54 protein-coding genes and 3 pseudogenes (2 of these 57 running past the window's edge) are annotated in these 55,238 nt (G+C 74.6%); 31 read left to right on the forward strand and 26 right to left on the reverse strand.

Annotated features, from left to right (window positions below):
- The 3 genes from Sfr03f_RS08500 to Sfr03f_RS08510 form a co-directional block, all read left to right on the forward strand.
- On the forward strand, positions 1–472 hold the final stretch of the coding sequence (locus Sfr03f_RS08500; RefSeq protein WP_245967462.1) for a cytochrome P450 family protein. 875 nt of this gene lie to the left of the window's left edge; 472 of the gene's 1,347 nt are visible here — the last part of the coding sequence; its start codon lies off the left edge, out of view; it ends in the stop codon at positions 470–472.
- A gap of 229 nt (positions 473–701) precedes the next feature.
- Complete coding sequence (locus Sfr03f_RS08505; protein ID WP_108953542.1) at positions 702–1,910, forward strand: cytochrome P450; 1,209 nt, start codon at positions 702–704, stop codon at positions 1,908–1,910.
- Positions 1,907–2,668, forward strand: a complete 762-nt coding sequence (locus tag Sfr03f_RS08510) for an enoyl-CoA hydratase/isomerase family protein (RefSeq protein ID WP_108953032.1) — start codon at positions 1,907–1,909, stop codon at positions 2,666–2,668. The genes Sfr03f_RS08505 and Sfr03f_RS08510 overlap by 4 nt, the downstream gene beginning before the upstream one ends.
- A gap of 96 nt (positions 2,669–2,764) precedes the next feature.
- Here Sfr03f_RS08510 and Sfr03f_RS08515 read toward each other — a convergent pair whose 3' ends face one another.
- Positions 2,765–3,265: a TspO/MBR family protein gene (locus Sfr03f_RS08515; RefSeq protein WP_108953033.1), complete on the reverse strand. Its 501-nt coding sequence runs from the start codon at positions 3,263–3,265 to the stop codon at positions 2,765–2,767.
- A 135-nt stretch (positions 3,266–3,400) separates the two neighbouring features.
- On the opposite strand from Sfr03f_RS08515, the gene Sfr03f_RS31500 reads away from it, so the two are divergent.
- The 8 genes from Sfr03f_RS31500 to Sfr03f_RS08555 all read left to right on the forward strand — a co-directional run bounded on the left by Sfr03f_RS31500 (position 3,401) and on the right by Sfr03f_RS08555 (position 12,279).
- On the forward strand, positions 3,401–4,135 hold the full coding sequence (locus Sfr03f_RS31500; protein ID WP_281262826.1) for a gas vesicle protein: 735 nt from the start codon (positions 3,401–3,403) through the stop codon (positions 4,133–4,135).
- Positions 4,132–5,091, forward strand: a complete 960-nt coding sequence (locus Sfr03f_RS08525; protein WP_245967463.1) for a gas vesicle protein — start codon at positions 4,132–4,134, stop codon at positions 5,089–5,091. The genes Sfr03f_RS31500 and Sfr03f_RS08525 overlap by 4 nt, the downstream gene beginning before the upstream one ends.
- Before the next feature lie 34 nt (positions 5,092–5,125).
- Entirely contained in the window at positions 5,126–5,440 is a 315-nt protein-coding gene (locus Sfr03f_RS08530; RefSeq protein ID WP_108953034.1) for a gas vesicle protein K, read from the forward strand.
- The gene (locus Sfr03f_RS08535; protein WP_108953035.1) at positions 5,437–6,249 is read left to right on the forward strand and encodes a GvpL/GvpF family gas vesicle protein; all 813 of its coding nucleotides are present in this window, start codon (positions 5,437–5,439) and stop codon (positions 6,247–6,249) included. The genes Sfr03f_RS08530 and Sfr03f_RS08535 overlap by 4 nt, the downstream gene beginning before the upstream one ends.
- Before the next feature lie 10 nt (positions 6,250–6,259).
- Positions 6,260–7,333 (forward strand): P1 family peptidase, encoded by a 1,074-nt coding sequence (locus Sfr03f_RS08540; RefSeq protein WP_108953544.1) that lies wholly within the window; start codon positions 6,260–6,262, stop codon positions 7,331–7,333.
- A 118-nt stretch (positions 7,334–7,451) separates the two neighbouring features.
- The gene (locus tag Sfr03f_RS08545) at positions 7,452–8,969 is read left to right on the forward strand and encodes a glycoside hydrolase family 71 protein (protein ID WP_108953036.1); all 1,518 of its coding nucleotides are present in this window, start codon (positions 7,452–7,454) and stop codon (positions 8,967–8,969) included.
- A 77-nt stretch (positions 8,970–9,046) separates the two neighbouring features.
- Positions 9,047–9,550: an FBP domain-containing protein gene (locus Sfr03f_RS08550; RefSeq protein WP_108953037.1), complete on the forward strand. Its 504-nt coding sequence runs from the start codon at positions 9,047–9,049 to the stop codon at positions 9,548–9,550.
- A gap of 56 nt (positions 9,551–9,606) precedes the next feature.
- Positions 9,607–12,279: a SpoIIE family protein phosphatase gene (locus Sfr03f_RS08555; protein ID WP_108953038.1), complete on the forward strand. Its 2,673-nt coding sequence runs from the start codon at positions 9,607–9,609 to the stop codon at positions 12,277–12,279.
- A 767-nt stretch (positions 12,280–13,046) separates the two neighbouring features.
- Here Sfr03f_RS08555 and Sfr03f_RS31160 read toward each other — a convergent pair.
- Together Sfr03f_RS31160 and Sfr03f_RS08570 are read right to left on the reverse strand one after the other, a co-directional pair.
- A pseudogene (locus Sfr03f_RS31160) lies at positions 13,047–13,826 on the reverse strand (alpha/beta fold hydrolase); the annotation flags it as partial.
- Between the two features lie 273 nt (positions 13,827–14,099).
- Complete coding sequence (locus Sfr03f_RS08570; RefSeq protein WP_108953039.1) at positions 14,100–14,552, reverse strand: VOC family protein; 453 nt, start codon at positions 14,550–14,552, stop codon at positions 14,100–14,102.
- Positions 14,553–14,668: 116 nt separating this feature from the next.
- Between Sfr03f_RS08570 and Sfr03f_RS08575 the strand changes: the two genes are divergently transcribed.
- Positions 14,669–15,556: an alpha/beta fold hydrolase gene (locus Sfr03f_RS08575; protein WP_108953040.1), complete on the forward strand. Its 888-nt coding sequence runs from the start codon at positions 14,669–14,671 to the stop codon at positions 15,554–15,556.
- Between the two features lie 4 nt (positions 15,557–15,560).
- Here the strand turns inward: Sfr03f_RS08575 and Sfr03f_RS08580 are convergent, their stop codons facing one another.
- Positions 15,561–16,151, reverse strand: a complete 591-nt coding sequence (locus Sfr03f_RS08580) for a helix-turn-helix domain-containing protein (protein WP_108953041.1) — start codon at positions 16,149–16,151, stop codon at positions 15,561–15,563.
- A 47-nt stretch (positions 16,152–16,198) separates the two neighbouring features.
- Between Sfr03f_RS08580 and Sfr03f_RS08585 the strand changes: the two genes are divergently transcribed.
- From Sfr03f_RS08585 to Sfr03f_RS08595, 3 genes are all read left to right on the forward strand, one after another.
- Complete coding sequence (locus tag Sfr03f_RS08585; RefSeq protein WP_108953042.1) at positions 16,199–17,116, forward strand: class I SAM-dependent methyltransferase; 918 nt, start codon at positions 16,199–16,201, stop codon at positions 17,114–17,116.
- Between the two features lie 43 nt (positions 17,117–17,159).
- The gene (bla, locus tag Sfr03f_RS08590; RefSeq protein WP_108953043.1) at positions 17,160–18,146 is read left to right on the forward strand and encodes a class A beta-lactamase; all 987 of its coding nucleotides are present in this window, start codon (positions 17,160–17,162) and stop codon (positions 18,144–18,146) included.
- Between the two features lie 213 nt (positions 18,147–18,359).
- Positions 18,360–19,193 carry an SDR family NAD(P)-dependent oxidoreductase gene (locus tag Sfr03f_RS08595; protein ID WP_108953044.1) on the forward strand — a complete coding sequence of 278 codons (834 nt, stop codon included), beginning with the start codon at positions 18,360–18,362 and terminating at the stop codon, positions 19,191–19,193.
- 63 nt (positions 19,194–19,256) lie between these two features.
- Here Sfr03f_RS08595 and Sfr03f_RS08600 read toward each other — a convergent pair.
- From Sfr03f_RS08600 to Sfr03f_RS08610, 3 genes and pseudogenes are all read right to left on the reverse strand, one after another.
- Positions 19,257–19,981 (reverse strand): annotated as a pseudogene (locus Sfr03f_RS08600) (phytase); the annotation flags it as partial.
- 93 nt (positions 19,982–20,074) lie between these two features.
- Complete coding sequence (locus Sfr03f_RS08605) at positions 20,075–20,260, reverse strand: DUF397 domain-containing protein (protein WP_108953045.1); 186 nt, start codon at positions 20,258–20,260, stop codon at positions 20,075–20,077.
- Positions 20,257–21,105 (reverse strand): helix-turn-helix domain-containing protein, encoded by an 849-nt coding sequence (locus tag Sfr03f_RS08610; protein ID WP_108953546.1) that lies wholly within the window; start codon positions 21,103–21,105, stop codon positions 20,257–20,259. Before Sfr03f_RS08610 ends, Sfr03f_RS08605 begins: the two co-directional genes overlap by 4 nt.
- 114 nt (positions 21,106–21,219) lie before the next feature.
- Between Sfr03f_RS08610 and Sfr03f_RS08615 the strand changes: the two genes are divergently transcribed.
- Positions 21,220–21,687 carry an ATP-binding protein gene (locus Sfr03f_RS08615; RefSeq protein WP_108953046.1) on the forward strand — a complete coding sequence of 156 codons (468 nt, stop codon included), beginning with the start codon at positions 21,220–21,222 and terminating at the stop codon, positions 21,685–21,687.
- Here the strand turns inward: Sfr03f_RS08615 and Sfr03f_RS31675 are convergent.
- The 6 genes and pseudogenes from Sfr03f_RS31675 to rph all read right to left on the reverse strand — a co-directional run bounded on the left by Sfr03f_RS31675 (position 21,653) and on the right by rph (position 28,434).
- Positions 21,653–22,006 (reverse strand): GNAT family N-acetyltransferase, encoded by a 354-nt coding sequence (locus Sfr03f_RS31675; protein ID WP_308216750.1) that lies wholly within the window; start codon positions 22,004–22,006, stop codon positions 21,653–21,655. The genes Sfr03f_RS08615 and Sfr03f_RS31675 overlap by 35 nt on opposite strands.
- A pseudogene (locus tag Sfr03f_RS08620) lies at positions 22,007–22,981 on the reverse strand (pirin family protein); the annotation flags it as partial. It abuts the gene before it with no gap.
- Positions 22,982–23,107: 126 nt separating this feature from the next.
- On the reverse strand, positions 23,108–23,689 hold the full coding sequence (locus Sfr03f_RS08625; protein WP_108953048.1) for a TetR/AcrR family transcriptional regulator: 582 nt from the start codon (positions 23,687–23,689) through the stop codon (positions 23,108–23,110).
- A gap of 59 nt (positions 23,690–23,748) precedes the next feature.
- On the reverse strand, positions 23,749–24,483 hold the full coding sequence (locus tag Sfr03f_RS08630) for an ABC transporter ATP-binding protein (protein ID WP_108953049.1): 735 nt from the start codon (positions 24,481–24,483) through the stop codon (positions 23,749–23,751).
- Positions 24,480–25,607, reverse strand: coding sequence for an ABC transporter permease (locus Sfr03f_RS08635; protein WP_108953050.1), 1,128 nt, complete (start codon positions 25,605–25,607; stop codon positions 24,480–24,482). Before Sfr03f_RS08635 ends, Sfr03f_RS08630 begins: the two co-directional genes overlap by 4 nt.
- Positions 25,608–25,800: 193 nt before the next feature.
- Positions 25,801–28,434, reverse strand: a complete 2,634-nt coding sequence (gene rph, locus Sfr03f_RS08640; protein WP_108953051.1) for a rifamycin-inactivating phosphotransferase — start codon at positions 28,432–28,434, stop codon at positions 25,801–25,803.
- Positions 28,435–28,649: 215 nt separating this feature from the next.
- On the opposite strand from rph, the gene Sfr03f_RS08645 reads away from it, so the two are divergent.
- Both Sfr03f_RS08645 and Sfr03f_RS08650 read left to right on the forward strand, forming a co-directional pair.
- Positions 28,650–29,852, forward strand: a complete 1,203-nt coding sequence (locus Sfr03f_RS08645) for a winged helix DNA-binding domain-containing protein (RefSeq protein ID WP_372514261.1) — start codon at positions 28,650–28,652, stop codon at positions 29,850–29,852.
- Positions 29,853–30,080: 228 nt separating this feature from the next.
- A complete protein-coding gene (locus tag Sfr03f_RS08650; RefSeq protein ID WP_108953052.1) occupies positions 30,081–30,458 on the forward strand; it encodes a hypothetical protein in 378 nt (125 codons plus the stop codon).
- 46 nt (positions 30,459–30,504) lie between these two features.
- Here Sfr03f_RS08650 and Sfr03f_RS08655 read toward each other — a convergent pair whose 3' ends face one another.
- Positions 30,505–30,957, reverse strand: a complete 453-nt coding sequence (locus Sfr03f_RS08655) for a flavodoxin family protein (protein WP_108953053.1) — start codon at positions 30,955–30,957, stop codon at positions 30,505–30,507.
- A gap of 42 nt (positions 30,958–30,999) precedes the next feature.
- On the opposite strand from Sfr03f_RS08655, the gene Sfr03f_RS08660 reads away from it, so the two are divergent.
- The 3 genes from Sfr03f_RS08660 to Sfr03f_RS08670 are packed head-to-tail and all read left to right on the forward strand — an operon-like array spanning position 31,000 to position 33,697.
- A complete protein-coding gene (locus Sfr03f_RS08660) occupies positions 31,000–31,647 on the forward strand; it encodes a class I SAM-dependent methyltransferase (protein ID WP_108953054.1) in 648 nt (215 codons plus the stop codon).
- A 41-nt stretch (positions 31,648–31,688) separates the two neighbouring features.
- Positions 31,689–32,687, forward strand: a complete 999-nt coding sequence (locus Sfr03f_RS08665) for an ADP-ribosylglycohydrolase family protein (RefSeq protein ID WP_108953055.1) — start codon at positions 31,689–31,691, stop codon at positions 32,685–32,687.
- Entirely contained in the window at positions 32,684–33,697 is a 1,014-nt protein-coding gene (locus Sfr03f_RS08670) for a zinc-binding dehydrogenase (RefSeq protein ID WP_108953056.1), read from the forward strand. Before Sfr03f_RS08665 ends, Sfr03f_RS08670 begins: the two co-directional genes overlap by 4 nt.
- Here the strand turns inward: Sfr03f_RS08670 and Sfr03f_RS08675 are convergent.
- Entirely contained in the window at positions 33,687–34,733 is a 1,047-nt protein-coding gene (locus Sfr03f_RS08675) for a phosphotransferase family protein (protein WP_108953057.1), read from the reverse strand. The genes Sfr03f_RS08670 and Sfr03f_RS08675 overlap by 11 nt on opposite strands.
- Positions 34,734–34,953: 220 nt before the next feature.
- Between Sfr03f_RS08675 and Sfr03f_RS08680 the strand changes: the two genes are divergently transcribed.
- Complete coding sequence (locus Sfr03f_RS08680; protein WP_108953058.1) at positions 34,954–35,754, forward strand: type 1 glutamine amidotransferase; 801 nt, start codon at positions 34,954–34,956, stop codon at positions 35,752–35,754.
- Here the strand turns inward: Sfr03f_RS08680 and Sfr03f_RS08685 are convergent.
- The 7 genes from Sfr03f_RS08685 to Sfr03f_RS08715 all read right to left on the reverse strand — a co-directional run bounded on the left by Sfr03f_RS08685 (position 35,744) and on the right by Sfr03f_RS08715 (position 42,646).
- Positions 35,744–36,994, reverse strand: coding sequence for a cytochrome P450 family protein (locus tag Sfr03f_RS08685; RefSeq protein ID WP_245967465.1), 1,251 nt, complete (start codon positions 36,992–36,994; stop codon positions 35,744–35,746). The two genes, Sfr03f_RS08680 and Sfr03f_RS08685, sit on opposite strands and share 11 nt — an antisense overlap.
- Entirely contained in the window at positions 36,991–38,295 is a 1,305-nt protein-coding gene (locus tag Sfr03f_RS08690; protein WP_372514260.1) for a cytochrome P450, read from the reverse strand. Before Sfr03f_RS08690 ends, Sfr03f_RS08685 begins: the two co-directional genes overlap by 4 nt.
- Positions 38,273–38,902, reverse strand: coding sequence for a GTP-binding protein (locus Sfr03f_RS08695; protein ID WP_108953059.1), 630 nt, complete (start codon positions 38,900–38,902; stop codon positions 38,273–38,275). Before Sfr03f_RS08695 ends, Sfr03f_RS08690 begins: the two co-directional genes overlap by 23 nt.
- Entirely contained in the window at positions 38,883–39,239 is a 357-nt protein-coding gene (locus Sfr03f_RS08700) for a DUF742 domain-containing protein (RefSeq protein WP_108953060.1), read from the reverse strand. Before Sfr03f_RS08700 ends, Sfr03f_RS08695 begins: the two co-directional genes overlap by 20 nt.
- Positions 39,236–39,673 (reverse strand): roadblock/LC7 domain-containing protein, encoded by a 438-nt coding sequence (locus Sfr03f_RS08705; protein ID WP_108953061.1) that lies wholly within the window; start codon positions 39,671–39,673, stop codon positions 39,236–39,238. Before Sfr03f_RS08705 ends, Sfr03f_RS08700 begins: the two co-directional genes overlap by 4 nt.
- A 46-nt stretch (positions 39,674–39,719) precedes the next feature.
- Complete coding sequence (locus Sfr03f_RS08710) at positions 39,720–41,312, reverse strand: sensor histidine kinase (protein WP_176586658.1); 1,593 nt, start codon at positions 41,310–41,312, stop codon at positions 39,720–39,722.
- 206 nt (positions 41,313–41,518) lie between these two features.
- Positions 41,519–42,646: a lipid II:glycine glycyltransferase FemX gene (locus Sfr03f_RS08715; RefSeq protein ID WP_108953062.1), complete on the reverse strand. Its 1,128-nt coding sequence runs from the start codon at positions 42,644–42,646 to the stop codon at positions 41,519–41,521.
- A gap of 238 nt (positions 42,647–42,884) precedes the next feature.
- Here Sfr03f_RS08715 and Sfr03f_RS08720 point away from each other — a divergent pair, with 238 nt between their 5' ends.
- Positions 42,885–43,910: a phosphotransferase gene (locus Sfr03f_RS08720; protein ID WP_108953063.1), complete on the forward strand. Its 1,026-nt coding sequence runs from the start codon at positions 42,885–42,887 to the stop codon at positions 43,908–43,910.
- Between the two features lie 157 nt (positions 43,911–44,067).
- The gene (locus Sfr03f_RS08725; protein WP_108953064.1) at positions 44,068–44,667 is read left to right on the forward strand and encodes a hypothetical protein; all 600 of its coding nucleotides are present in this window, start codon (positions 44,068–44,070) and stop codon (positions 44,665–44,667) included.
- A 130-nt stretch (positions 44,668–44,797) separates the two neighbouring features.
- Here the strand turns inward: Sfr03f_RS08725 and Sfr03f_RS08730 are convergent, their stop codons facing one another.
- Positions 44,798–45,448: a nucleoside/nucleotide kinase family protein gene (locus Sfr03f_RS08730; RefSeq protein WP_108953065.1), complete on the reverse strand. Its 651-nt coding sequence runs from the start codon at positions 45,446–45,448 to the stop codon at positions 44,798–44,800.
- A gap of 146 nt (positions 45,449–45,594) precedes the next feature.
- Here Sfr03f_RS08730 and Sfr03f_RS08735 point away from each other — a divergent pair, with 146 nt between their 5' ends.
- Entirely contained in the window at positions 45,595–46,383 is a 789-nt protein-coding gene (locus Sfr03f_RS08735; RefSeq protein WP_108953066.1) for a class I SAM-dependent methyltransferase, read from the forward strand.
- 70 nt (positions 46,384–46,453) lie between these two features.
- On the opposite strand, the gene Sfr03f_RS08740 is transcribed toward Sfr03f_RS08735, so the two are convergent.
- Entirely contained in the window at positions 46,454–47,539 is a 1,086-nt protein-coding gene (locus tag Sfr03f_RS08740) for an acyltransferase family protein (protein ID WP_108953067.1), read from the reverse strand.
- A gap of 144 nt (positions 47,540–47,683) precedes the next feature.
- Here Sfr03f_RS08740 and Sfr03f_RS08745 point away from each other — a divergent pair, with 144 nt between their 5' ends.
- Complete coding sequence (locus Sfr03f_RS08745) at positions 47,684–49,336, forward strand: N-6 DNA methylase (RefSeq protein WP_108953068.1); 1,653 nt, start codon at positions 47,684–47,686, stop codon at positions 49,334–49,336.
- A gap of 213 nt (positions 49,337–49,549) precedes the next feature.
- Here Sfr03f_RS08745 and Sfr03f_RS30875 read toward each other — a convergent pair whose 3' ends face one another.
- Positions 49,550–50,215 carry a collagen-like domain-containing protein gene (locus tag Sfr03f_RS30875; protein WP_218028137.1) on the reverse strand — a complete coding sequence of 222 codons (666 nt, stop codon included), beginning with the start codon at positions 50,213–50,215 and terminating at the stop codon, positions 49,550–49,552.
- A gap of 229 nt (positions 50,216–50,444) precedes the next feature.
- Here Sfr03f_RS30875 and Sfr03f_RS08755 point away from each other — a divergent pair, with 229 nt between their 5' ends.
- Entirely contained in the window at positions 50,445–50,807 is a 363-nt protein-coding gene (locus Sfr03f_RS08755; RefSeq protein WP_159105593.1) for a hypothetical protein, read from the forward strand.
- Here the strand turns inward: Sfr03f_RS08755 and Sfr03f_RS08760 are convergent.
- On the reverse strand, positions 50,761–51,453 hold the full coding sequence (locus Sfr03f_RS08760; RefSeq protein ID WP_245967467.1) for an HAD family hydrolase: 693 nt from the start codon (positions 51,451–51,453) through the stop codon (positions 50,761–50,763). The two genes, Sfr03f_RS08755 and Sfr03f_RS08760, sit on opposite strands and share 47 nt — an antisense overlap.
- Before the next feature lie 442 nt (positions 51,454–51,895).
- Between Sfr03f_RS08760 and Sfr03f_RS08765 the strand changes: the two genes are divergently transcribed.
- The 4 genes in view from Sfr03f_RS08765 to Sfr03f_RS08780 are tightly spaced (at most 52 nt apart) and all read left to right on the forward strand, a layout consistent with a single transcriptional unit that may run on beyond the window.
- Positions 51,896–52,969, forward strand: a complete 1,074-nt coding sequence (locus Sfr03f_RS08765; RefSeq protein ID WP_108953071.1) for a glucose-1-phosphate thymidylyltransferase — start codon at positions 51,896–51,898, stop codon at positions 52,967–52,969.
- Complete coding sequence (rfbB, locus tag Sfr03f_RS08770) at positions 52,966–53,943, forward strand: dTDP-glucose 4,6-dehydratase (protein ID WP_108953072.1); 978 nt, start codon at positions 52,966–52,968, stop codon at positions 53,941–53,943. Before Sfr03f_RS08765 ends, rfbB begins: the two co-directional genes overlap by 4 nt.
- A gap of 52 nt (positions 53,944–53,995) precedes the next feature.
- Complete coding sequence (gene rfbD / locus Sfr03f_RS08775; RefSeq protein WP_108953073.1) at positions 53,996–54,880, forward strand: dTDP-4-dehydrorhamnose reductase; 885 nt, start codon at positions 53,996–53,998, stop codon at positions 54,878–54,880.
- A protein-coding gene (locus Sfr03f_RS08780; RefSeq protein WP_108953074.1) for a class I SAM-dependent methyltransferase crosses the window boundary here: on the forward strand, positions 54,877–55,238 show its start. 445 nt of this gene lie beyond the right edge of the window; 362 of the gene's 807 nt are visible here — the first part of the coding sequence; it begins with the start codon at positions 54,877–54,879; its stop codon lies off the right edge, out of view. Before rfbD ends, Sfr03f_RS08780 begins: the two co-directional genes overlap by 4 nt.

Raw genomic sequence — 55,238 nt, forward strand, 5'->3', positions numbered from 1 at the left:
GGACGTCGACCTGGCCGGCGTCCGTCTCGCGGCGGACAGCCCGGTGGTCATCAGCTTCGCCGGGGCGAACGCGGACCCCTCGCTCCACCACGCCCGCCGCTCCCGCAGCCAGGGCGCCCACCTGTCCTGGGGAGCGGGCCCGCACAAGTGTCCGGCCTCCTCGCCGGCCCAGGTGATCGCCCTCACCGCGGTGGAGAAGCTCTTCAACGAGCTGGACGACCTGGCCCTGGAAGTGCCCGCCGAGCAGCTCGCCTGGCGGCAGGGGCCCTTCCACCGCGCGCTCGCGGCGCTCCCGGTGCGCTTCGCCCCGTCCCCGGCCGGTCGGGTGGCCGCCGCGACCGGACGCCACCCGCTGCCGCCCGCCGCCCCCGAACAGGCGCCCCGGGCCGTCGGCGAACCGGCCGGACAGCCCGCCGCACCGGCCCGCAGGAAGGGGTTCTGGGGCACCTTCCTCGACGTCTTCCGCCTCTGAGACCCGCCGGCTCCGCCCGTGGGCAGCAGCAACGAGTGAGGAGAGAAGGTTGAGCACAGCCGCCGGTCCCGCCGTCGGCAGCCCGGCAGGCTGCCCGGCCCACCCGGAAGCGGCCGGACGGCCTCCGAGCGCTCCTCCGCCCTCACCCGCACCGCCGGTCCCGCGCCAGGGGGGCGCGGCACCGGCCGCCGGGCCGCGCCGGCCGGTCGGACGGCGCGAGGTGATCGCCCTGGTCCGCCGCCTGCGGTCACCCGAGGGCCAGCGCGACCCGCTCCCCGTCTACCGGGCCTTCCAGGAACTCGGCGACGTGGTCCCCGCGCCCTGGGGCGGACACTTCGTCACCGGGTTCGACCTGGCCGACCAGGTGCTGCGCGGCCGCGGCTGGCTCGCCCCGGACATCGCGTGGCAGGAACGGCAGCCGGACCCCGCACGCTGGCACGCGCCCGCCACCCGGGAGATGAGCCGCACCCTCTCCCGGCTGAACGCGCCCGAGCACACCCTCCAGCGCCGGTCCCTGGGCAACCCCTTCGGCCGCGGCGCCCTGGAGGCCGTGCGGCCCGCCGTCGAGGAACACGTCCGGACCCTGCTCGACCGGCTCGACCGCGAGCTGCGGGCGCACGGCAGGGCCGACTTCGCGGCGGTCGTCGCCGACCGTCTGCCGATCCGGACCGTCGGCGGATGGCTCGGCCTCCCGGAGCGGGACCACGACCGGATCCTCGGCTTCACCCACCGTCAGGTCTTCGCCCAGGAGCTGCTGCCCACCCGGAGCGAACTCGCCGTCTCCGAGGCCGCGACCCTGGAGATGCGGGCGTACTTCTCCGCACTGATCGAGCACCGCCGCGCCCACCTCGGCCAGGACGTGCTCTCCGACTGGATCCGGTTCTGGGACGAGCAGCACGCGGACGACCGTGACGCCGCCGACCAGGCGCTCTACCACCTGACGATGTTCGTCACCATCGCCTCCCTGGAGACCACCGCGACGCTGCTGTCGACCGTGGTCCGCCTGCTGCTCGCCGACCCCGCACGGTGGCGCCAACTGCGGGAGAACCCCCGACACGTCGACGACGCCGTCGAGGAGGCCCTGCGGTACGACCCGCCGATCTGGCTGAACAGCCGCATCGCCGCCGAGGACACCGTCCTCGGGGGAGTGCCCGTCGCCAAGGACGGCATGGTGCACGTGCTCTTCGGGGCCGCCCACCACGACCCGCGGCGCAATCCCGACCCCGGCACCTTCGACGTCCTGCGCCGCGGCGCGCACCTCGCCTTCGGCGGCGGCGTGCACTACTGCCTCGGCGCGGGGCTGGCCCGGCTGGAGGCCGGAGCACTGCTCACCGGCCTGCTGGAACGTTTCCCCACCCTGCGGTCGGCCGGCGAGGGGCCCGTGTACGCGCCCCGGCTGGTCTTCCGCCGCATCACCTCCCTGGAAGTGACCACATGACGGCCGTCGACCTGTACAAGACCCTGCGCGTGCGGCGCGACACGGACGTGCTGCACGTCGAACTGAACCTGCCGGAGCGCGGCAACGCCGTCTGCGAGGCCATGCTGGACGACCTGCTGGAGGTGTTCCGGCGGCAGGAGCCCTCGGTGCGGGTGGTCGTGCTCTCCGGCGCCGGCGAGGACTTCTGCCTCGGCGGCGACCGCACGGAGTTCGAGGAGCAGTTGCGGCAGGACCCCGACGGGACGGGGATACGGGTCAGCGGGGACAAGGCGCGCCGGGTGTGCGCGGCCCTGTCCCGCAACCCGGCGGTCACGGTCGCCAAGGTGCGAGGGCGGGCGGTCGGCGCGGGGTTCGCCCTCGCCCTCGCCTGCGACCTGCGGATCGGGGCGGAGAACGCCGTCTTCCGGCTGCCGGAGGCGGCGCTGGGGCTGCCGGTCGCCTGGGGCGGCCTGCTGCCCAGGCTGCTCGACGAGGTCGGGACGGCCCGGGTGCGCGACATGGTGCTGACCGGACGGCCGGTGGGGGCGGAGGAGGCCCTGCGGTGGTCCGTCCTCCAGCGGGTCGAGCCGGAGAGCGAACTCGACGCCGCCCTCGAGGCGTGGGTGCGGCCGGTGCTGCGGCGGCCGCGGGGCGGGCTGAGGATGACCAAGGCCCTGCTCGAGGCGCACGGGACGGCCACGCGGATGGCCGACGCGTCCGTGCTGGACGGCGAACTGATGGCCGCGGCCCTCGTCGCCGCGCGGAGCGGCGGGCGCTGACCGCGGCCACAAGGGCCAAGGCCCTCGGCGCCGGTCCGGCCCGGTCCGGTCCGGTCCCCGCCGCGGTCAGCGGTCGCGGCGCGCCACGGAGGTGCTTCAGCGGTTGCGGCGCGCGATGGAGGTGCTGAGGGCGGTCGCGAAGAGGCACCAGCCCGCGTACGGGACCAGTGCCGCGGCGGCCTTCCGGTCGCTGCGCGCCACACGGCGGATCAGCTGGAGGTTGCTCACGTCCAGCAGCACTGCGCCCCACACACCGTCGGCCGGGCTGCGCCGGCCGAAGAACAACCAGGTCCAGGACGCGTTCAGCGCCAGATTCGCACCGAGGCGGGCTGCCAGGGCCCGTCGTTCGCGGCCACGCGCGCGGCTCAGCGCGCGACCGGCGCTCCACGCGATCGTGGCGTACAGCGGGGTCCACACCGCCGGGAAGGCCGCCGCCGGCGGCTGCCAGGACGGCTTGTCCAGCGTGGCGTACCAGTCGTCGGAGGAACCCGCGGCCCGCGCTCCCACCCAGGCGCTCAGCGCCACAGCGGTGCTCGCGGCCAGGTAGGGCCGGCGGTCGGTCGTGGCGCTCCGGGCGCCCTGGTGCACGTCGCTCATCCGTGCCGGGTACCCCTTCGGCGCGAAACGTGACCGGACGCGGCGCGGACGCGTGCCGACCGCTGTGACGGACGTCCCGCCGCGGCGGGCGCACGGGCCAGGTGTGTGCGGGGACGGACCGGTAACGCGTAGGGAATGAACGAGGAACAGCCCAGACTTCCCGCCCGTCAGGCCACCGGCTCGCCGGGTGCTCCGGAGCGCTGGCCTGGCTCTTTCGGGACACCGCCGCGCGCCGCGGCGACCGCCCGCGCGCTCGAGCCGCGCCGGGACGGTGAGGGCAGCCTGGCCCACGTGGTGGAGACCCTCCTCGACAAGGGCCTGGTGCTCAACGCCGACATCATGGTCTCGGTGGCCGGCGTCGAACTCCTCGGCATCCGGCTGCGTGCCGCGCTCGCCTCCTTCGAGACGGCCTCCCGGTACGGCCTGGAGTTCCCCGCCGGAACCGACACCGACACCGCCGCGTGGCGCGAGGCCAAGGAGGAGAAGGAGGCCTGCCCGCAGTGCGACAAGAAGGTGCCCACCAAACAGCTGCTGGAGGACTGGTGCCCCTGGTGCGGCTGGCGCAGCGCCCAGGCGCTCGCGGCCGCCGAACGGGGCGGCGGGCCCGCCGCGCAGCTTGAGCGGACCGACGAGCCCGCCACGTCCGGCCGGCCGGACGAGGCCGGGGATCCGGACAAGGACGAGGAACCGGCGAAGTCGAAGAAGCCGGACAAGGCCGGGGAGCCGGACAAGGCCGAGGACGCGGACGACTCCGACGAGCCGGAGAAGCCGGCGCGGCGCACCCGCACCACGCGCCGTACCCGCACCACCGGAACGCGCCGCACCACCGGGACGCGCCGCACCGCACGGAAGGAGGAGGAGACCGAGTGACCGAGCCGCGGCCCGCGATGAAGCCGACCCGCGACCCCAGGGTCACCCTCGACGACCTGGTCGAGGTGCTGCTGAACAAGGGCGCCGTGCTCCACCTCGACCTCATCGTCGCGGTCGCGGACATCCCCCTCATCGGCGTCAGCCTGCGCGCCGCCATCGCCGGCATGGAGACCATGCTCGAGTACGGCATGCTCCGGCAGTGGGACGAGTCCACCCGCGCCTGGGCGGAACGCTCCGCCGGGCGGCGCGAACTCGACCTGCGCGCGGGGGAGAGCCTGGTGACCCGGATGCCCGGCGGCCACCTGCTCGAGGAGGGCGTGTACACCGGATGGCGCCCCGGCGGCGTCCACCTCACCGACCAGCGGCTGGTGGTGCTGCGCCGCGACCCCCGGGAGGTCCTCTTCGAGGCCGGGGTCCGCGACCTGCGCACCGTCCAGCTGGAGACGGAGACCAGCGTCGGCGGCGAGCGGCGCACCCGGCTGCGGGTGGCCACCCTCGACGGTCGCACCGCCCTGCTCTCGGCCGCCGACCCGCACGGTCTGCACGAGGCGCTGACCCACCTCAACCCCGGCCTGACCGCACTGCCCGCCGCCCCCGAGGCCGCGCCCGCGGACGAGGTGGAGGAGCATCTCTGGTATCAGGAGCCGCGCCGCAGCGGCCCGTTGTGGCGGGGCGGCAAGGGCAGGCTCGGCCCCACCGGGCTGATGTGGAAGTCGCCGCTGGACGCCCGCCCGGCCCTGGTCGTGCCGCCCGGCGAAATCCTCGGCGCGCACATCGAGCCCGGCCGCAGCCCCGCCGGCGACGGACTGGTCATCGTGCTGGAGACGGTGTCCCAGGGGAGGGTCACCCTGGCCGCCGAACAGCCCCGGCGGTGGGCCGACGCCCTGGCCGCGACGGCCGCCCCCGACGTGCCGCTCGCCCCGGACCGGCCGGACACCCCGGCCCCCGTGGCGTGACGGCGAGCACCGCAGGACAAGGAGACGACAACCCATGGCTCTCACGGTCGACGAGAAGAGTCTCAAGCACGGCGTCCTCGCCCTGGTGCTCACCCTGGTCGAGGTGATCCAGGAGGCGCTGGAACGCCAGGCGCTGCGCCGGATGGAAGGCGGGGACCTCACCGAGGAGGAGCTCGAACGCCTCGGCGACGCCCTGCTCGAACTGGACGAGGCGCTGGAGGAGATCAAGGAGGACCACGGCATCACCACCTCCGTGGCCGATCTCCACCGCGGACTGGACGAGGTGGTGGACGACGTGGTGGACAAGCTGGTCAACCCGGCGCGCTGGGCGGAGGAGGCGGGCCGATGAACGACCGCGCCCTCTACGTCTACGCCCTCCTGCCCGACGCCTCCGGCGACCCGGCCGAAGGCGTGACAGGACTCGACGACCGCCCGCTGCGCGTCCTGCGCGCCCCCGGGACGGGGATCGCGGCCCTGGTGCACGACGGCCCGGCCGAGCCCTACGAGGGAGGCGACGAGACGGTGCGCCGCTGGGTGGTCGAACAGGACCGCGCGGTGGTCACCGTCTGGGAACGCACCGGCGCCGTGCTGCCCATGACCTTCAACGTGCTGGTCGCGCCGGACGCGGAGACCGACGCCGAGGAGCGGCTGCGCGCCTGGCTCGGCGAGCGGGCGGAGGAACTCGGCGCCCGCCTGCGGGAACTGGACGGCCGCGCCGAACTGCGCGTCGAGCTCACGGTGGACCGCGAGGCGGCCACCGGGGACGACGAGCGGGCCCGCGCGCTGGAGGCCGAGATGGCCGACCGCTCGCCCGGCATGCGCCGGCTGCTCGCCAAGAAACTGGAGGGCCTGCGCAAGGAGGCGTCCGAGCGGCTGGCGGACGGCATCCACGCCGACGTCCGCCGCCGCCTCGCCGCGGTGGTCGAGGACATCCGGGACCGCACCCGCAGCGTCCGCGACCCCCGCGAGGCGGAAGTGATGTCGGCGGCCCTGCTGGTGCCCGCGGACGAGATCGAGACCGTCGGCACCGTGCTGGCCGACGTCCAGGACAGCCACCCCGCGGTGCGGGTCCGTTTCCTGGGCCCCTGGCCGCCGTACTCCTTCACCGAACTGGCCGCCGGCCCCGGCGCCGCGGAGGACGTGACGCCGGCGGGATAGCGTGCCGGGCATGAGCGACGCCCCGTCCCCCCACCCTGCCCCGTCCCCCCGCCCCACCCCGTCCGTCCCCGCCCGTGCCCGCGAACTCGGCCTGGCTGCGGGGCCGTTCCCCACCGGTCCGCACAACGCGATCACCGACGTGGCCGGAGTGCGGGTGGGGCACAGCACGCTGTGGGAGCCGCCCCGGGTGCACAGCGGCGTCACGGCGGTCGTGCCCGACGGGGTCGGACCGGAACACCCGCTGCCCGCCGGGCTGTTCGCGGGCAACGGCTACGGCAAGCTGATCGGCGCGACGCAGATCGCCGAACTGGGGGCGATCGAGACCCCGGTGCTGCTCACCTCGACGCTGTCCGCGTTCCGGGTCGCCGACGCGCTGGTCGGGTGGGTGCTGGAGCAGCCCGGCCGTGAACGGGTGCGCAGCCTCAACCCGGTGGTGGGGGAGTGCAACGACGGACTGCTCTCGGACATCCGCTCCCGCCCGGTGCGCGAGGAGCACGTACGGGCCGCGCTGGACGGGGCGGCCGGCGGGCCGGTGGCCGAGGGATGCGTCGGCGCCGGCACGGGCACCACGGCGCTGGGCTTCAAGGCGGGCGTCGGCACGTCCTCCCGCCTGGTGCCCGTGGCCGGGCGGGACGCCGTGGTGGGCGTCCTGGTCCAGGCGAACTTCGGGGGCACGCTGCGGGTGGCGGGCCGTGAGGTGACGCCCGCGGACGTCGGCGTGCCGGCCCGGCCCCCGGAGCCGGACACGGGCTCGTGCATGGTGGTGACCGCCACCGACGCGCCGCTGGACGCCCGTCAACTGGCCCGCGTGGCGCGCCGGTCGGTGTACGCCCTGGGGCGGGTGGGCGCGTCCTTCGCCCACGGCAGCGGCGACTACGGCATCGCGTTCGGCACGCGCACGCCGCGAGCGCCGGTGCCGGACGACGCACTCGACCCGCTGTTCCGGGCGGTGCTCGACGCCGTCGAGGAAGCGGTGCTCAACTCGCTGCTGGCCGCGAGGACCACCCGCGGCGTCCGCGGCGACCTGATGCACCCCCTGCCGGGGAAGGCGCTGCGGACCTATCTGGACGGGCCCCGCCGGTAGCTGGACGGGCCCCGCCGGACGCCGGAGTGACCCCTTCGAGGCATTGCGGGCGGGCATCGGGTCGGCTTGACTGGGCGGCGCGCGGCCCGACCCGTCGCGCGGCCGGGGGAGGGCACCCATGAAGAACACCACAGCACGGCGGCACGCCTTACCGGGCCGGAGCAGGCGCCGGGCCGGACTCGCCGCCCTGGTCGGCATCCTGCTGCTGGTCGGCGCGGGCACCGGGCTCGGCTTCGGCGCCGGGAGCGGCCGCGACGGCTCCGCCGCCGCGGCGGCGCGCGACCCGCTGCCCTTCGACCTGCCGTCCACCGAGCGGCTGCGCTCGAGCGACCGGCTGGTGTTCGCGCACTACTTCACGCCCTACCCGCTCTCCCTGGACAACCGCCCCGCCGACGAGGACTACTACGCGCGCAACTACCTCACCGCCGACGGAGAGAGCGGCAAGCACGCCGCGTACGGAGGCCTGCTGCGCGACCGGCCGCTCCCGGTCGAACCGGCCTCGGGCGACTGGCGGTCGGCGCACTACCGCCAAGAGGTCCGCACCGCCGTGGCCGCGGGGATCGACGGCTTCAGCGTCGACCTGCTCTCCCTGGAAGGCCCCAACTGGGAACGCGTCCAGCTGCTGATGCGGGCCGCCCGTGAGGAGGACCCGGGCTTCCGCATCATGCTGATGCCGGACATGAAGTCCCTCGACGCCGACCCGGCCACCCTCGCCCGGGCCCTCGCCGAGCTCGGCGCCTCGCCCAACGCGCACCGGCTCGACGACGGACGGCTCGTGGTGTCCCCGTTCAAGGCGGAGGAGAAGCCGGCCGGCTGGTGGCGCGAGGTGCTGGACACCCTGCGCGCCCGGCACGGCGTGCGCACCGCGTTCGTCCCCGTCTTCCTCGACCTGACCTCGCACGCCGCCGAGTTCGCCCCCCTCTCGTACGGCTTCTCCACCTGGGGCAGCCGCAGCCACAGCACCCTCGGGCACTACTCCGAGCACGCGGAACTGGCCCGCGAGCACGGCAAGCTCTGGATGCAGCCGGTGGCGGTGCAGGACGCCCGGCCCAACCAAGGCGTGTACGACGAGGCGGGCAACACCGCGACACTGCGCGGGAGCTGGAACCACGCCATCGAGGACGGCGCCGACTGGGTGCAGCTGACCACCTGGAACGACTACTCGGAGAGCACCCAGTTCGCCCCCTCGCTGCACAACGGGCACACCTACCTGGACGTGAGCTCCTACTACCTCGCCCGGTTCAAGACCGGCTCGTGGCCGCGCGTCGTCCGCGACACGGTCTACCTCACGCACCGCGTCCAGCCGCACGGCGCCCGGGGCGCGGGCCGGGCGGAACCCATGCGGCTGCGCCCCGGCTCGGCCCCCGCCCGTGACACCGTGGAGGTGCTCACCTTCCTGGCCGGGCCCGGGGCGGTGGACGTCACGGTCGGCGACCTGCACGAGCGGTTCACCGTCGCGGCGGGCGTCCGGGCGGAGCTGCTGCCGCTGCGGCCCGGGCGCACCACCGCGGAGGTCACCCGTGGCGGAAGGGCCACCACCGAGGCCGTCACCCGGTTCGCCGTCACCACCGCACCCGAGGTCCAGGACCTGCAGTACTACGGGGTCACCGGCGGGCGCCCGGCCGAACAGCCCTGAGCCCCGGCCGGTGACCGCCACCACCTAGAGAAATAATCATTTTGCCTAAAGGTATTAGGCGGCCTAGCCTCGGTGGCGTGCGACAGATATCCGAAACCGACATCCGCAACAGCTTCGTGAACTGCTCCAAGGGCGAGGCCAAGCGCCTCGGGCTGCCCAGGGACCTGGCGGAGAGGCCCTGGGAGGACCTGGACTTCCTCGGCTGGCGGGATCCGGGCGCCCCCGACCGCGCCTACCTGGTCACCGAGCGGGAGGACGGCGGGCTGCTGGGTCTGTCCCTGCGGGCGGTCACCGCGGGAGCCGCGCGCGGCTTCACCGCCCGTTCCCTGTGCTCGCTGTGCCTGACCACCCACGTCCGCGGGGACGTCGTGCTGATGTCCGCCCGCCGCACCGGTGAGGCCGGGAGGCAGGGCAACACCGTCGGCCAGTACCTCTGCGCGGACCTCGCCTGCTCGCTGTACCTGCGCGGCCTGAAGGAGAGCGCGGCCGGGCGCGGCTTCGACGAGAGCCTGGGGCTGGAGGGCAAGATCGCCCGGATGCGGGACAACCTCGACGCCTTCCTCCGCATGGTCACCGCCTGACCTCGGTCGGCGGTGCCTGCCGGGCCGGTCGCCCGGCGTGACGGACACTGAGGGGCATGTCCGACATCACCCCGAACGCGCCCCTCACCCGCCGGTTCGCCCCGCGCCCCGAGAGCGTGGGGGAGGCCAGGAGGTTCGTGCGGGAGGTCCTGGGCCGAGCCGCGGGCGAGTGGTGCGAGGACGCCGAGCTCCTGGTGGACGAGCTGGTGAGCAACGCGGTGCTGCACGCCAGGAGCGCGGTCGAGGTCACGATCCGGCCCCGGGAGGACCGGACCGAGGTCAGGGTGAGCGACGAGCGGCCGGGTCTCGGCGTGATGCCGCAGCAGGAGTTCCATCCCTTCACGTCCACCGGGCAGGGACTCGCCCTGGTCCAGCGGCTGGCCACCCGCTACGGCGTGGAGACCGGCGCCGGCCGCAAGACGGTGTGGTTCGAGGTCGGTCCCCCGAGCACGCCGCGGGCGTCCTCCAGCTGGGGGGCCGCCGCCCACGCCCCGGGGCCGCGCAGGACCGTCACCCTGATCGACCTGCCGGGCTCCCTCTACACGGCGTCCACCCGCAACCGGCACGAGCTGCTGCGGGAACTGGCGCTCGCCGCGTGGGGCGGCGACGCCCTCGGCGTCCGCCCCGAGGACCTGGCCGTCGCCAACGACACCCACCACATGATCAGCGTCTGGGTGACCGCCGCGCTCGAACGGCAGCCGCCCTCGGAGGTCGGCACCAGCAGCCTCACCCTGTCGGTGCCGGCCGACGCCTCGCCGTCGGTGCTGATCCTGCGCCAGGTGCTCGACCAGGCGGAGGAGGCCGCCCGCAGCGGACGGATGCTGGCCCGGCCCGCCGTCCCGGCCGTCCGCGCCCTGCGGAACTGGCTCTTCGGCCAGATCGCCGGCCAGCTCGCCGGCGGACACCCGACCGCCTGGACGGTCGTCCCCCGCGTCCCCAAGCCGGGCCCGCTGGAGACGGTGCCGTTCGACCCGGCCCAGGTGCGCGACAGCAGGACCCCGACCGTCGCCGCCGACGAGGAGAACCGGATCGTCGCGGTGAACGCGGCGGCCGCCGGGCTGCTGGGCTGGGAGCCGGACGAACTGGTGGGGCGCAGACTGCTCACGATCATCCCCGAGCACCTGCGGCAGCGGCACAAGGAGGCGTTCACCTCGCTGCTGTTCACCGGACGGGCCCGGATCCTGGGACGGTCCGTCCCGCTGCCCGCCCTGCACCGGGACGGACGGCAGGTGCCCATCCGCCTGGTCGTCCAGACGCAGCACACCGCCGACGGCCGGACCCTGTTCGTGGCCCACCTCATCCCGAGGGCCGGCGAGGCAGCCCCAGGCGCGCGCGACCGGGCCGCGGAGGAGCCGGAGGCGCACCCGCCGCACGCGGAGGCCCGCCCCGTCGTCACCCGAGAGGAGGAGGGGGAGGACCCGCGGGCCGCCCCCGTGAGGAGCGAGGCGATGGCACGCCTGGCGATGATCGTGGACACCGGACGGGCGGTCACCGACTCCACCGACCCCGACGGCGGGGTGCGCGAGGTGTGCCGCATCCTCACCGCACGGCTGGCCGACTGGTGCGTGATCGACCTGTTCGGCGTCCACGGAACGGGGGAGCGGATCGGCGTGGTGCGCCGGGACCGCCACGGACGGCCTGCCGCGGGCTTCGAGGGCGCCCTGCCGCCACTCTCCGAGAGCGCGCGCGGACCGCTGGCCCGGGTGCTGCGCGGGGCGGGTCCCCTGCTGCTCCAGGGGAGCGGGGCCGATCAGCCGCCGGGCCAGGTCGGCAGCCCGCTGGACGCCCGCCACCGGGCCCTGTTCGATTCGCTCGGGGCCGACAGCGCGGTGGTGGCCGCCCTCCGCGCCCGCCGTGACGTGCTGGGCGCGATCACCCTGGCCCGCACCACACCCGGCCGGCCCTTCACCGAGGCCGACCTCGCCTTCGTCGACGACCTGGCGCACGGCATCGCGGTCGGCCTGGACAACACCCGCCTCCACGAGGCGACCCGCGGCATCGCCGAGCAGTTGCAGCGCTCCCTGCTGCCGGTGCTGCCCGAGCTGCCCCACCTGCAGGTCGCCGCCCGCTACGTGCCGTCCTCCGTCACCGCCGAGGTGGGCGGCGACTGGTACGACTGCTTCGTGCTGCCCCGCGGCGACCTGGCGGTGACCATCGGCGACGTGGCGGGGCACGACCTGGCGGCGGCCGTCGCCATGAGCCAGCTGCGCTCGATGCTCCGGGGCATCGCGGTCGACCGGGAGGAGCCGCCCGGCGAGGTGGTGCGACGCCTGGACATCGCCAACCACACGCTCTACCGGGAGGCCACCGCCACCTGCGTGTACGGCCTGGTCCGCGGGCCCGAGCAAGGGCCCTGGGACTTCGTCCACTCGGCGGCCGGGCACCTGCCGCCGCTGCTCACCACCGAGGACGGCGAGACCCGCTACCTGGAGGAGGGCACCGGGCTGATGCTGGGCACCGGCTTCGACATGCCGCGTCCGGCCACGCGCGTGCGGCTGCCTCCCCGGGCCACGGTGCTGCTCTACACCGACGGGCTGATCGAACGCCGGGGCGAGGGACTGGAGGAGTCCCTGTCGCGGCTGCGGCAGCACACCGCGGACCTGGCGCGCGAGCCGCTGGACGTGTTCCTGGACGAGCTGCTGATCCGGCTCGGCGCGGACGGGGCGGACGACATCGCCCTGCTGGCCCTGCGCCCCGTCCCGCCGGGCGCCGAAGCCCCGGGACGCTGAGGCCCCCGGGCATGGAGGCACCGGGCATGGGAGCACCGGGTGTCGGGGACACCGGGGCGCTGAGGTCCCGGGGCGCTCAGGCCCCGGGCCGGGCCGCCGGGGCGTCAGCTGTCCGGTCGGGCCGGCTCGACCAGCGACTCGGCGCCGATCACGGTGAACCCGGCGGCCAGGAAGGCGCGCAGCGAACGGGCGTTGCCCGGGGCGACCGCGGCGAACACCGGCGTGTTCACCGGCACCAGGGTGAGCGCGTCCGCCAGCAGGGACCGGCCGTACCCGCGCGAGTGCTCCGCGGCCGGGGAGAGCTCGATGCTCAGCTCCGTGCGCCCCGCCGGTCCTTCCGCCAGGGTGACCAGGCCCCGCTCGTCACCGAACACCCGCACACCGCGCCGCAGCCCGCGGGCGTGCCGCACCCGGGGATGCTCGTCCAGGCCGCTGAGCGGGCCGAGCCGGGCAGGTCCGCCGGACCCGCGGGCGACCAGGACGGCGTCGATCGTGCCGACGCGGCCGGACGGCCCCGCCAGCGCGCGCAGGAAGTCCGGGGCCAGCGAGCCGCCGAAGCCGTCGGGGCCCAGGGCGCCCACCCGCTCGGCGGGCAGCGAGGTCGCCACCACCGCATGACCGGTGAAGGCCACCGAGCACTCCGGGCCGTGCGGCGGCCGGGGCAGCACGGTGACCGCGCCGTCCGCCTCGGGGAAGCGGCCCTCCGCGGCGTCGAGCAGCAGGGCCAGCAGCGGGTGCGGCGGTGCCAGCGCCTCCCGCCGGGCCCGCAGGAAGTCCAGCAGCGCGGCGTCGAACCGCTCGGGCTGCTCCAGGTTGGGCAGATGACCCGCGTCGGGCACGACGGCGAGACGGGCGTCGTCCACCAGTTCGCGCATCGCCTCCGCCTCCGCCACCGGGGTGTAGGTGTCCTCCTCGCCGACCAGCAGCAGAACGGGCACCCGGGCCGCGCGCAGGGAGTCCCGGTAGTCGGGCCGCCCGGCCCGCGCGCGCAGCGCCGCCGCGGCCCCCGCCGGCGCGGTCGCGCGCATCATCCCGGCCACGTGCGCGGCGACCTCGGGCATCGAGGTCACGTGGCGCGGCGTGATCATGCGGTCCAGCACCTCGGCGGCGTACCCGTCCATGCCCTCGGCGAGCAGCCGGTCGGCGAGCGCGTGGCGCCAGGCGCGCCCCTCCTCGGTCTCCGCGGCGGGCGAGGTGTCGGCGAGCACCAGCGCGGCGGTGCGCTCCGGGTGGAGGCGGTGGAACTCCATGGCGATCTGCCCGCCCATGGAGAGCCCCGCGACCACGGCACGCGGCACTCCGGTGAGCCGGAGCAGCGCGGCCAGGTCCTCGGCGTAGTCCCGCCACGCGGTCGCCCCGGGGGCCACCGCGCTCGCGCCGTAGCCGCGCAGGTCCGGCAGGATCACCCGGTACCCGGCGCCGGCCAGCGCCGCGGCCTGCGGGCGCCACATGCTCCGGTCGAAGGGATGGCCGTGCACCAGGAGCACCGGGACGCCGTCCGCGGGGCCCAGGTCGTCGTAGACCAGCGTCACGCCCGGCCCGACCACGGCCTGCCCGGAGCGCACCTCCTCGCGTCCCCCCGGGCTTCCCCCGGCGGGACGGCCGGTGTCCCCGGTCGCCGCTCCGGCGTCGGCGGTCTCCCACGGACGGCTCATGCGCTTCCCCCTGGCTCGGTGTCCGGCGGCCGGTGCCGGCCGCCGGCGTCCATGGTCCAAGATCGCCCGCAGTGGGCCAAGCGGTTTCAGGACCGGCGGGGCGGGGCCGACCGGGCCGCGGCGGACGGTCCCGCACGGACGGTGGGGCGGGCTTTCCGGCCCGGACTACCGCGAGGCGGCGTCCGGGTCCACCGTCGTGAGCGACACCGTGCCGTCCTCCGCCACCGACCAGCCCGGGTTGTGGCAGATCTCCCAGCGGTGACCGTCCGGGTCGGCGAAGTAGCCGTGATAGCCGCCGAAGGCGGCCCGCTGCGCGGGCTTGAGCACCTTCGCCCCCGCCGCTGCGGCCCGCGCCATCGCCTCGTCCACCTCGGCCGGCGACCCCACGTTCCGCGCCAGCGTGAACGGCGTCCCGGCCGTCGCCGGACTTCCCACGTCGGCCGCCAGATCGGCCAGCGGGAACAGGGCGAGGGCCAGGCCCGGGCCCATCTGGTAGAAGACCACCTCGTCGAGGTCGAGCAGCGGAGACCAGCCCAGTCCCTCGCTGTAGAAGCGGCGGCTCACGAGCAGATCGCCCACGCCCAGCGTCACCAGACTCAACCGCTGTTGTGTCGTCATGACTGCACGCTAGCCCCTCGTTGCGACGGGCCGGCCGGGCGGCCAGGTGGCCGTGCGGCGCGTCGGGGTACACGGATCCGGCCGGGGGGCGGGCCGCCGGCGGAAGGACGGCGCCGATGTTCCCCGACTTCACCGAGACCCGGATCGACACGGGCGAGGCCTCGATCTTCCTGCGTCACGGGGGCCAGGGCCCGCCCGTCCTCCTCCTGCACGGCCACCCGCGGACCTCGGCGACCTGGCACCGGGTGGCGCCGCTCCTCGTCCAGCGTGGCTTCACCGTCGTCTGCCCCGACCTGCGGGGCTACGGACGCTCCCGCGGGCCCGACCCCACGCCCGACCACAGCGCCCATTCCAAGCGCGCCATGGCGGCCGATCTCGTCGCGGTGATGCGGGAGTTGGGCCACGCGCGGTTCCAGGTCGCCGGGCACGACCGCGGCTCGTACGTCGCGCTGCGGCTCGCCCTGGACCACCCGGCGGCGGTGACCCGCGTCGCGCTGCTGGACTGCCTGCCGATCTCCGAGCATCTCGCCCGCGCCGGCGCGGAGTTCGCCACCCGGTGGTGGCACTGGTTCTTCTTCGCGCAGCCGGAGATTCCCGAACGCGTCATCACCGCCGACCCCGACAGCTGGTACCGCGGCGACCCCGAGGCGATGGGCCCGGAGAACCACGCCGAACGGCTGGCCGCCGTGCGCCGTCCGGAGGTGGTGCGCGCCATGCTCGAGGACTACCGCGCGGGCCTCACCGTGGACCGCGCCCACGAGGAGGCCGACCGCGCGGCGGGGCGGCGGATCCGTTGTCCCGCGCTGATCCTGTGGTCGCTGCGCGACGACCTCGAGGAGCTGTACGGCGACCCGCTGCGGATCTGGCGCGACTGGGCCGACGACGTCCGCGGCCACGGGATCGACTCCGGTCACCACGTGGCCGAGGAGGCGCCCGGGCCGCTCGCCGACGCCCTGGCCGGCTTCTTCGCGGAGCCGGGCGGCGCGGCGGCGAGCGCCCCGTGAGCCGCTAGGACGCGACGCCCTCGCCGCCGCCGTGCAGGTGCACCCGCTCGGCGTTGTGGTCCAGCACGGTCAGGATCTCCACCGGGGCCTCGTGCGCCCGGATCGCGTGCGGGGTCATGGTGGAGAACTCCGCGGCGTCCCCCGCCCGGACCAGGACCGTCCGGTCGCCCAGGTGCAGGCGGGCCGTGCCGGAGAGCACCGTGAACCACTCGTGGCCCGGGTGCACCTTCAGACTGTCCGGACCGACCGGGAGCTCCGGGGTGATCCGCATCTTCGCCACCGTCACCCCGTGCACCGAGGCCTCCCGCGACAGCAGCCACACGGTCGTCCCCGGCGTGTGCGTGGGCTGCGGGCGGATCACCACGTCCTCGTCGGACGGCGACTCGACCAGCTGGTCGAGCGTGGTGTCCAGGGCGCGGGCGATCGGGACCAGCTGGTCGAGGGAGATCCGGCGGTGACCGGTCTCGATCCGGCTCAGGCTCGAGGGGCTGAGGTGGGCGCGGGCCGCAAGGGCGTCGAGGGACCAGCCGCGGGCGTGCCGCAGGCTGCGGATCCGCTGCCTGATCAGACTGTCCAGGTCGACTTCTTGCGTCATGCGCAAGAGTGTATGCCGTTTCCGCAGGATGCGCCTACGGTGGTCGTATGACGCACCCTCCCGCGCCCGACCAGGGTCACGGCCACGGCCACGGCCACCACCATGCTCACCCCGGACCCGCCCCGCGGCACGGCGAGCACCGGCACGACGAACACCACGACAACGGCGCCGAGGCCGCCCACGCCGGCCTGCTGGAGCTCGAGGCCCGCACCTTCACCCCCGCGCTGGAGGAGGCGCTGGAGCGGGCGGTGACGTCCCTCGGGCCCGCCGCCCCGCGGCACGTCGTCGACCTGGGCAGCGGCCCCGGCGTGGGCACCCTGGCGCTGGCCCGCCGCTTCCCCGGGGCGCGGGTCACCGCCGTGGACCGGTCCCCGCAGATGCTGGAGCGGGTCCTGGCGGCCGCCCGCGAGGAGGGGTTGTCCGAGCGGGTGCGGGCGGTGCGGGCCGACCTCGACGCCGGGCCGCCCGACCTCGGCCCGCTGGACATCGCGTGGGCCTCCTCCTCCCTCCACCACGTCGCCGATCCCACCGCCCTGCTCGCGCGGCTGGGGGAGGCGGTCGTCCCGGGTGGGCTGCTGGTCGTCGTCGAGTCCGACGGGATGCCGCGCTTCCTGCCCTCCGACGCGGGCGCGGGCCGTCCGGGCCTGGAGGACCGCTGCCGGGAGGTGGCCGCGAAGGCCGGCTGGAACGCCTACCCCGACTGGAGCGACGCCATGGAGCGGGCCGGGTTCGGGCCCGTCGAGCGGTGGACCGTCACCGCGGAGGGCGTGCCCGGGCCGGAGGCCGCCGGCTACGCCCGGCTGGTGCTCGAACGGGTCCGCGTCGCGCTGGAGGACCAGCTCGCCCCGGACGACCTGGAGGCGCTGGAGCGGCTGCTGTCCCCCGGAGACCCGGCCTACGTGGGAAGCCGCCCGGACGTCGTCCCCCGTTCGGTCCGCACCGTCTGGGCGGCGCGCCGGAACTGACGCCGCGGAACCGACCGGGCCGGGACCTGCGTGGAGGAGAACGATGGACGATCACGATCCCCGAGGAACGGAGAGAACGATCCCCGCATCACAGCACCCCACCTTCCCTCGCTCCGGCGACGACGGCACCGCCCCGAAGCGGCACGCCGGCCCCGCCCGGCGCACCCTCCTCGCGGCCGGCGCGGCCACCGCCGTGGCCCTGGCCGCCGCCCGCCCGGCGGCGGCCGCCGAGGTCCCCGGCGACGCCGCGACCCGGCTGGACGCACTCGAACGGCAGCACGGCGCACGCATCGGGGTCTTCGCGCGGAACCTGCGGACCGGCGCCACGGTGCGGCACCGGTCCGACGAGCGGTTCCCCGTGCTGTCGGTCTTCAAGACGCTGGCCGCCGCCGCGGTGCTGCGCGACCGCGACACCGACGGAACGTTCCTGGACCGCCGGATCCATTACACCGAGGCCCAGCTCGTCGAGAACTCGGACGTCTGCAGGGCCAACCTCGCCACCGGGATGACCATCCGCGAGCTGTGCGCCGCGGCCGTCCAGTGGAGCGACAACACCGCCGGCAACCTGCTGCTGCGGCAGATCGGCGGCCCTCACGGCATCACCCGCTTCGCCCGCTCCCTGGGCGACCCGGTGACCCGCCTGGACCGGTGGGAACCCGAGCTCAACTCCGGCGAGCCGTGGCGGAGGACCGACACCACCGCCCCCGCGGCGATCGCGGCGACCTACGCCCGCCTCGTCCTGGGCGACGGGCTCGGGCGCGGCGACCGGGAACAGCTCACCTCCTGGCTGCTGGGCAACCGGACGGGGGACCGGCGCCTGCGGGCAGGACTGCCGCCGCAGTGGACCGTCGCCGACAAGACGGGCGCCGCCGGCACCTACGCCTCGCTCAACGACGTCGCGGTCGTGTGGACCGAGGACGGCACACCCCTGGTGATGGCCGTGCTGACCACCAAGCCGGAGCGGGACGCGGTGCGCCAGGACGTCCTCCTCGAGGAGACGGCCCGCGTCCTCGCGGACGCCCTGCGCTGACCGCCCGTCCCCTGCGCTGACCGCCTCCCCCCGGGGCCCGGCGGCCGTCCCCCGTACGGCGGCGGCCCCGGGCCCTGGCCCGGGCGGCAGTGCGGAGACCGGTCCCATGGGCAGCTCGCCGTCGCCCGGGGGCACTGCGGTCCCGGCGCTTCGACCGGCGGCGACGGCGGGCCCGCGGAGAATGACCTCGGCCGGGGCGGTTACTCCGCACCCATGAACACCCACCACAGCACCCCCGCACCCGGCGAGCCCGGCAGCCGCCGCCCCGTCGCCCTGGTCACCGGCGCCTCCCGCGGCATCGGCCTCGAACTCGCCCGGGAATTCGCCGAGCACGGCTACGACCTGCTGATCAACGCCGAGGACGAGGCGGTCGAGACCGCCGCCGCACGGCTGCGGGAGACCGGGGCCGACGTCCGCACCGTCCGCGCCGACCTGCGCGACCCGGACGGCGTGGCCCAGGTCGCCGCGGCCGCCGCGCGGCTCGCGGTGGACGTGGCCGCGCTCAACGCGGGCGTCGGGCACGGCGGCGCCTTCGTCGAGAGCGACGCCGAGGGCGACCGCGAGGTCATCGACCTCAACGTCACCTCCACCGTCCTGCTGGCCAAGGAGCTGCTGCGTCGGATGACCGAGCGCGGCGAGGGCCGGATGCTGTTCACCTCGTCCGTCGCCTCACTGGCGCCCGGCTCCTTCAACGCCGTCTACAACGCCTCCAAGTCCTTCGTGCAGTCCTTCGCCGAGGCGCTCCAGGAGGAGCTCAAGGACACCGGCGTCACGGTGACCTCCTTCATGCCGGGCCCCACCGACACCGACTTCTTCCGCCGGGCGGGCATGGAGGACACCAAGATCGGCACGATGAGCAAGGACGACCCCGCGGAGGTGGCCCGCCAGGCCTTCGAGGCGGTCACCAAGGGACGGAGGAAGGTGGTCACCGGCTCGGCCGGGACCAAGGCGCAGGGCACCGTGCAGAAGGTGATGCCGGACAAGGTCAAGGGCCTCTTCCACCGGAAGATGGCGGAGCCGGGGACGGCCGAGGACGAGTCGCAGTAGTCCGCGGGCGGCCCCGGCCCCCGCCCGGCTCCGGCGCGAAGACGCCGGAGCCGGTGGACGGGCTCAGCCGCGACGCCCGCCCAGTGCCGCCCCGACGTCGGCGAGGTCGACGAACGTGAAGTTGGTGGCCTCCCGGCCGACGTCCTCCGGTGACGCGTGTCCGTCCTGCACCACGAGAGGCCGTCCGGGTAGCGGCGTCCCAGCGGGGCGCCGAGGACGGCCGCGCCGTCGCACTCCTCGGAGCCGTCCAGCCCGCCCGACGCCACCACGCGGAAGCCGCCCGCGTTCGTACACGGCGAAGGTGTCGTCGCCCTGGCTGGAGGCCAGCAGCCGGACGCCGCCGCCCGCGCCGCGGGGCAGCAGCGCCGAGCCCTCGACGTCGGCCGTCAGGCGGGTGCCGCCGACGCCGGGGTCCGCGCCGGCCGGGACGCACTCGTCGCTCTCCTCGTCGTAACCGGCCGGCACACCGAACTCCCGCACCCGGTCCAGAAGCTCAGGTGTGCCCCGCAGGTCGGCGGAGATCCGCCAGATGCCCACGTCCTCCTGCCCGGCGTACAGCACGCCGGTCGCCTGATCCGCCACCATGCCCTCGACCTGCGGCAGTTCGCCGGGCTCGCCGCACGGGGACCAGGAACCCCGTCGGCCAGGCGGAACGACGAGGGAAGAGCCAGGGTGCGCAGCTTCCGGTAGGTGACCGTGCCAGCCGGTGTGACACCGAGCTGCAGCAGCGCCACCTCGGTCGTAGACGCGCAGACCGCCCTGCTTGACCGCGGCGACGACCAGGCTGCGGTCCGGGTCGGACAGCCTGAGCGTGCCTGTCCACCGTGCGCGGGAGGAGACCGCGGTCCGTCCGCGCGGCGACGGGCGGGGAAACGCCAGGATCAGGGCAGGCGGACCACACGGAGGAACGCGGCCCACGCGGCGGGACCGAGGGCGAGTGGGGCGCGGCGCACGTCCTTGGAGTCCCGCACGCGCACGGTGTGGGGGAGGGCCGCGACCTCGACGCAGTTGTCCCCCTCGCTGCCGCTGTAACTGCTTCTGCGCCAGGCCGCTTCCTGGTGGGTCATAGCTCTCCTCGCATCCGGTCCAGCAACGCCACGGTAGCCGTGCTGTCCAGCGCCTGGGAACGGAGCCTGCCGTAGCGCTGGAGCAGCACGCTCACGTCCTTCGGATCGGAGATCAGCGCACTGCAACGCTGCCCCTCGGTGTAGCCCAGCCACTGGTGGTTCGGCGTCTCGGCCAGGTACAACTGGCCGTCCACCCCACAGTGGTCCTCCCGGCACGTGGGCATCACCTGGATCTCCACGTTCCGGCGCGAACCGACGCGGAGCAGGTGGTCGATGACCTGGCGTGTCACCTCGACGCCGCCCAACCGACGTTCCAGCACAGCCTGTTCGATCACGAAGCCGAAGTCGGTCCCGGGCAGGCGGTCGAGAACCTGCTGGCGCGCGAGTCGCGCCCGGGTCTCGCACTCCAACTGGTCGGCGGTCACCGGTGGCAGGCGCCGCTCGAAGATGGCGCGGATGTAGCCCTCGGGCTGCAACAGCCCGGGCACCGCACGGCACTCGTAGGCGAAGAGGCACACCGCCTCCTCCTCGATCGCCGCCCAGTGCTGGAACCAGGACGCCAGCCCCGGGCGCCGCGTGAGGCTGCGGGCGGCCGCCCGCAGGACCTTGCCCGCCGTCGCGCCGAGGGCCTCCTCCGCCCGGCCGGGCAGGTCCTGCGGCGGGTACCGCTTCCCCTGCTCGATCTTGGCGATGTACACGGCCGAGTACCCGACGAGGGAGGCGAACTCCTCCTGCGTGCTGCCGCCTTCCTCCCGCAACGCCTTGAGGACCGCGCCGAAGGTCTTGAGCCCGTCGGACGCCTCGGCCCGGTTGCGCACGGCCTCACCGCCGCGTTCCGCTGTCACACCGACATGCTCACGGATCGTCACCGTCCGCGTCCAAGGATCGCGCTGATACAACCCTCCCTGTACCAGTGGCGTACCTGGCACGGCCGGGAACCCGGGTCGCAGGGTGGGGCCATGACCGTTCCGTCGGCCGAAGAGGCCGTCACCATGGGTGAGCTCGTCCAGCGCTTCTCCTCCACGCCCCGCGGCGCCCGGCTGGCCCGCAGGCTCGCCGCGCACCAGCTGCACACCTGGGGCGTGCCCTACGGCAGCGAGGCCTCGGACGCCGTCACCCTGGTGGTCGCCGAGCTCGCCGCCAACGCGGTGCGCCACGGCCGGGTGCCCGGGCGGGACTTCGCGTTGCGGCTGGTGCACGACGCCCCGGCCGGCCGGGTCCGTGTGGAGCTGTCCGACACCTGCCCCCGCCTGCCGCGGGAGGACCGCGGAGGGCCGCTGGACGAGGCGGGGCGCGGCCTGCGGCTGGTCGCGGCGCTCGCCCGCGAGTGGGGCGTGGCGCCGCGCCCGGGGCCGGGCAAGACCGTGTGGGCGGAGGTCGGCCTGCCCGGGGTCAGGCCTGGAGCTCGGCCTTCAGCCAGGCCTTGACCTCCGGCGTCACCTCGTCCGTGATGTCGCGGAAACCGTCGTGCTTGGTCAGGTACTTGGCCACGTACGGGCAGATCGGGACCAGGCGCATGCCGCTGCCGCGCACGTGCTCGAGAGCCTCCCGCACGAGGACGGAGGCCAGGCCCCGTCCGGCGTAGGCGTCCTCGACCACCGTGTGGAAGAAGACCCGCTGATGGCCGTGGTCGCGGAACTCGGTGAAGCCGGCGACCGCGCCCTCCACCAGGATCTCGTAGCGGTGGGCCTCGGCGGCGAGGCGGACCTGGGTGGTCTCGTCGGAGGCGGGCGGGGTCTGCGGCACGGGGTTCCTTCGCGGCTGGAGACGGATGTTGGGCAGGGCGGGCGCGGGCAGCCGGTCGCCCGGATAGCCCTCCACGACGCCGAACCGGTCGGAGCGGGCCTCCCACGCGGCCCGGGCCTCGGCGATCTCCTCGTGCGAACGCCCCACGAAATTCCACCACATGACGATCTCCTCACCGAACGGCGGGCCGCCCAGCAGGATCACCCGGGCGGATTCGTCCGCACTCGGGTTGGCGATGTCGACGGTGGCGTGCCCCGGCGGCAGGTAGCCCAGCTCCGCGGGCGCGAGACGGTTCCCGCCGGGGAACGTCAGCGCGCCGGTGTCCAGCAGCAGGCCGTGCTCGAAGCTCTCGTCCACCGGCAGGCTGACGGCGGCCCTGGGGGCGAGGATCAGCTCGGCGCCCAGCAACGGGGTGAAGGTGGGGACCGGCGAGAGCGAACCGAGCAGCGAGCCCAGGAAGACCCGGGCCTCGCCCGCGCCGCCGGGCAGTGCCACCGGCTCCGGCACGTGGTGCCGGAAGTCGCGCGGCGCGTCGCGGTGCTCGGCGGGCAGCGCCACCCAGAGCTGCACGCCGTGCAGGACCGTGGTCGACGGGGTCGACACCTCGGTGTGGGCGATGCCGTGCCCGCCCGTCATCAGGTTGATCTCGCCGGGGCGGACCATGGCGTGGCTGCCCAGGCTGTCCCGGTGCTCGATCTCACCGGTGAACAGCCAGCTCACCGTCTGCAGCCCGATGTGCGGGTGAGGGGCGACGTCCATGCCGCCGGTCGCGGCGACGTCGTCGGGACCGTAGTGGTCGGCGAAGCACCAGGCGCCGATGAGCGAGCGGGCCCGCTGCGGCAGCGTGCGGCGCACCGTCATCGCCCGCGGCCCGCCCAGCGGCACCGAGCGCGGGGTCAGGATCTCCACCCGGGCCGACGACGCCGGGAACGACGTGCACAACACCTCCGGGGGGTGCACCTCGGTGTTGCTCATCTGCCCCGCCTCGCTTCCGTCCGGTGATCTTCCCGTCCGGCACCCATCGTATGCCCGGCACCACCCTCGCCGGCCAGGAGCACCTCCCTGACCAGCACCGTCACGACCGATGAAGCCGCCCGCCGGTCAGCCGGCCGTGGACAGGCACCGGTGCACCAGCTCCAGGGACCGCCTCGTCACCGTCTCCAGGGGGGCGCCCCGCTCGACGGCGGACAGGGCGGAGTGCAGCATCCCGGCGATCAGGTCGGCGGTCAGCTCGGGATCGGGGACGCCGATCTCCTCGACCGAGGCCCGGAACGGGGCCACCTGCCTCAGGTGCAGCTCGATCAGCCGCGCCCGGCAGTCCGGAGGGAGGTCGGCGCCCATCAACGCGGCGGCCGGCCGGTGGGCGCCCTCCGCGCCCAGGCGCAGGCTCTCCCGGAAATAGGCCTCCGCGCGCTCCACCGGACCGGTCGCGTCCGCCATCGCCCGGGCCAGCGCCTCGTCGGAGCGGCGGAAGGCCTCCTCGACCACCGTGGCCAGCAGGGCGGCCGAGGAGTCGAAGTACTGGTACACGCTGGAGCGTGCCAGCCCCGCACGGGCGCCGACCGCCGCGGGGGTCACGGCGGCGGCGCCCTCGTTCACCAGGATCTCGATGGCCGCCAGGACCAACGCCTCGCGCTGGCGGGCGCGGTGCTCGGCGACGGTGGCGGCGTTGATCTTCGGCATGCGGGCGGACTCCGGGGTGGCGGACGGTCCGGGCGTCGAGAGCCGGCCCGCCGGCCCGGTCAGGACAGGCGGCCGTCGACCATCTCGCACACCCGGTCGGCGTCGTCCATTATCGCCGTGTCGTGGGTGACCATGACCGTCGCCGTCCCGTGCGCCCGGGTCTGCGCGGCGATCAGCCGCACCGCCTCCGCCGACCGCGCCCGGTCGAGCGCCGAGGTGGGCTCGTCGACCAGCAGCACCGCGGGGGAGGCCATCAGCGCCCGGGCCAGACCGGCCCGCTGCCGTTCGCCCCCGGACAGCTGGTGCGGCCGGGAACCGGCGCGGTGCGCGAGCCCCACCGCCTCGATCAGCTCGTCCGCCCGTGCCCGGGCCGCCGCGTCGAGGCGGCCGTCGATGTGCAGCGGCAGCAGCAACTGCTCCCGCACGGTCAGCGAGTTCAGCAGGTTGGACTGCTGGAAGACGAAGCCGATGTGCCGACGGCGGGCCTCGGTGCGCTGCTTGTCCGTCAGCGAGGTCAGTTCGGCGCCGGCCACGGTGACGGTGCCGGACGTCGGGCGTTGCAGCCCGCCGGCGACGGCGAGGAGACTGGACTTGCCCGAACCGGAGGGCCCCACGACGGCGACGAACTCCCCGGGGGCGACCCGCAGGGTGACCTGGTCGAGGGCGGTGACGGCCGTGTCGCCGTCGCCGTGGACGAGGGTGACCTCGCGCAGATCCAGTCCGCGGGCGGCGGTGCCGGAGGCGGTGGCGTCGGAGGCGGCGGTGGCGGCTGCGCCGGCGGCGGGGACGGTCATCGGGTGGCTCCCAGGGCGGTCAGAGGGTCGACGGCGGTGATGCGGCGAACGGCGACGGCGGCGCCCGCGGCCCCGAGGCCGACCAGCAGGGCGGCGGAGGTGGCGACGGCGGAGGCGGAGAGCGAGAAGGGCGCCTTGCCGATCATCGCGCTGCCCAGGGCCAGCCCGACGGCCGTGCCGGCGGCGGTTGCCGTCACCAGGACGACGACCACCTGGGCGAGGGCGTCGCGCAGGATGTACCGCGTGGGCGCGCCGAGCGCCTTCAGCAGGGCGATCTCCGCCTTGCGCTGCACGGTCCACACGGTGAAGAACGCCCCGATGACCAGGGCGGAGATGGCGTACAGGAAGCCCTTGATCAGGGCCATGGTGCTCGACTCGGCCGCGTACCCGGGGGAGGCGTCGAAGGTCGCCTCCCTGGTGTCGGCCCGGGTGCCGGTGGCCCGCTCCACCGCGCTCACGTCGGCGCCCGGGGCCAGCGTCAGCGCCACCGCGGTGGCCTGCCGGGCGGCCGCTTCCGGGAGCTCCCCGGGCAGGCCGTAGTGCAGGTGGCGCCAGGTCTCCAGATCGGCGTAGACGACACCGATGTGCCCGTAGGACACGGGCTCGTCGAGCAGGCCCACGACCTCCAGGCGCACCTCGCTGCGGTCCGCGGTCAGCACGTCACCGATCCGCACGCCGAGATCGGCGATCTCCCGGGTGATGACGATGCCGCCACCGCCCTCCGCGAAGGACCTCCCCTCGGTGGGCGCCGGCGCCATGGCGGAGTGCGGTGTCATGCCGAACACCGCGAGGTTGACCTGTTCGCCCTTCTCCGCCCCCGCGGTGACCTGGGCGTTGACGAGGGTGTTGCCGAAGGGCTCCGCCCGTTCCACCCCGGCGGCGGCCGACCAGGACTCCCAGTCCTCGGCCTCGACGGTGGAGCGGGAGAACTGCTCACTGGTCGCCTTCGCGTCGAAGGCCATGTGGGTCACGGGCAGGGAGCGGAGGCCGGAGACGCCGGCGTCCGCCAGTCCGGAGGCCAGTCCGGACAGCAGGACGCCGAGCACGGCGATGAGGGCGACCACGGCCCCCATCAGGGCGAAACGACCGCGGGCGAAGCGCAGATCGCGTAGGGCGAGGAACACGGGGATCTCCACGGAGCAGGAGGTGACGGGCGCGTCGGACCACGGCAAGGCGCACGGACGCTTTGCCGGAACTTGACGACAGCAGTGTCAGCATCATAGACGCTCTTCTCGACACCGGTGTCGGCAACCCGTCTCCCTCCTCCCTCCTGCCTCCTCCCTCCATGCCCGCGCGCCTCGCGCCTCGCGCCTCGCGTCAGGGCAGCAGCTCGACGTACCCCTCGGTCCCGTGCACGCGGATGCGCTGCCCGTCGCGGATCAGCCCGGTGGCCCGCTCCACACCCACGACGGCCGGCAGTCCGTACTCCCGGGCGATCACCGCGCCGTGGGTCATCCGGCCGCCCACCTCCGTCACCAGGCCGGCGATCCCCACGAACAGCGGCGACCAGCCGGGGTCGGTGAAGGGGGTGACCAGGATGTCGCCCGTCGCGAGATCGGCGTCCGCCGGATCGAGGACGACACGCGCCCTGCCCTCCACGGTCCCGGCGGACACCGCCAGGCCGGTCAGGGCGCCGGCCGGGACGTCGTCGCGGCGGTACGTCCCGGTGACGGCCTCCCCGTCCGAGGTGAGCACCCGCGGCGGTGTGAGCGCGTGGTACGAACGGAACTCCTCCGCGCGCCGCCGGACGAGCCCCTCCTCCACCCGGTGGGTGCGCACGGCCTCGTGGAACTCCTGGAACGTGAGGTGGAAGACGTCCTCGGGGTCCTCGACGACGCCGGCCCGTGCCAGGCGCGCCGCCTCCGCCGTCAGGGCCCGCTTGTAGAGGAAGTAGCGGCAGACGATGTCGTACTTCGGGTACTCCCGGTACCCGATGAAGGTCCTGACCCGGGCGATCATCCGCTCGGTCTCCTCGGCCCTGCGGTCGCCGTCGGGCAGGGCCCGCAGACGCTCCAGGACGTCCCGCTCCTTCCGCAGGGCCGCCAGCCGCCCTTCCTCGAAGCGCCGCGCGGCGGCGCCGGGGCCGAAGTTCCTGACGTTGTCGAGGATCGCCGGCACCAGCGCGGTGGGGCGCTCGCGCCACCGCGGCCTGGTGATGTCGATCTCGCCGACGCAGCGCATGCCGTACCGGTCGAGATAGCCCTCCAGGGCCTCGCGCGCCTCGCTCCCACCGGGGAACCTGGCCAGCTCCCGCAGGAAGTCGTCGTCCTCGACGCCCTCGAGGAAGGCCACCACCTCGGGGTGCGGGCGGATCGCGTCCGCGACGTCGAGCAGCGCCAGCCCCATCTCCGAGGTGATGTTGCCCGGGGCCGACAGGGTCAGCGTGTCAGCCGCGTTCCTCTCACCCAGCCATTCCTCCAGCTTGTCGTCGAGCCACCAGGTCGCCTCCATGGCCGCCATGAGCACCTGATGGCTCAGCGGGTCGCCGACCACCCGCCTGTGCTCCTCGAACGCCTCCAGGAGGAAGTCGAACAGGGCCGGCCCGCTCCTCGACGCCAGGTCCCGTTCCAGGGCCGCGAGGGACGCCCGGCTGCGCTCGACCAGTTCGGTGACGACGGCCGGATCGGTCGCGACGGGCTCGGGCTCGGGCGCGACGGGTGCGGGCACCGCGGGTGCGGGTGCGGCGCCGGCGGGCGGCCCCACGGGCGGCTCGTCCGGCAGCGGGGGGACCAGGTCGCCCCGGTCCAGGACGGTCTCCAGGGCGTCCCTGACCAGCGGATCGCCCTTCCCCATGGCGTCCAGCAGAGCGGCACGGCCCGCGGGGGAGGCGAGCCGCCGGGTGACGTCGACGAACAGCCTCCCGCCCGCCTCGTGCATCGGCACCAGCGCCGTCAGCCGCCACATCGAGCGGCCCAGGGCCTTCATGGGGTCGGTCATCATCTGGCCGTGGCCGACAGAGACGTAGACGTGGTCCTCGTCGTCATCGGCCTCGGGCACCGGGAACAGCGTGGTGACCGGCCGGCTCTGCACGAGCAGGAACTCGCCCGCCTCCAGGCACCATTCGATGTCCTGCGGGCACCCGAAGCGCGCCTCGACGCGGCGTCCGAGCTCCACCAGGCGCACCACCTGCGCGTCCGTCAGCGACGGTTCCCCCTGCCGCCGGGGGTCGACCTCCGCCTGACGGGTGCCGCCGCCCGCCAGGGCGCGCACCTCATGTCGCTTGGCGCCGACCCTCCTGCTGACGACCCGGCCGCCGCGCACCGTGAAGGAGTCCGGGTCCACCAGGCCGGAGACCAGCGCCTCGCCGAGGCCGAGGACCGCCTCCACGGTGGAGACCCTCCGGTTGCCGGTCACGGGGTCGGCCGTGAACAGGACGCCGGACGCGTCCGGGACGACCATCCGCTGCACGACCACCGCCATCGCGACCGCGCGGTGGTCGATGCCGTTGCGCCGCCGGTAGACCACGGCCCGCTCGGTGAACAGCGACGCCCAGCACCGGCCGACGTGCCGCACGACGCGGTCCGCTCCGAGGACGTTCAGGTAGGTGTCCTGCTGGCCGGCGAAGGAGGCCGTCGGCAAATCCTCGGCCGTCGCGCTGGACCGCACGGCGTAGGCGGCCCGGTCGCCGTGCCGGGCGAGCGCCCGCCTGATCTCCGCCGCGACGTCGTCCGGGACACCCGCCTCCTCGACGGCCCCGCGGATCCCCGCGGCGAGGGCGGCGAGCGCGGCCCGGTCGTCCGGGGCGACGGACGCGAGCCGGCCGATCCGGTCGCCGATCGACGGCTCCCGCTCCACGACGCGGCGGAAGGCGTCCGTCGTCACGCAGAACCCGTCCGGCACCCGGACGCCCTCCATCCGCGCGAGCGCGCCCAGGTGCGCGCCCTTCCCGCCGACGGCCGACGCCCGCCCCGCGTCCACGTCTCGTAGGTCCAGCACGTACTGCTCGCTCACTGCGACACCTCCAGGGCCGCCCTGTCGGGCACGGCGGCCGTCGATCGGACCACCGGATTCTGCGGCCCCACGGGGGCCTTGCGGCAAGCCCCCCGGTGCGCTATACGTTGAGCACGGCAAGGAGAGCGTTCTCCTTGCCTTTCCCTTTGTCCTCGCCGCCCGAGGAGGCCCCCGCGCCCCACGAACGCGCGGCGGCTCCTGGAGGAGGACGGCGCGTGCGAGCCATCGGTGTGGAGCAGCGCCGGGCACGGCTGGGGCGGCGGCACCTGCTGACGCCCGCCGGCCGGGCCGCGGATCCGGCGGAGGCCGCCCGCGCCATGGTCGCGCTGCACGGCACCGACCCGACGTCGGTGCACGTCTCCTGCTGGGTGCGGACCACCGGCTGCGGCGTCGCCGAGGTGGAGCGGGCGCTCTACGAGGAGCGGACGCTGATCCGGCTGCTGGCGATGCGCCGCACCGTCTTCGTCACCACCCTCGACCTGGCCGCGGTCCTGCAGAACGCCAGCTCCGTGGAGGTCGCGGCCAGGGAGCGCCGCAAACTGGTCAAGATGCTCGCCGAGTCCGGCATCGCGGACGGCACGGAAGCCGGCGCCGCCCGCTGGCTGCCCGGCGCCGAGGAGGCGGCGCTCGCCTCGCTCGACAAGCGCGGCGAGGCCACCGCGGCCGAACTCGCCGCGGACGACCCGCGGCTGGCCGAGCGGGTGGTGCTCGGCCGCGGCAGCCGCAACGAGTCCCGGCAGAGCGTCGCCGCCCGCCTGCTGCTCCTGCTGGCGGCCGAGGGGCGGGCGGTGCGCGGCAGACCGCGCGGGTCGTGGACCTCCCACCAGTACCGCTGGTCGCCGCTGACCCGCTGGTGCCCGCAGGGGCTGGCCGAGATCCCCGAGGCCGAGGCCGAGAGGGAACTCGCCCGGCTGTACCTGCGCTCCTTCGGGCCCGCCCCCGCCGAGGACCTCCAGTGGTGGACCGGCTGGACCCGCACGCGCACCCGGCGGGCGCTGGCCGGCCTGGACCTGGTGGAGGTGGACCTCGGCGGCTCCACCGGGCTGCTGCTCGCCGACGACCAGGAGGACGTGCCGGAACCCGAGCCCTGGGCCGCCTTGCTGCCCGCGCTCGACCCCACGCCCATGGGCTGGCAGCGCCGCGAGTGGTTCCTCGGTCCGCACGGCCCCAAGCTGTTCGACCGCGTGGGCAACGCCGGACCGTCCGTGTGGTGGAACGGCCGCGTCGTCGGCGGCTGGACCACCGACGCGGGCGGCCGGGTCGTCCACCGGTTCCTGGAGGACGTCGGCGCCGAGGCCCGGGCCGCGGTGCGCGCCGAGGCCGAGCGCCTCACCCTCCTCCTCGACGGCACCCGCCTGGCCCCGCGCACCCGCGGCCGCACCTGGCTGGAGCAGGAGCTGGCGGACGACGCCGGCTGACCGGCGTCGCGGAAGGCCGCGCGATGCGTCCGCCCTCCGGTGACGGACCGTCAAGCGTACGTGTGGACGGGCCGTCCGGCCGTCGCGGGGCGACGCCCCGCCGGGATGCCGGCGGCCCGCCGGGCGTAGAGTTCGATCTCCGCGGCTTGACCGGTCGGATCGTCGCACCGGTCGCCGGCGGCACACCGTCGTCCTCCGGCCGGATCCGGCCGCTGTCCGAGAGGGACCATGCGCCTCACAGCTCCCCGCACCGCCGTCACCCGCTCGGCCGCCGTGCTCGCCCTGACCCTCCTCGGAACCACGGCGTGCGGCGCCGCGTCCGAGCCCGCCGCCGAGGTCCCGGCGGCGTCCGGCTCCCCGGCCGCCGCCACACCCGAGGTGCTCAGCACCCTGGCCGACCTGTCCGACCAGTACGAGGGCGGCAACGCGCGCAGGGCCATGGACCAGCTGCCGGGCGACCCGGACGTCCGCTTCACCGACGCGAGCGGGAAGGGCAGGCCGGTGGAGAACCCCGAGGAGTGGCAGATCTGCACCGCCCACCAGCTCGGGGGAGACTCCCGCCTGGTGTTCGAGTTCGGCGTGGTCCCGCTCGACGAGAAGTGCTGACCCCGGCGCGTCCGGCCGGGCCCCGGCCCGGCCGGACGCGCCGGACTCACACCGTCAGGCCCGCCGCGACGGTCGCGCCCAGCTCCCAGCACGCCTCGGTCCCGGCCCGGCCTGGCTCCCCGGTGACGGTCACCGGCTCGGCGGCGCGCCGCCAGCCCAGACCCGTGGTGATCGACTCGATGCCGCGCGCGGCACCGGTGACGTCGTTGTTCCCGTGCAGGTAGTAGCCGAACGGGCGGCCGCGGGTGGCGTCGAGACAGGGGTAGTAGACCTGGTCGAAGAAGTGCTTGAGCGCGCCCGACATGTACCCGAGGTTGGCGGGGGTGCCGAGGACGTAGCCGTCGGCCTCCAGGACGTCGGAGGCGGTCGCCGCCAGCGCCGCCCGGCGGACGACCCTGACGTCCTCGATCTCCGGGTCGGTCGCCCCGGAGACGACCGCTTCGAACATCGCCTGACAGCTCGGCGAGGGCGTGTGATGCACGATCAGCAAGGTGGGCACGCCACCATTGTCCTCCCGCCCGCACGGTGCGACGATGCCGCCATGACCGACGCCGACGGAAGCACCTCCCGCCCGCGCCCCGAGGCCCTCTTCGACGCGCTGGGCGCCGACTACGAGAAGGCCTTCGCCAAGGCCGAGGCGCACCACGCCTCGCTGGACTGGCTGCTGGGCCGGCTGGCGCCCGGGAGCAAGGTCTTGGACGTGGGCAGCGGCACCGGGCGGCCCACCGCGGAGGTCCTCGCCGCGGCCGGCCACGACGTGCTGGGTCTCGACGTCTCGCCGGTGATGGTGGAGCTCGCCTCGCGCCAGGTCCCCGGCGCCCGGTTCCAGCTCGCAGACGTCCGCGAGGCGCCCCTGGAGGAGGAGGCGTTCGACGCCGTCACGGTGTACTTCTCCCTGCTGCAGATGACCCGTGACGAACAGACGGCCCTGGTGGGGCGGGTCGCCCGCGCCGTACGGCCGGGCGGGGCGGTGGTGCTGGCGACGGTGCCGGTGGACGCGGACGACGTCCCGCACGTGTTCATGGGCCACCCGGTCCGGGTGAGCAGCTTCGCGGCGGACGGCTTCACCGAACTGGCCCGGCGGGCCGGGCTCACCGTCCTGGAGGAGCGGTCCGCCCTGTTCACCCCGGCCCACCCCGACGGGGAACCGGAACCGCACCTCTACCTGCACTGCGTGCGGGGCGGATAATTCCTTTCCCGGCCGGCGCCACGGGTGGAAGCATGCCGGGCATGACCACCACGCCTCCTTCCCCTCCCGCCGTCGGCTCGCCCGCACTCGACTCGCTGGAAGGGCTGGCGCTCGGCGACGCCTTCGGCGAGCGATGGTTCCCGCGCTTCCACGGCGGGCGGCACATGGCGGAGGCGGCGCTGCGGGAGCGCAGGACGCCCGACGGCCCGGTCCCCTGGCGCTGGACCGACGACACGGCGCTGGCACTCGCCCTGTTCGGGGTGGTGCGCAGCACCGGGGCGGTCCACCAGGACCTGCTGGCCGAGGCGTTCGGCGTGATCTACCTCGACGACCCGTACCGGGGCTACGGCTACGGCATGCACCAGCTCCTGCCCCGGCTGGCCGAGCGGCCCGCGCGCTGGCGTGCCGAGGCGCGGGCGATGTTCGACGGCCGGGGCAGCCTGGGCAACGGGGCGGCGATGCGGGTCGCCCCGCTGGGCGCGTGGTTCCACGAGGACGTCGAGGAGGCCGCCGAACAGGCGGTGCTGTCGGCGGAGGTCACGCACACCCACCCCGAGGCGGTGGCCGGAGCGGTCGCGGTCGCGGTGGCCGCCGCGCTGTTCGCCGCGAGCCGGGGCGAGGCGGCCCCCGAGCCGTTCCGGCTCCTGGCCGAGGTGGTGGAGCGGACGCCGGACGGCGCGGTGCGCGACGGACTCCTGCGGGCGGCCCAACTCCCCGCCGGCACCGCCCCTGCCGACGCCGCAAAGGTCCTGGGCAGCGGGGAGAGGATCTCCGCCGCCGACACCGTCCCCTTCGCCGTCTGGTCCGCGGCCCGGCACGCCGACGACCTGACCGAGGCGCTGTGGCGCACCGCCGAGGGGTTCGGCGACGTGGACACGACCTGCGCCGTCGTGGGCGGCATCGTCGCGGCCCGTACCGGGGTGGACGACGCGCCCGCCGACTGGCGCGGCAGACGCGAGCCGCTGCCCGCATGGGTGTACGAAGGTGAGGGAGGGCAGGCCGACCAGGCCGGCCGGAACTCGAAGGGACCTACGTCATGAGCCGCACCATGCTGGCGGGCCGGATAAACTTCACGACCAGGACGTTCGCCGTCCAGGAGGTGCCCGTCCCGGACCCCGGCCCCGGCGAGGTGCGGGTGAGGGTGCGGGCCGCCGGCGTGTGCCTCTCCGACGTCCACCTCGTCGACGGCCGGCTGCGCCCCATGCTGCTCCAGGGCGACGAGGTCACACTCGGGCACGAGGTGGCCGGCGAGGTGGACCTGCTCGGCGAGGGCGTCACCGGGACCGGGCCGGGCGCCCGGGTGATCGTCGGCGCGGGCAAGCGGATCGGCGACGCGGTGTGGACGATGGGCGTCGACTACGACGGCGGCTGGGCGGAGTACGTGGTGGCGCCCGCCGAGGTGCTGGTGCCGATCCCCGACACCCTCCCCTTCGAGCAGGCGGCGATCATCCCGGACGCGGTGTCCACCCCGTGGGGCGCCGTCGAGTGGACCGGGCAGGTGAAGGCGGGCGAGGCGGTCGGCGTCTGGGGCGTCGGCGGCCTCGGCGCGCACGGCGTGCAGCTGCTGCGGTTCGTGGGCGCGGCGCCGGTCGTCGCCGTGGACCCGGTGGCGGCGGCCCGCGAACGGGCCCTGGAGTTCGGCGCGGACCTCGCGCTCGACCCGGGGGACCCGGACTTCGCCGCGCGGATCGCCGCCGTCACCGGCGGGGCGGGCCTGGACGCCGCTCTCGACTTCGCCGGCGTGGCGCCGGTGCGCAACCAGGCGCTGGAGGCGCTGCGAGCGGGCGGCCGACTGGTGCTGGTGGGCATCAGCGGCGGCCCGCTCACCGTGGAGAGCGACGGGCGGTTCAGTTACGGCCGCAAGCAGATCCTGGGGCACTACGGCTCGGAGCCGCGGCACGTGGTGGACCTGGTGCGGCTGAACGCCCTGGGGCGACTCGACTTCTCACGCTCCGTCAGCGGCGCGCTGCCCCTGGAGGACGCGGCCGAGGCGGTGGAGCGCCTGGAGTCCAAGCAGGGCAACCCCATCCGCCTGGTCCTCATCCCCTAGGCCACAGGTGCTCCATCGGTCCCTCGCCCCGGGACCAGGCGCCGATCATCTCGCCGAGCGGCGCGTACACGTCCCGTCGCAGCCACTCGAGGTGCCCCGCGCCGAACTCCCGGGGCCGCGCCTCCACCCACATGACCACGTACAGGTAGGCGCGGTACAGGGCCAGCCGGTTGCGGGCGGCAGCGTCGAGGACCACGGAACCGCCCTGGGCCCGGTATCCCTTCCAGAACGCCTCGTCCCGGCCGATGTCGTGGAAGAGCCCGAGGGAGACGAACTCCATCACCGGGTCGCCCCACAGGGCGCGTTCGGCGTCGATCAGCGCGGTGATCCGCGGCCTGCCGGTGCCGGGCGCGCGCTCGGCGAGGACGTTGCCGTCCCACAGGTCCCAGTGGACCAGCCGGGGGACGGTCACCTCGTCGAGCGATCCGCTCTCGGCGGCGATCACCTCCCGGATCTCCTCGGCCGACCGGGGAAGACGCACGTCGAACCGCGCCGCGTCGTCCAGGGCCGCGTCCACCATTTCCAGAAACGCCTCCCGCCAGCTCGCCCGCAGCGGGCCGAAGGGCAGCGCGGGATAACCGAACCCGCCGGGAGCGGGGAGGGCGTGCACGCGGGCCACGTGCGCGCCGAGCTCCTCCCGCAGCACGGCCAGGTCGCCCGCGTCGGCCTCCTTGCGCAGCTCCTCCCAGGGCGTCCCTGGGCACTCCGTCATCACGATGTGGCCGCCGACGACGCCGGCGTTCCGCGGGCTCGCGGCCAGCACCGTGGGGACCGGCACCGACGTCCGCTCGCCGGCCGTCCGCAGGTACCAGGCCTCGGTCCCGAGGATGCCGCGCTCGTAACGCAGCACGGGGCCCTCGGGGGCCAGCTTCACCACCAGCGCGGCGCCGTCCACCGTCCGCACGCCGAAGACGGCGCTGAAGGTCCCGCCGCCGATCGTCCGGCAGTCGGCCACCTGCCCCCACCCGATGCCGGCGTCCTCCAACGCCGCGACCAGGCGCTCCCGCAGCCGCGTCTCCCTCTCGGTCCGTGACATGTTCGTTCCCCCTCGGGATCACCACCCCGCGCCGATGGCCCTGCCATCCTGGCAGCGTCCGGCGGCGGGAGGGAAGGAGTCGTCCGCCCCGGCGTCGTCGACGGCCCCGCCACCGGCCGGGAGACCCGCGCGTCTTCGGCACTGACCCGGCCCCGCCGGGGGTAGGGATCGGGGGACCACCGACGCCGACAGCCGCACCCCGGCACCGAAAGGACCCGGCATGCCCGCTCCCACCGCCCTCGTCGTGCAGAACTTCCCCGGCGGCGGCCCCGGCCGGCTCCAGGACTGGCTGGGCGAGGCCGGGCTCGGCTGCGAGGTGGTCGAGGCCCATACCGGAGCGGCGCTGCCCCGCTCGCTGGAGGGCCGGTACGCCGCGCTGGTCGTCCTCGGCGGCCCCTTCATGCCCGACGACGACCTCCGCGCGCCCTGGCTCCCGGCCACCCGCGCCCTGGCCCGCGAGGCGCTGGCCACCGGCCTGCCCTACTTCGGCATCTGCCTGGGCGGTCAGCTCCTCGCCCTGGTGGCCGGGGGCGAGGTACGCGCCGAGCACGGCGCGCCGGAGGCGGGCAGCACCCCGCTCACGCTGCTGCCGGGCGCGGTCTCCGGCGATCCGCTGCTGCGCGGTCTGCCCGAGCGGGTCACCGCCATCGAACACCACGTGGACGCGGTCACCGCCCTGCCGCCCGCCGCCGTCTGGCTGGCCCGCTCCGAGACCTGCCCGCACCAGGCGTTCCGGGTCGGCCGGTCCGCCTGGGGCGTGCAGTTCCACCCGGAGATCGCCGCCGAACGCCTCGCCCACTGGAACCCCGAGCGGCTCGCCCGCAACGGCTTCGACCACGCGGAACTGCTCGCCCGCGCGCGGCGCGACGAGGCCGCCGCTGCCGAGGTCTGGCGCACGGTGGCCCACCGCTTCGCCGCGCTGGTCACCGGCCGCGAGGAGGCCGGACACGCCGGAGCCCCGGTCCTCGGCGGCGGGGCCGTGGGCCGGGGCTCCGGTGACGGACCGGGCGTCAGGCGATGAACACCGGGTAGGCCGCCAGGTCGTTCTGCGTCATGACGGGGAGGTTCCGGATCTCCTCGTCGGGCAGGGCCGGCCGCATCCGCGGGAACCGCTCGAAGAGCGCCGGCAGGGCGATGGCCGCCTCCAGGCGGGACAGCGCGGCGCCGGGGCAGATGTGCGGGCCGTGACCGAACGCCATGTGACGGATCGGCGTCGCACGGGTGAGGTCGAAGGCGTCCGCGTCGGCGCCGTGCTGCTCGCGGTCCCGGTTGATCGCCCGGTAGGACATGACCACGCCGTCGCCCTTGGGGATCACCGTGTCGCCGACGGTCAGGTCCTCGGTGGGGAACCGCATCAGCAGGTGGCTGTTGGCCGGGTCCCAGCGCAGCGTCTCCTCGACCACCGTCTCCCAGGACACCTTGCCCTCGCGTACCAGCGCCAGCTGGTCGGGGTGGGTCAGCAGGGCCCGGGTCGCGCTGGTGATCAGGTCGATGGTGGTCTCGTGGCCCGCCGCCACCAGCGCCTTGAGGTTGCCCAGGACCTCGTCCTCGCTGAGCGGCTCGCCGCCCTCCTCGCTGTGGATCAGCGCGCTGAGCAGGTCGTCGCCGGGGCCGGCCTTCCGCTCGCGGATGAGGTCGAGGTACCACCGGTCGAAGGTCTCCAGGATCTCCAGCCGCTCCTCGTGCGGGGTGAGCATGGAGAAGAAGCGCTTGTACCCGTCCGCCAGCCAGGGCTGGCTCTCCTCGGGGACGTCGAGCAGCAGGCACACCACCTGCATGGGGAGCGGCTGGGCGAACACCGCCTTCATGTCCACCGGGGAGCCGTCGCGGCCGGCCTCCTCCATGGCGTCGAGGAGCTCGTGGGTGAAGGCGACGATGTCGTCGCGTATCGCCTCGATGCGCCGGGGCGTGAGGGCCTGGGCGGTCTTGGTGCGCAGCCGCCGGTGGTCGGCGCCGTCCACGGTGAACATGGACCGGCCGGCGTCGATCATGGTGATCAGCGGCCATTCACGGGTGACGACCCCCTCCCGCCACAGCCGCCACTCGTTCAGGTCCTTGACGAGGCGGGGGTCCATCAGCAGGTCACGGGCCACCGCGTGCCGCGTCACGGACCAGGCGGGCACGCCCAGCAGTTCGATCGGCACGACGGGCCCGGAGGCGACCAGACGCGCGGTCTCGCCGTCCAGGTCCCGCACCATCGGGTCGATCACCAGGGGTCCGGCGGAGGGCTCGGCGACGGCGCCGGTGTGAGGGCACTTCACGAGTGGTCTCCAACAGTCCGTACGGCGGTGAAACGCACCGGCAGTGACGTGAACCCCCGCATGAACGGGGAGGGGCGGCGTACCAGGGACTCGGCGGGGACCGTCAGCTCGAGGTCGGGCAGCCGGTCGAGGAGCACCTCGATGCCGGTCCGCGCGATGATCTCGGCGATCTCCTGGGCGGGGAAGGGACAGCGGAACTCGCCGTGGCTGAAGGAAAGATGGGCGCTGTTGCCGGCCGCGACCACGGTCCGGCCGGCCGTCAGGTCCTGGCGGACGTGCGGGTCCAGGTTGGCGCCGCCGTAGCCCAGCAGGATCAGGTCGCCGGCGCGGATCACCCGCCCGCCCAGCGTGGTGTCGCGTGCGGCCCACCGGTTGGGCAGCATCTGGGACGGGGTGTCCTCCCAGAGCACCTCGTTCATGGCCTGCGCGATGCTGTGCCGCGCCCCGCCCAGCGCGGTCGCGAAGCGGACGTCGGTGAGCATCAGCCGGATCGAGTTGCCGATCCAGTCGGTGGTCTGGAGGTACCCGGCGGCCACGATGGCCCGCAGGTCCCAGACCATCTCCTCCTCGGTGAACGGCGTGTCCGGGGAGTTGTCGAACGCGAGGATCCGCGAGGCGATGTCCGGGCCCGGCTCCTTCCGCTTGGAGTGCAGCAGTTCGCGCATGCTCTCGCCGAACTCGTCGTTCGCCTTCGTGGCGTCCGGCCCGGCGTCGGAGAGCCGCTGGATGATGCGGGCGATGCGCGGACCGTCCTCGTCGGGGAAACCGGCGAGCCGGGCCAGCGTGAGGATCGGCAGCGCCACGGCGAACTCGTCGACCAGGTCGGCCGCCCCGCGGCCGCAGAACGCGTCGATCAGCCGGTCGGCCAACTCCTCGGTCTCACGGCGGAGTTCGAAGCTGTCGGTCTGCTCGAGCACGGCGTTGACCAGCCGCGTGTGACGCCGGTGCTCCTCGCCCACCGTGAAGTACACGCACGGCACGCGCTCGCCCAGCATCGGACGCAGCGGCCAGTCGGCGGGTACGTTCGGCCACTGGTTCCACAGGCCCGCGTCGCGCGGGAAGAGCTCCGGGTCGCTGGTGACCTGGTGCAGCTCCCGGTAGCCGATCACCAGCCAGGCGGGAAACCCGGCGAACTCCACCGGCACCACCGGACCGAACCGCGCCCGCATGTCGCGGTACTGGTCGTGCGGTGCGGTGTGGAAACGCTCGTCCGCCAGCAGGTCGACGGGGCAGACGCCGCCCTGCGCGGAGGTCTGGGCAGGTGTGTTCATCTCGGCCTCACCGGACGGGGGCCGCGGCATGGGCCCCATGGAGGGTCTGCAGGTGTTCGGCCAGCGTCAGCAGGACCTGCTTGCTGGACCGCCGGGACCGGGCGTCGCAGTCGATCAGCGGGACGCGCGGGTCCAGGTCGAGCGCCTCCCGGACCTCCTCGAGGCTGTGCCGGGGGCCCCCGAAGTCGTTGCGCGCCACGATGAACGGCGTGCCGTGGTGCTCCAGCCGGTCGATCGCGTACCAGGACTCGTCGAGGCGGCGGTCGTCGACCAGGACCACCGCGCCGATGGTGCCGGCGAACAGCCGGTCCCACAGGAACCAGAAACGTTCCTGCCCGGGCGCGCCGAACAGGTAGAGGACGGTCTCCTCGTCCAGCGTGATCCGCCCGAAGTCGAAGGCGACCGTCGTCGCCGTCTTCTCCGGCACGTGGCTGGTGTCGTCGGTCGGGACCCCGGCGCGCGTCATCGTCTCCTCGGTGTTGAGGGGACGGATCTCGCTGACCGAGCGGACCATGGTGGTCTTGCCGACACCGAAGCCGCCCACGACGACGATCTTGAGGCCGTTGCTGGCCCGGTCGCCGAGCGGAGCCCGCGGCCCGTCGGGCACGGGCCGTGATTCAGAGAGCGCGGAGTCCAACGAGCACCTTCTCCAGTGTGGCGGGGTCCAGCTCCGGACGGCCGGAGGCGGTGTACCGCGGATGACGGGCGGTGGCCCGGCCCGCGTCCAGCAGATCCGAGACGAGGATCTTCGTGATGGACACGGGAAGGCCGAGCTCGGCGGAGATCTCGACCACCGAGGTGGGGTGGACGCACAGACGCAGGATCGCCGCCAGCTCCGACGACAGCCCGGCCGTCGGTCCGCTCTCGGCGACGATCAGCGTCACCAGGTCCAGGTCCTCCCGGGAGGGCCGGCTGCGCCCCGAGGTGAGGGTGTACAGCCGGTCCGGCCGGTCGTCGGTCCCCGGTCGGTTCACGACGAGGCGGCCTTCACGGCCTGGCCGGTCGCCTCCCGGGGCGGCGTGCTCAGGTGTTCGCCGAGCTGTTCGATCAGCTCCTGCATGGTGTGCCCGACCATCCCGGGGTCGGCGTCCTCCTGGGCGACGACCGCGATGTGCGCGCCGGCCCCGGCCTCCACGATGAACAGGAGACCGCCGTGGAACTCCGTCATCGACTGCCGTACACCGCCGTCGCCGCTGCCGAACTCGGCGGAGGCGCCCTGGGCGAGGGACTGGATCCCGGCCGATATCGCGGCCAGCTGGTCGGCCTGGTCGACGGTGAGCTCGGGGGAGTGGCACAGCTTCAGACCGTCCCGGGAGAGCACCAGCGCGTGGCGCGCTCCCGGGGTGCGTTCCAGCAGGCCTTCCAGGAGCCATGTCAGCTCGGCGATTCGACTGTGGTCGTGGGTCATCGGTGGATTCCTCGGGTGTCGGCGCTCGCGGGAGGGGGTCGCGGGATTACCTGTCCTCGGCTGACGCCGAGTCGGACGCGCGGGGGGTTGTGCTGTTCTCACCGGCCTGGCCCGTGACGGCCTGCCGGAAGGCGTGGAACCGCGCACCGTGTGCGGCGGGTCGGGGCGAAGGCGCGGGCCTGTCGCCGCCGTCCGGGACGGCGCCCGGGGTGTGCGGCAGGCCGCCGGGATGGGCGGCCGCGAAGGTCTGGCCGCGGCGGCGCCGCGGCAGCGTGGAGCCGGAGCCGGAGCCGGAGCCGGAGCCGGACCCGGAGGAGGGGGGCTCCGTCGTGGAGGCGTCGTGCCGCGCGACGGGGGCGTCGGCCGGGGAGCCCGCGGCGGGCGCCTGACGCTCCGCCGGCCGGCGCCGCGGGAGCGCGTCGGCCGTGGCCCCGGCGCCCGCGGCGCCCACGGGGGTGCGCTGGCTGGGGATCGTCCCGCCGGCCGGGCGCGCGGCGGCCGTCTCGGAGCCGCCGGCGGCGGGAGCCGGCGTGGCGGCGGAGGCGGGCGTGGCGGCCGCGGGCTCGTCGGTCCGCGAGATCAGGTGGCGGGGGACGAGCACCAGCACCGCGGTGCCGCCGGTCGCGGAGGGACGGAAGGAGACCGTGAGGTCGTGCTTGCGGGCCAGGTGCCCGACGACGGCCAGACCGAGCCGGGTGCCGGTGAGCGCGGACAGGTCGGGGGCCTGCCCGGAGACCGCCTGCTCGGCCCGGCGCAGGGCCGAGTCGCTCATGGTCAGGCCGCTGTCCTCGACGGTGACCAGCAGACCGGCCGGCACCTCACTGACGTAGGCGTGGACCTCGGTGCTCGGCGGGCTGAAGTTGCAGGCGTTGTCGAGGAGTTCGGCCAGCACGTGCATCACGCCCTCGGCGGCGTGACCCGCTATGGCGAGGCTCGGCGGCACGGCCCTCAGGCGCACCCGCCGGTAGCCGGCGATCCGGCCCATCGCGCCGCGCAGCACCGACTCCATGGCGATGGGGCGCGCCCAGCGGCGTCCGGAGCGGGCGCCGCTGAGCACGGCGATGGAGTCCGCCAGCCGGCCGGCCTGCGCGGTGCGGTGGTCGACGTGCAGCAGGTCGGCCAGCACGTCGCTGTCCTGGTGACGCTCCTCCATCTCGCGCAGCTCGGCGAGGGCGGAGGTGGACATGGCTTGCATACGGCCGGCCGCGTTGGCGCAGGCGGCCAGCGCCGCGGCCCGGCGGGCCTCGCTGCGGCCCAGCGCCCGGACGGCCTGCTGGAGCGCCCGCACCTGCTCGGGCCGGGCGGGCGCCAGTGCGGCCCGCTTCCCGGTCCGGGTGAACTCGGCCAGCACCCGCTCGGCCGTGGCGCCCTCGGCGACCCGGGTGAGCGCCGCCGGCAGCGTGGTGTCCGCGAACCGCACGGCGTCCGCCTCGAGCGCGGAGTACCGGTCGCGGGCGAGCCGTTCACGGGCGCGGAACCAGGCGGCGAGCCCGGAGGTGACCGACGCCACGGCGGCCCCGCCGACGGCCCACGCGAACCCCTCGCCCTCGGCCGGGGCGGCGAACGCCACGACGCCGGCCAGCGCGCCGGTCGTCACTCCCCAGACGAACATGGCCGAGCGAGCTCGGGTTGGACTCATCGGCGTACTCCTCAGCGGGCCAGGGGCAGCAGGGCGGCAACTCGGGGACACTATAGGGATGTTGTGTGTCTCGACTTGCCTGCTGGTGACCGAACTGTGAGGAGAAGTGGATCACAGATTTCTGACAATCGCCCACTTGTCACACCAAGTTGACCTTGTGCGGCGCGTTCGACGGCTTGTCAGGCGTCCGATTTTTTACCCGGCGGTCATCGCCGCGCGGCCATGTACACCTCAAAAGCCTTGTGCAGGGCCTTGTTGAGGGGGTACTCCCACTCACCGAGGTACTCCACGGCCTCCCCGCCGGTGCCCACCTTGAAGCGGAGCAGACCGAGCAGCGGGTCGCCCTCCTCGAGGGTGTCGGTGATCCCGCGCAGGTCGTAGACCGCGGCGCCGCGCTCGTGGGCGTCACGGATCATCCGCCACTGCAGGGCGTTGCTCGGCTGCACCTCGCGGCGGCGCGCGGTGGAGGCGCCGTAGGAGTACCAGACGTGCTCACCCACCGTCAGCATGGTGGCCGCGGCCAGCGTCTCCCCGTCGTGGGACGCCAGGTACAGGCGCATCCGGCCCGGGTCCTCGGCGCGCAGCGCGTCCCACATGCGGCGGAAGTAACCGAGCGGCCGGGGGGCGAACCCGTCGCGCTTCGCGGTCTCCAGGTAGAGCTCGTGGAAGGTCCCCAGGTCCTCGCCGTCCCCTTCGACGACCTTGACGCCGGCCTTCTCGGCCTTCCTCACGTTGCGCCGCCACTGCTGGTTCAGGCCGTTGAGGACCTGCTCCGGCGTCCTTCCGGCGAGCGGCAGCTGGAAGACGTACCGCGGCTGCCCGAGGGCGAAGCCGCCCGAGCCGGCCTCACCCGAGCGCCGCCAGCCGGCCCGCCGCAGCGCGCCGGCGACCTCCTCGGCCCGCTCCTCGCGCGCGGACGGCTCCACGTCCGCCAGCCGGTGCGCCGCCGGGTCGGCGACCGCCTCCTTGACCCGCTCGGCACTCCACCGCCGGGTGACGACCGGCGGCCCCATCCGCACGGCGAACGCGCCCAGGCCCTTCAGGTGGTCCAGCATCGGCCGCAGCCATCCCTCCACCAGGTCGCGGTCGTACCAGTCGACCACCGGCCCCTCCGGAAGGTAGGCGAGGGAGCGCCCGATGCCCGGCATCGCCCGCAGCAGCGCCAGCCCCGCTCCCACGAGCCGTCCGTCCGCGTCGAACCAGCCCAGGTTCCGCGGCTGCCAGTCCTCCTTGACGTCGCCCCAGGCGGGGACCTGAAGATGGCTCACCGACGGCCGCGCCCGGACGAAGTCCAGATGCTGCTCGCGGGTGATCGCCCGAACCTCGCACCTCATACGTCTGCTCTCCTGCCCCGGACCGCCCGCCTGCGGGATTGCCGTCCAGCGGTGTCCGACGATCAGCCGATACGAACGCTGCAGGGTAGGCGCAGCCGACCGGCGGATCGGGGCACCAACACTCCGCGTCCACCGCCCCACGCCCCCCGCGCCCGGCGCCGGACGTCCTTGCGCGCCCTCCCGGCCCCCAGGGAGAAAGCGCTGGTCGTGCGGTGTGTCCTGCTGGTCCAATGACCGCATGCGGCACACGACCGACACCGACACCGACATCGACCGGGGCGACTGGCCGGACGCCGTCACCCCCTGGGGCGACGCCGCCTGGCGCAGAGCCGCGGAGGCCTTCACCGCCGAAGGGCTGACCGCACACGGCCTGCGCCCGGCCGGGACGCGGACCGTCCGGCTGCGCCCGTGGTCCGTCCTGGTCCGGATCCCCACCGACGACGGGTCGCGGGTCTGGTTCAAGGCCAACCCGCCCGCGAGCCGCTTCGAGGCGGGTCTCGCCCTCGTGCTGGACCGCCGGGTGCCGGGCCGGGTGCTGCGCCCGCTCGCCGCCGACGCCGGCCGCGGCTGGTCGTTGCTGCCCGACGGGGGCCCGGTGCTGGACGACGTCCTCGCCGGCGCCGACGCGCGGGAGGCCACGCGCATCTGGGAGGAGATCCTGCCGCGCTACGCCCAGGTGCAGCAGTCCCTCACCGGTCACGCCGCCGAACTGACCGTGGCGGGGGTGCCCGGTGCGCACACCACCGCGATGCCCGCGCTGCTCGACCGGCTGCTGGCCGGCAACGCCCCGCACCTGGACGCCGCCGAGCGCGCCCGGCTGGAGGCCGCGCGCCCCCGGATCGCCGCGGCGAGCGAGGAACTCGCCGCGCTGGGGATCGCCGACACCCTGGACCACGCGGACCTCCACGGCGGGCAGGTCCTGCGCCCCGAGCCCGGCCGGTACACCTTCTTCGACTGGGGCGACTCCTCCGTCACCCACCCGTTCTGCAGCCTGCTGGTCACCTCCCGGATCTTCCGCCGCCGCCACGGCGACGCGACGCTGCCCAGGCTCCGCGACGCCTACCTGGAGGCGTGGACCGGCCGCGGCCGCACCTCCGCCGAACTGCGGCGGGGCCTGGAGCCGGCCCTGCGGCTGGCGGCACTGACCCGCGCCACCGCCTGGGGGCGGCTCTTCCCGGGCAACGCCGAGGCGGGGGCGGCGCCCGGGGAGCGGCCGGCGGCCGCGCAGTGGCTGTTGCGGGTGCTGGACGACACGCGGCTCTGAGAAGTTCGCGCGCAACGACCCGTCCGGTGCAACCATGTCCCCTTTCCGGCTGTCGTATCAGGGGAAAGGGGACATCGTCCGCCGGCCGGCACCCCGGGCAACGGCCGCCCGGCGCGCGGGACCCGCAGCACCCGTGCTCGAGAGAGAAGGCACCCGCATGCGCCGCAGCACCGCAGCCGTGGTCACCGCCACGGCGATCGCCCTGACCCTTCCCGCCACCACGGCGACCGCCGCCACCGCGGCCTCGACGCCCGGCTTCCTCGCCCCCGCCGACCTGCCGCCGCACCCCTCGTCGGACTGGTACGCGGGCGCGGTCACGGCGGGCGTCCCCGACCCCGTGCCCTTCTGCTACGGCCAGGCGCTCCCCGGGGCGACCTCGCGGTACCGGGAGTTCTGGACCGACCTGGACGCCGGCGCCCGCCAGGTGACCGTCGTCGAGAAGGACCGCGCCTCCGCCAAGGGCCTGGCCGAACTGCTGCGGCGCAGCGTGAAGCAGTGCGCGGCGAGGACCGAGGCGCAGTACCCGGACGTGGACGCCGAGGTCCGCGACCTCGGCCGCGTCAACGTCGAGGAGGGCGCCCGCCTGTACGCGGTCCAGGTCACCACCGCGTACACCCGGGACATCCACCTCTTCTCGGTGGGCCGCGACGACCGCACCGTGACGGTGGTCCAGTGGGGGCAGATGGGCCGCTTCAAGGACGCGCCCGTCGCCGCCTTCCGCGCCACCGCCCGCACCTCGGTCGCCAAGCTCCACTGAGCCCCCGTCAGGCCGCCGCTCCCGCCGGGGCAGGTCCGCGCGGCGGAACGCGCACCCGGCGCGCGTTCCGCACCCCGCTGGACCTGCCCGCGGTACGGAAACCACCGCCACCGCCCGGCGGGCGGGGCGTTCACCGCGGGTCCAGCGGTCCCTCCACGGTGATCACACGGTCGCAGGCGTCCCGGGTCGCGGCCACCAGTTCCCCGTTGGGCCGGTCGTTGCCCGCCACCCAGGCCCGCGCCGCCTCGGCGGTGAAACCGGTCGAGGTGTGCCGCCCGTGCAGGCGCTCCTCCCGCACCGCCTCGGGGGTGTCCAGGAACCAGAGCGCGTCCAGACAGGCGCGGGCCGCCGGCCAGGGGCCCTCGCCCAGGGCGAGGTAGTTCCCCTCGGTGACCACCAGCCGCGCCATGGGCTCCACCACATGGAGCGCCGCCACCGGCTCGTGCAGGGTCCGCGAGTAGCCGGGCGCGTACACCGGCTCCTCGCCCTGCTCCCGGATCCGCCGGAGCAGCGCGGCGTAGCCCCAGCCGTCGAAGCTCGGCTCGGAGCCCTTCCGGCCGGCCAGCCCCAGCCGCTCCAGCTGGAGGTTGGAGAGGTGGAAGCCGTCCATCGGCACGTACGCCGCCGTGCCCGGCCCCAGCCGGGCGGCGGCGGCCGCCACCAGGTGCTCGGCCAGGGTCGACTTCCCGGCCCCCGGCGCCCCGGCGATGCCGAGGATCACCCGCCCGGGGGCCCTCTCCGTCAGTGTCAGCGTCTCCCGCAGCAGTGTCGTGGCGTCCATGCCGCCATCGGACCACGTCCACCGCGAGGGTCGCAGCCCCGGCTGTGACTCAGCTCTCCGCGAGGCGTCCTGTCGTGCCCCACGGACCGTGCGCGAGGATCGGCGGACGATCTTGTGTGAACGTCTTCGAAGCACAGGGAGCACCCATGGAGCGCAGCGACCGGAGCAACCCGGACTTCGGGCTCACCGCGGAGGACTACCGGCGCCACCGCGCCGGGTTCCCCCCGGAACTCGTCACCCGTCTGGCCGGCCACGGCGTCGAGGCGTCGGGACGTGACGTCCTGGACGTCGGCACCGGCACCGGCAGCCTGGCCCGTCTGATGGCCCTGGCCGGCGGCAGGGTCACCGGCCTCGACCCGGCGGCCCCGCTGCTGGAACAGGCCCGGCAGCTGGACGCCGAGGCCGGCGTGGGCGTCGAGTACCGGGTGGGAACCGCCGAGGCCACCGGTCTGCCGGACGGCGCCTTCGACGTCGTCACGGCCGGTCAGTGCTGGCACTGGTTCGACGCCCCCCGCGCCGCCGCCGAGGTCCGGCGGCTGCTGCGCCCGGGCGGCCACGTGGTGATCGCCCACTTCGACTGGCTGCCGCTGCCCGGCAACGTGGTGGCCGCCACCGAGGACCTGATCCTCGCCCACAACCCGGACTGGTCCATGGCGGGCGGCACCGGCCTCCACCCGCGCTGGCTGACCGACCTGGCGACCGCCGGGTTCCGGGACATCGAGACCTTCTCCTTCGACCTCGAGGTGCCCTACCGGCCCGAGGACTGGGTGGGCCGGATCCGCGCCAGCGCCGGGGTGGGCGCGAGCCTCCCGGAGGAGGGTGTGCGGGCCTTCTCCGACGAGCTCACCGCCGTCCTGCGCGACCGCTTCCCCGGGGACCCGTTGCGCGTCCCGCACCGGACCTGGGCGGTGACCGCCCGCGCACCCCTCGCCTGACCCTCCCACCCCTCGCCCGACCCGCGCGCCTCCCGCGCGGGTCAGGCGTCCCGCTCCCGTAGAGGGCCGTCTACCGCCGGACGGCCTCGCGCGGCTCGCGGAACGCCCGGTCGGCCCTCGGCTCCACCACCGGCCGGAACAGCCGCCGCACCGGCGCCGTGCACAGCGCCGTCACCACCAGCGCGCCGAGCACCGTCACCGCCAGGAGCCCGGCGCCGCCGTAGGGCCGCAGCAGGTCGTAGAAGTCCGTGTGCGCGAGGAACTTCATGAAGAAGCCGTGCAGCAGATAGCCGTACAGGGTGCCCTCACCGAGCGCGGTGAACCACGTCCGGCGGGCCGGTACCCAGGCGAGGAAGCAGACGACCAGGGCCACGCCGCAGCCGAACAGCAGCAGCGTCATCAACGGTCCCGCCCACCAGGGCATGCCCAGCTGCTGCGCGGCGCTGCTGTGGTAGAGCCAGGCGTAGTTCAGCCGGGGAACCGCCCACCAGGCCGCGGCCAGGCCCGCCGCCGCCACCGGTACCGACAGTGCCCGCACCGCGGGGTGCCGCACCAGCGCGAAGTGCTCCGGCCGCAGACCCAGCCCGAGGACGAAGTAGGGCAGGAACTGCAGCACCCGCTGCAGGTCGAGGTCCTCGCCGATCGAGGGGGAGAGGGCGGCCAACATCGCCATCCCCAGCGCCACCGGCAGCGGCCACCGCAGCGACCGCCACAGCGGCGCCGTCAGCCGCCACACGAAGAGCGCCGCCAGGAACCAGGTCACGTAGGTGGGGTCCAGCAGGGTGACGGGCCGTCCGGGGTCGTCGTCGCTCCAGCGGGTGAAGAGCGCGTAGGCGGTCTCGAAGAGGACGTAGGGCAGGACGAAGCCGGTCACCAGCCGCCGGACCCGGTGCGGCGAGGCGTCGAAGGAGCGGGAGAAGTAGCCGGAGACCACGATGAACGCCGGCATGTGGAAGGCGTAGACGAACATGTAGAGGGCGAGGACCCCACGGTCGCCCTCCCGCAGCGGCTCCCAGATGTGGCCGACCGCCACCAGGAGGATCGCCAGGAACTTGGCGTTGTCGAAGAACGCGTCGCGGGAGGCCGGCGCGCCCAGGCCCTGGTCCTGATCCGGGGCCGGGCGGGTCCGGGGAGCGGTGGAGGTCGCCGTTGACATGCGCGTGCGCCTCACCGGCCGGGCGGAGGCCAAACCTCCGCATCCACCCCTATGACGCACTTCACTCGTTCGAAGCAATCCGCGTGAACGGTGTCAACGTTCCTTCGTTGAACAGTTCCCCCGGCGCTGTGTACGGTGTGCGCCATGACTGACAGCGCTGGGAGCCAGGCGGCAGGAGCTTTGGTGACCGGCTCGGAGATCGCCCGTCTCGCCGGCGTCACCCGCGCCGCCGTCTCCAACTGGCGAAGACGGTACGACGACTTCCCGGAACCGGCCGGCGGCGGCCCCAACAGCCCGCTCTTCGACCTCGCCGAGATCCGGTCCTGGCTGGAGCGCCAGCGCAAGGGGCAGGACGTCTCCGACGAGGTCAGGCTCTGGCAGACCCTGCGCGGCGCCTACGGCGACGACATGGTCACCGCCCTCGCCGACACGGCCGCGCACGTCGACGACCCGGACGCGCTCACCCCGCTCCCTGAGGAGGCCGTACGGCTCGTGGGGCGCCTCCTGGACCGGGGCTCCGCCGCCGACCTCGTCACCGGACTCGCGGAACGCTTCACCGACTCCGTCCGCCGCGCCGCCTCCGACCAGGTCACCACCGCCCGCGTGGTGCGCGCCGTGCGCCACTTCGCCGGTCGCGTGGCCAAGGACGCCGTGGTCCTCGACCCCGCCTGCGGGATCGGCACCCTGCTCCTGTGCGTGGGACCCGAGCGCGGACCGCGGCGCCACGGGCAGGAGATCGACCCGGACAGCGCGCGGTTCGCCCAGCTGCGGGCCGACCTGACGGGTCGCGCCGGAGTGGAGATCGCGGTCGGGGATTCGCTGCGCGAGGACCGGCTGGCGGAACTCAAGGCCGACCTGGTGGTCTGCGACCCGCCCGTCGGGGACACCGACTGGGGCCGGGAGCAACTCCTCCTGGACCGCCGCTGGGAGCTGGGCACACCGTCCCGGGCGGAGAGCGAACTCGCCTGGCTGCAGCACGCGTACGCGCACACCGCCCCCGGCGGCCGGGTGCTGATGGTGATGCCCGCCTCGGTCGCCTACCGCAAGGCGGGCCGCCGCATCAGGGCCGAACTGGTCCGGCGCGGCATCCTCACCCAGGTCACCGCGCTTGCCCCCGGCACCGCCGCCTCGCACGCGCAGCCCGTCCACCTCTGGCACCTGCGCCGCCCCACGGGGCCCGGCGACACCGCCGCCGCCGTCCGTATGGTCGACCTCACCGCCAACGACCCGGACGGACCGCTGGAACCCGGCCCCGCCCAGACGGCGGAGATCGCCCTGATCGACCTGCTCGACGACACCGTCGACCTCACCCCCGGGCGCCATGTCGAGGACTCCACCCGTGACTTCGCCGCCGAGTACCAGGAGCTGCGGCGACAGCTCGACGAGCGGCTGGCGCGGCTCGGCCCGCTGCTGCCCGCGCTGACCGAGGGACGGGGCCCCGGTTCCCTGGACGGGTCCACCGTGAGCGTCGCCGAGCTCGCGCGGGCCGGGCTGGTCACCCACGGGGAGGACGAACCCGTCTCGACCAGCGAGCAGTTGGACACCGACTACCTGCGCGGCTTCCTGCGCTCGTCGGTCAACGTCCGCCGCTCCACCTCGCTCAGCGGAACGTTCCGCCTCGACGGGCGGGGCGCGCGGGTGCCGCAGATGGACATCGAGGAGCAGCGCCGGTACGGGGCGGCGTTCCGCACCCTGCGGGAGTTCGAGGCCTGCGCCCGCGAGATCGCCGACCTCACGGCGCGGATCGCCGAACTGGCGGGCGAGGGCCTGGGCAACGGGGCGCTGACCCCCGGTTAGCACGCGCCGACCGGCCCCGAACGCTCCGGGCCGGCCCTGGACGCCGCGGGTCTGCCCCGGACGCCCCGGGCCGGCCCCGACAACTGCGGGTCTGTCCTGGATGCACGGGGCCGGCCCGATACGCAAGGGGCCGGCCCGGGAGTCTCCGGGCCGGCCGTCGTCACGTGTGGATCGCCCCTCCACCGGTGCCCCGGGGGTGGAGGGACGTCTCCGCTACGTGGTGGGGGTCAGGGGGAGGCAGATGGCGTCGACGGTGAACGACACCGTCTCGCCGCTCGTGTTCCTGACCGTGCCGGTCCAGCCGTTCGCGCCGTTCGGGGCCGACTCGAGCACCGTGACCTCGTCGAGCAGGTCGTCGGCCACGCTCACGCCGCCGCCGGTGAGCGTGCTGGTCGCCGGGCAGGTGGCCGTTTCCGTCCCGGTCTCCCCGGCGTCGGCCTCGCCGGTCTCGGTCTCCAGGAAGGTCGGGATGACCTCGCCGGGGTCACCCTCGGGGCCCGCCGGACCCTGCGGTCCCGCCGGGCCCTCAGGGCCTTGCTCACCCTCAGGTCCTTCGGGGCCTGCCGGCCCCTGGGCGCCCGCCGGGCCTGCCGGTCCCGCCGCGCCCGCGGGGCCCGCGGGACCGGCGACGCCCGCCGGACCCTGCGGCCCGGACGGACCCGGCTGACCCTGCGGCCCGGACGGCCCGGGCTCGCCCTGCGGACCGGCGGGGCCGGGCCTGCCGCCCCCGCCGTCGCACGAGTGGTCGCAGTCGTGCGCGGCGGCCCGGTCCGTGCCCGCCTCGGCGGCCATGACCTGCGGTGCCACCGCGCCGGAGACGAGGGCCGCCGTCAGCACGGGCAGGCCTGCGCGGCAGAGCCGGCGTATCGACTTCTTCAAGGTTGCTCCCGATGGGGTGAGGGGGCCCGGCTGCGGGGAGCACGTCCAGCGGTTCCCGCCGGGCTTTCGATCGACGTCACCGATCCCAGCACGCGGCGCGACACCCCGCCCGGCGAGAACACTCCTCCGGGCTAGCGAGGCGGGCGGACGCCATCCGGACGGACGTGCGCCGGGACCGTCCGGGGACCCGCGAGAACGCCGCAGCGGCCAGGTGAGCAGGGGGAATCCGATGGAGCACAGGCCCGATCCGATCCAGATCATCACCCGCCCCAGCGCGTCGGTGGCGCAGGACCGGATCCAGGCGCTGGGGGCCTGGATGGACGCCGCCCGCCACGCCGGGTGGCGGGTGGACCCCCTGGACGAGCCGGTGGACTGGCCGGCGGGGGAGTGCGGCCTGGTGGACATCGAAGGACTGCGCTACCTGCTCCGGGTCGGTCTGCGCGGCCGGACCCGGGCCGTGCTGCTCCCGGCCGCGCACGCGGACCGCGCCGTGGCCCGGCCGCTCGCGGGCGACCCGGCGAGCGCCACCCGCCCGGTGCTCCAACTCACCACGTGGGCCGAGCCGCTGTTCGACGCGGAACCTCGCCGGTGACCGCTCCCGCGGGCGCCGCCGCGGCAGCGGTGAACAGCGGCTCCAGCGCCTGCCGCAGGTCCTCGACGCAGCGGTACGGCACGGCGGACATGCCGATCGCCGCGGCCGCCTCGGTGTTCTCCGTCCGGTCGTCGACGAACAGACAGCGCTCCGGTGCGACACCGGCCAGCCGGCAGGCCCTCCGGTAGATCGCCCGTTCGGGCTTGGCGACGCCCTCCCACGCGCTGTTGACGACGTGATGGGCGAGATCGGCGATCCCCATCGCCTCGAGTTCGCGGTCGAGTCCGGCCGTCGCGTTGGTCACGATCACCAGCGGCACCAGTTCCCTTGCCCGGCGCAGCAGTTCGACCGCCTCGGGGTCCGCGTGGAACGGCGCGTCCGTCATGGCCCGGGCCAGTTCACGGGCCCGGCCGGGCGGCACGAAGGCGGCCATCCGCCGGGCGACGGCGTCCGTCCACCGCCCGACGTCGATTCGTCCGAGCAACAGCGGGAGATCGAGCTCCGGCGCGTAGGCCACCGACGCGGTGAGACCCGGCATGAGGCCCGACTCCCGCTCGAGCGCGGTGAGTTCGGAGAAGTCGTAGAACCGGACGACGTTGTCGAGGTCGCAGAGCACGGCGTCGAAGCCGCTCGGCAGGGGTGTCACGGGCCCCAGCCTGTCACAGGTGTCCGAGCCGGGTCCCGGCGTGTCCCCCCCAGGTCACGCCGGGACCAGTCGGCCCCCCTGATGATCCCCCCCGGGATCCCCCCTCAGGTCCCCCCGAGTCGCACCGGCCCGCCCCCCGACGAGGCGGTGCGTCCGAGGGAGACGCTACACGAACGTGTCGGGTTGCACCAGAGCCTCGTTCTGTTGACATCGTCAACGGAAACTTTCGAACCGGAGGCCAACACGCAGGTGAGGAAGTGCGGAAAACGCGGCTTGGGTTGATCGACGGCCGACCGGCGAGGAAGGTTGTACGGCGGGGAGGAAATTTTTCCGGCTCCATCCGGGGGCCCCGCGGAACGGCGTGTCACGCGGAAGCGGGAAAAGGCCGTCGCATCGTTCGGTTCGCCGTCCGGCGGGGGCGCTCGCGGCTAGTGTGGGCCGAATGAAGGCTCTTGTCCTGTCAGGTGGAGCCGGCACGCGACTGCGGCCGATCACCCACACGTCGGCCAAACAGCTCGTGCCGGTGGCCAACAAGCCGGTGTTGTTCTACGGACTGGAATCCATCGCGGACGCCGGGATAACCGAGGTCGGGATGATCGTCGGGGAGACCGCCGACGAGATCCGCGCCGCGGTCGGGGACGGCTCGCGCTTCGGTCTCCGGGTGACCTACATCCCGCAGGAGAAGCCTCTCGGACTGGCCCACGCGGTCCTGATCGCGCGGGACTTCCTCGGCGAGGACGACTTCGTCATGTACCTCGGCGACAACTTCATCGTCGGCGGCATCAACGACATCGTCGACGACTTCCGCGCCAGCCGCCCCGACGCCCAGATCCTGCTGACGAAGGTCCCCGACCCCCGCGCCTTCGGCGTCGCCGTCCTCGACGACGAGGGCCAGGTGGTGACCCTGGAGGAGAAGCCCGAGCGGCCCGAGAGCGACCTCGCGCTGGTCGGCGTCTACCTCTTCACGCCCCGGATCCACCAGGCGGTCCGCTCCATCGAGCCCTCCTGGCGGGGCGAACTGGAGATCACCCACGCCATCCAGCGGCTGATCGACGACCGGGCCACCGTGCGGTCCACCGTCATCCAGGGGTACTGGAAGGACACCGGGAACGTCGTCGACATGCTCGAGGTGAACCGGATGGTCCTCGAGTCCCTGGAGCCGCGCAACGACGGAGAGGTGGACGAGGAGAGCGAGACCGTCGGCCGGGTCGTGATCGAGGCGGGCGCGCGGGTGACCCGCTCGAGGATCGTGGGCCCCGCCGTCATCGGCGCCGGCACCCGGGTCGACGACTCCTACGTCGGACCGTTCACCTCGGTGGGCGAGAACTGCACCGTCAGCGGCAGCGAGCTGGAGTTCTCCATCGTGCTGCGGGACGCCACCATCCTGGGCGTCGGACGCATCGAGTCCTCCCTCATCGGCCGCCACGCCGAGGTGACCACGCAGTCGGCGCCCGGCGTCCCCAGCGCCCACCGTCTCGTTCTCGGCGACCACAGCAAGGTGCGGATCCAGCCATGACCACCCCGAACCTCCTCGTCACCGGCGCCGCCGGTTTCATCGGGTCCGCCTACGTGCGGAACCTCCTGACCGACGGCGCGGCGGACCTGCGCGTCACCGTCCTCGACAAGCTCACCTACGCGGGCACCCTCGACAACCTGCCGCTGGACCACCCGCGCCTGGAGTTCGTCCAGGGCGACATCCGCGACGCCGAGCTGGTGGACAAGCTGATGGGCGCCGCCGACCAGGTCGTCCACTTCGCCGCCGAATCCCACGTGGACCGGTCGATCACCGGCGCCGCGGACTTCGTGCTCACCAACGTGGTCGGCACGCAGACGCTGCTGGACGCCGCGCTGCGGCACGCGGTGGGACCCTTCGTGCACATCTCCACCGACGAGGTCTACGGCTCCATCGAGTCGGGGTCCTGGCCGGAGACGCACCCCCTCGCGCCCAACTCGCCGTACTCCGCCTCCAAGGCCTCGTCCGACCTGCTCGCCCTGGCCTACCACCGGACCCACGGCCTGGACGTCCGCGTCACCCGCTGCTCCAACAACTACGGGCCCCGCCAGTTCCCCGAAAAGGTGATTCCTCTCTTCGTCACCAACCTCCTCGACGGCAGGAAGGTGCCGCTCTACGGGGACGGGCGCAACGTCCGCGACTGGCTGCACGTGGAGGACCACTGCCAGGGCGTCGAACTCGTGCGAACCCGGGGCGCAGCAGGGGAGATCTACAACATCGGCGGTGGCACCGAGCTCTCCAACAAGGAGCTCACCGGTCTGCTCCTGGAGGCCTGCGGGGCCGGCTGGGACATGGTCGAGCACGTCGAGGACCGCAAGGGACACGACCTGCGTTACTCCGTCGACTGGGACAAAGCGCGGACCCAACTCGGCTACCATCCCCGGCACGACTTCTCCACCTCTCTCGCCGCCACCGTCAACTGGTACCGCGAGAACCGGGGTTGGTGGGAGCCGTTGAAGGAACGGGCCGGCGGGTGAGCCGTCGGTCCGGTACCGGCCGGCGGAGCACGGGAAGTACGGAGAAGCGCGCATGAGATGGCTCGTCACCGGCGCAGCGGGCATGCTCGGCCGGGACACCGCGCGGGAACTGGAGCGCCGCGGCGAGGAGACGGTGGCCCTCGGCCGCGCCGAACTGGACATCACGCGTGAGGACGACGTCCGCGCCGCCCTCGCCGCGCACCGGCCGGACGTGGTCGTCAACTGCGCGGCCTACACGGCCGTCGACGACGCCGAGAGCGACGAGGCGACCGCCCTGCGCATCAACGGCGACGGCCCCCGGACCCTCGCCAGGGCCTGTGCCGCGCAGGGCGCGGCCAGCCTGATCCACGTCTCCACCGACTACGTCTTCGACGGCCGGGCCACCACCCCCTACCCCGAGGACCACCCCACCGCCCCCCGCACCGCCTACGGCCGCACCAAACTCGCCGGCGAGCGGGCGGTCCTCACCGAACTGCCCGGACGCGGCGCCGTGGTGCGCACCGCCTGGCTCTACGGCGTCCACGGCGGGAACTTCGTGCGCACCATGACCGACCTGGAGTCCCGCCGGGACACCCTCGACGTCGTCGCCGACCAGCGCGGCCAGCCCACCTGGAGCGCCGACGTCGCCGGCCGGATCGCCGACCTCGGCGCCCGGCTCGGCGCGGACGACCCGGACGCCACCGGCGTCTTCCACGCCACCAGCTCCGGCGAGGCCACCTGGCACGAACTGGCCCAGGAGGTCTTCCGCCTGCTCGACGCCGACCCCGCCCGGGTGCGCCCCGTCACCAGCGAGGCGTTCCCGAGGCCCGCACCCCGTCCCGCCTACAGCGCCCTGGCGCACCACCGGTGGCGGCCGCTCGGCCTGCCGCCCCTGCGCGACTGGCGCGCCGCCCTTCATGTTGCCCTCCCGCTCATCCGCAAGGAGTCCTGTTCGTGAAGCGCCACGAGTTCCTGAGGGAGCTCCACAAGACCTGCGCCAACCGGAACTACCTGGAGATCGGCGTCAACGACGGCCGCAGCCTCACCCTCTCCCGGGTCCCGAGCATCGCCGTCGACCCCGCCTTCAAGGTGGTCACCGAGATCCGGTGCGACGTGCACCTGGTGAAGGCCACCAGTGACGACTTCTTCGCCCGCGAGAACCCGCTGGGGCACCTCAAGGGCGGCCGTCACCCGCTGCGCAACCTCGCCCGCAACCGCAGTCCCCTCGGCTACTGGCAGGACGTCACGCTGGACCTGTCGTTCATCGACGGCATGCACCTCTTCGAGTACGCCCTGCGGGACTTCATCAACGTCGA

Origin of the sequence: Streptomyces fragilis (genome assembly GCF_003112515.1) — a bacterium.
GTDB lineage: Bacteria > Actinomycetota > Actinomycetes > Streptomycetales > Streptomycetaceae > Streptomyces > Streptomyces fragilis.

Coding starts and splice junctions, on each gene's coding strand:
- Sfr03f_RS08510 (WP_108953032.1), top strand. CDS start 1,907: ATGACGGCCGTCGACCTGTACAAGACCCTGCGCGTGCGGCGCGACACG.
- Sfr03f_RS08515 (WP_108953033.1), bottom strand. CDS start 3,265: ATGAGCGACGTGCACCAGGGCGCCCGGAGCGCCACGACCGACCGCCGG.
- Sfr03f_RS31500 (WP_281262826.1), top strand. CDS start 3,401: ATGAACGAGGAACAGCCCAGACTTCCCGCCCGTCAGGCCACCGGCTCG.
- Sfr03f_RS08530 (WP_108953034.1), top strand. CDS start 5,126: ATGGCTCTCACGGTCGACGAGAAGAGTCTCAAGCACGGCGTCCTCGCC.
- Sfr03f_RS08535 (WP_108953035.1), top strand. CDS start 5,437: ATGAACGACCGCGCCCTCTACGTCTACGCCCTCCTGCCCGACGCCTCC.
- Sfr03f_RS08540 (WP_108953544.1), top strand. CDS start 6,260: ATGAGCGACGCCCCGTCCCCCCACCCTGCCCCGTCCCCCCGCCCCACC.
- Sfr03f_RS08545 (WP_108953036.1), top strand. CDS start 7,452: ATGAAGAACACCACAGCACGGCGGCACGCCTTACCGGGCCGGAGCAGG.
- Sfr03f_RS08555 (WP_108953038.1), top strand. CDS start 9,607: ATGTCCGACATCACCCCGAACGCGCCCCTCACCCGCCGGTTCGCCCCG.
- Sfr03f_RS08570 (WP_108953039.1), bottom strand. CDS start 14,552: ATGACGACACAACAGCGGTTGAGTCTGGTGACGCTGGGCGTGGGCGAT.
- Sfr03f_RS08575 (WP_108953040.1), top strand. CDS start 14,669: ATGTTCCCCGACTTCACCGAGACCCGGATCGACACGGGCGAGGCCTCG.
- Sfr03f_RS08580 (WP_108953041.1), bottom strand. CDS start 16,151: ATGACGCAAGAAGTCGACCTGGACAGTCTGATCAGGCAGCGGATCCGC.
- Sfr03f_RS08585 (WP_108953042.1), top strand. CDS start 16,199: ATGACGCACCCTCCCGCGCCCGACCAGGGTCACGGCCACGGCCACGGC.
- bla (WP_108953043.1), top strand. CDS start 17,160: ATGGACGATCACGATCCCCGAGGAACGGAGAGAACGATCCCCGCATCA.
- Sfr03f_RS08595 (WP_108953044.1), top strand. CDS start 18,360: ATGAACACCCACCACAGCACCCCCGCACCCGGCGAGCCCGGCAGCCGC.
- Sfr03f_RS08605 (WP_108953045.1), bottom strand. CDS start 20,260: ATGACCCACCAGGAAGCGGCCTGGCGCAGAAGCAGTTACAGCGGCAGC.
- Sfr03f_RS08615 (WP_108953046.1), top strand. CDS start 21,220: ATGACCGTTCCGTCGGCCGAAGAGGCCGTCACCATGGGTGAGCTCGTC.
- Sfr03f_RS08625 (WP_108953048.1), bottom strand. CDS start 23,689: ATGCCGAAGATCAACGCCGCCACCGTCGCCGAGCACCGCGCCCGCCAG.
- Sfr03f_RS08630 (WP_108953049.1), bottom strand. CDS start 24,483: ATGACCGTCCCCGCCGCCGGCGCAGCCGCCACCGCCGCCTCCGACGCC.
- Sfr03f_RS08650 (WP_108953052.1), top strand. CDS start 30,081: ATGCGCCTCACAGCTCCCCGCACCGCCGTCACCCGCTCGGCCGCCGTG.
- Sfr03f_RS08660 (WP_108953054.1), top strand. CDS start 31,000: ATGACCGACGCCGACGGAAGCACCTCCCGCCCGCGCCCCGAGGCCCTC.
- Sfr03f_RS08665 (WP_108953055.1), top strand. CDS start 31,689: ATGACCACCACGCCTCCTTCCCCTCCCGCCGTCGGCTCGCCCGCACTC.
- Sfr03f_RS08670 (WP_108953056.1), top strand. CDS start 32,684: ATGAGCCGCACCATGCTGGCGGGCCGGATAAACTTCACGACCAGGACG.
- Sfr03f_RS08675 (WP_108953057.1), bottom strand. CDS start 34,733: ATGTCACGGACCGAGAGGGAGACGCGGCTGCGGGAGCGCCTGGTCGCG.
- Sfr03f_RS08680 (WP_108953058.1), top strand. CDS start 34,954: ATGCCCGCTCCCACCGCCCTCGTCGTGCAGAACTTCCCCGGCGGCGGC.
- Sfr03f_RS08690 (WP_372514260.1), bottom strand. CDS start 38,295: ATGCCGCGGCCCCCGTCCGGTGAGGCCGAGATGAACACACCTGCCCAG.
- Sfr03f_RS08705 (WP_108953061.1), bottom strand. CDS start 39,673: ATGACCCACGACCACAGTCGAATCGCCGAGCTGACATGGCTCCTGGAA.
- Sfr03f_RS08710 (WP_176586658.1), bottom strand. CDS start 41,312: ATGAGTCCAACCCGAGCTCGCTCGGCCATGTTCGTCTGGGGAGTGACG.
- Sfr03f_RS08715 (WP_108953062.1), bottom strand. CDS start 42,646: ATGAGGTGCGAGGTTCGGGCGATCACCCGCGAGCAGCATCTGGACTTC.
- Sfr03f_RS08720 (WP_108953063.1), top strand. CDS start 42,885: ATGCGGCACACGACCGACACCGACACCGACATCGACCGGGGCGACTGG.
- Sfr03f_RS08725 (WP_108953064.1), top strand. CDS start 44,068: ATGCGCCGCAGCACCGCAGCCGTGGTCACCGCCACGGCGATCGCCCTG.
- Sfr03f_RS08730 (WP_108953065.1), bottom strand. CDS start 45,448: ATGGACGCCACGACACTGCTGCGGGAGACGCTGACACTGACGGAGAGG.
- Sfr03f_RS08735 (WP_108953066.1), top strand. CDS start 45,595: ATGGAGCGCAGCGACCGGAGCAACCCGGACTTCGGGCTCACCGCGGAG.
- Sfr03f_RS08740 (WP_108953067.1), bottom strand. CDS start 47,539: ATGTCAACGGCGACCTCCACCGCTCCCCGGACCCGCCCGGCCCCGGAT.
- Sfr03f_RS08745 (WP_108953068.1), top strand. CDS start 47,684: ATGACTGACAGCGCTGGGAGCCAGGCGGCAGGAGCTTTGGTGACCGGC.
- Sfr03f_RS08755 (WP_159105593.1), top strand. CDS start 50,445: ATGGAGCACAGGCCCGATCCGATCCAGATCATCACCCGCCCCAGCGCG.
- Sfr03f_RS08765 (WP_108953071.1), top strand. CDS start 51,896: ATGAAGGCTCTTGTCCTGTCAGGTGGAGCCGGCACGCGACTGCGGCCG.
- rfbB (WP_108953072.1), top strand. CDS start 52,966: ATGACCACCCCGAACCTCCTCGTCACCGGCGCCGCCGGTTTCATCGGG.
- rfbD (WP_108953073.1), top strand. CDS start 53,996: ATGAGATGGCTCGTCACCGGCGCAGCGGGCATGCTCGGCCGGGACACC.